General features: G+C 59.6%; 45 protein-coding genes (2 of these 45 running past the window's edge). 12 read left to right on the top strand and 33 right to left on the bottom strand.

The features are described 5' to 3' along the window. The 4 genes from ABI171_RS05800 to ABI171_RS05785 all read left to right on the top strand — a co-directional run. Window positions 1-464, top strand: the 3' portion of a protein-coding gene (locus tag ABI171_RS05800) for a sulfite exporter TauE/SafE family protein (RefSeq protein WP_348091663.1). The gene continues 307 nt to the left of window position 1, outside the view; the window shows 464 of its 771 coding nt (coding positions 308-771); its start codon lies beyond the left edge, outside the window; the stop codon is at window positions 462-464. 436 nt (window positions 465-900) lie between these two features. After that, on the top strand, window positions 901-1,083 hold the full coding sequence (locus tag ABI171_RS05795; protein WP_348091662.1) for a type II toxin-antitoxin system HicA family toxin: 183 nt from the start codon (window positions 901-903) through the stop codon (window positions 1,081-1,083). Between the two features lie 8 nt (window positions 1,084-1,091). Beyond that, window positions 1,092-1,475 (top strand): type II toxin-antitoxin system HicB family antitoxin, encoded by a 384-nt coding sequence (locus ABI171_RS05790; RefSeq protein WP_348091661.1) that lies wholly within the window; start codon window positions 1,092-1,094, stop codon window positions 1,473-1,475. A 160-nt stretch (window positions 1,476-1,635) separates the two neighbouring features. Beyond that, a complete protein-coding gene (locus ABI171_RS05785; RefSeq protein WP_348091660.1) occupies window positions 1,636-1,899 on the top strand; it encodes a hypothetical protein in 264 nt (87 codons plus the stop codon). A gap of 106 nt (window positions 1,900-2,005) precedes the next feature. Here the strand turns inward: ABI171_RS05785 and ABI171_RS05780 are convergent, their stop codons facing one another. Beyond that, window positions 2,006-3,214: a PQQ-dependent sugar dehydrogenase gene (locus ABI171_RS05780; protein WP_348091659.1), complete on the bottom strand. Its 1,209-nt coding sequence runs from the start codon at window positions 3,212-3,214 to the stop codon at window positions 2,006-2,008. A gap of 521 nt (window positions 3,215-3,735) precedes the next feature. On the opposite strand from ABI171_RS05780, the gene ABI171_RS05775 reads away from it, so the two are divergent. Next, window positions 3,736-5,268 carry a chitin-binding protein gene (locus tag ABI171_RS05775; RefSeq protein WP_348091658.1) on the top strand — a complete coding sequence of 511 codons (1,533 nt, stop codon included), beginning with the start codon at window positions 3,736-3,738 and terminating at the stop codon, window positions 5,266-5,268. Window positions 5,269-5,319: 51 nt separating this feature from the next. Here the strand turns inward: ABI171_RS05775 and ABI171_RS05770 are convergent, their stop codons facing one another. From ABI171_RS05770 to ABI171_RS05725, 10 genes are all read right to left on the bottom strand, one after another. Continuing rightward, window positions 5,320-6,873, bottom strand: a complete 1,554-nt coding sequence (locus tag ABI171_RS05770; protein WP_348091657.1) for a M20/M25/M40 family metallo-hydrolase — start codon at window positions 6,871-6,873, stop codon at window positions 5,320-5,322. A gap of 90 nt (window positions 6,874-6,963) precedes the next feature. Beyond that, on the bottom strand, window positions 6,964-7,761 hold the full coding sequence (locus ABI171_RS05765; RefSeq protein WP_348091656.1) for a GntR family transcriptional regulator: 798 nt from the start codon (window positions 7,759-7,761) through the stop codon (window positions 6,964-6,966). 15 nt (window positions 7,762-7,776) lie between these two features. Further along, entirely contained in the window at window positions 7,777-9,387 is a 1,611-nt protein-coding gene (locus tag ABI171_RS05760) for a gamma-glutamyltransferase family protein (protein WP_348091655.1), read from the bottom strand. A 10-nt stretch (window positions 9,388-9,397) separates the two neighbouring features. After that, window positions 9,398-10,354, bottom strand: coding sequence for an oligopeptide/dipeptide ABC transporter ATP-binding protein (locus tag ABI171_RS05755; protein WP_348091654.1), 957 nt, complete (start codon window positions 10,352-10,354; stop codon window positions 9,398-9,400). Between the two features lie 18 nt (window positions 10,355-10,372). After that, a complete protein-coding gene (locus ABI171_RS05750; RefSeq protein ID WP_348091653.1) occupies window positions 10,373-11,332 on the bottom strand; it encodes an ABC transporter ATP-binding protein in 960 nt (319 codons plus the stop codon). A 29-nt stretch (window positions 11,333-11,361) separates the two neighbouring features. Then, window positions 11,362-12,267 (bottom strand): ABC transporter permease, encoded by a 906-nt coding sequence (locus ABI171_RS05745; RefSeq protein ID WP_348091652.1) that lies wholly within the window; start codon window positions 12,265-12,267, stop codon window positions 11,362-11,364. After that, the gene (locus tag ABI171_RS05740; RefSeq protein WP_348091651.1) at window positions 12,264-13,211 is read right to left on the bottom strand and encodes an ABC transporter permease; all 948 of its coding nucleotides are present in this window, start codon (window positions 13,209-13,211) and stop codon (window positions 12,264-12,266) included. Before ABI171_RS05740 ends, ABI171_RS05745 begins: the two co-directional genes overlap by 4 nt. Window positions 13,212-13,236: 25 nt before the next feature. Further along, the gene (locus ABI171_RS05735; RefSeq protein ID WP_348091650.1) at window positions 13,237-14,724 is read right to left on the bottom strand and encodes an ABC transporter substrate-binding protein; all 1,488 of its coding nucleotides are present in this window, start codon (window positions 14,722-14,724) and stop codon (window positions 13,237-13,239) included. Between the two features lie 318 nt (window positions 14,725-15,042). Further along, window positions 15,043-16,371 (bottom strand): carbohydrate-binding protein, encoded by a 1,329-nt coding sequence (locus ABI171_RS05730; protein WP_348091649.1) that lies wholly within the window; start codon window positions 16,369-16,371, stop codon window positions 15,043-15,045. Between the two features lie 549 nt (window positions 16,372-16,920). Beyond that, window positions 16,921-17,958, bottom strand: coding sequence for a cupin-like domain-containing protein (locus tag ABI171_RS05725; RefSeq protein ID WP_348091648.1), 1,038 nt, complete (start codon window positions 17,956-17,958; stop codon window positions 16,921-16,923). A 264-nt stretch (window positions 17,959-18,222) separates the two neighbouring features. Between ABI171_RS05725 and ABI171_RS05720 the strand changes: the two genes are divergently transcribed. Continuing rightward, a complete protein-coding gene (locus ABI171_RS05720; protein WP_348091647.1) occupies window positions 18,223-18,903 on the top strand; it encodes an HAD family hydrolase in 681 nt (226 codons plus the stop codon). 95 nt (window positions 18,904-18,998) lie between these two features. Here ABI171_RS05720 and ABI171_RS05715 read toward each other — a convergent pair whose 3' ends face one another. Continuing rightward, the gene (locus ABI171_RS05715; protein ID WP_348091646.1) at window positions 18,999-19,181 is read right to left on the bottom strand and encodes a CsbD family protein; all 183 of its coding nucleotides are present in this window, start codon (window positions 19,179-19,181) and stop codon (window positions 18,999-19,001) included. A gap of 790 nt (window positions 19,182-19,971) precedes the next feature. Between ABI171_RS05715 and tkt the strand changes: the two genes are divergently transcribed. Beyond that, entirely contained in the window at window positions 19,972-22,047 is a 2,076-nt protein-coding gene (tkt, locus tag ABI171_RS05710) for a transketolase (RefSeq protein WP_348091645.1), read from the top strand. Here the strand turns inward: tkt and ABI171_RS05705 are convergent. The 4 genes from ABI171_RS05705 to ABI171_RS05690 form a co-directional block, all read right to left on the bottom strand. Further along, window positions 22,044-23,357, bottom strand: a complete 1,314-nt coding sequence (locus ABI171_RS05705) for a glucoamylase family protein (RefSeq protein WP_348091644.1) — start codon at window positions 23,355-23,357, stop codon at window positions 22,044-22,046. The two genes, tkt and ABI171_RS05705, sit on opposite strands and share 4 nt — an antisense overlap. Further along, window positions 23,354-25,027, bottom strand: coding sequence for a phosphoglucomutase (alpha-D-glucose-1,6-bisphosphate-dependent) (pgm, locus tag ABI171_RS05700; RefSeq protein WP_348091643.1), 1,674 nt, complete (start codon window positions 25,025-25,027; stop codon window positions 23,354-23,356). The genes ABI171_RS05705 and pgm overlap by 4 nt, the downstream gene beginning before the upstream one ends. 239 nt (window positions 25,028-25,266) lie before the next feature. Then, complete coding sequence (gnd, locus tag ABI171_RS05695) at window positions 25,267-26,289, bottom strand: phosphogluconate dehydrogenase (NAD(+)-dependent, decarboxylating) (protein WP_348091642.1); 1,023 nt, start codon at window positions 26,287-26,289, stop codon at window positions 25,267-25,269. Window positions 26,290-26,415: 126 nt separating this feature from the next. Next, entirely contained in the window at window positions 26,416-26,664 is a 249-nt protein-coding gene (locus tag ABI171_RS05690; RefSeq protein WP_348091641.1) for a hypothetical protein, read from the bottom strand. A gap of 518 nt (window positions 26,665-27,182) precedes the next feature. Between ABI171_RS05690 and ABI171_RS05685 the strand changes: the two genes are divergently transcribed. Beyond that, the gene (locus tag ABI171_RS05685) at window positions 27,183-27,335 is read left to right on the top strand and encodes a DUF3309 family protein (protein WP_348091640.1); all 153 of its coding nucleotides are present in this window, start codon (window positions 27,183-27,185) and stop codon (window positions 27,333-27,335) included. An 81-nt stretch (window positions 27,336-27,416) separates the two neighbouring features. Here the strand turns inward: ABI171_RS05685 and ABI171_RS05680 are convergent, their stop codons facing one another. Continuing rightward, on the bottom strand, window positions 27,417-27,719 hold the full coding sequence (locus ABI171_RS05680) for a DUF883 domain-containing protein (protein ID WP_348091639.1): 303 nt from the start codon (window positions 27,717-27,719) through the stop codon (window positions 27,417-27,419). 443 nt (window positions 27,720-28,162) lie between these two features. Between ABI171_RS05680 and ABI171_RS05675 the strand changes: the two genes are divergently transcribed. Continuing rightward, on the top strand, window positions 28,163-29,431 hold the full coding sequence (locus tag ABI171_RS05675) for a divalent metal cation transporter (protein WP_348091638.1): 1,269 nt from the start codon (window positions 28,163-28,165) through the stop codon (window positions 29,429-29,431). Window positions 29,432-29,592: 161 nt separating this feature from the next. Here the strand turns inward: ABI171_RS05675 and ABI171_RS05670 are convergent, their stop codons facing one another. Next, window positions 29,593-30,042 (bottom strand): RcnB family protein, encoded by a 450-nt coding sequence (locus ABI171_RS05670; RefSeq protein WP_348091637.1) that lies wholly within the window; start codon window positions 30,040-30,042, stop codon window positions 29,593-29,595. Window positions 30,043-30,396: 354 nt separating this feature from the next. Here ABI171_RS05670 and ABI171_RS05665 point away from each other — a divergent pair, with 354 nt between their 5' ends. Both ABI171_RS05665 and ABI171_RS05660 read left to right on the top strand, forming a co-directional pair. Then, entirely contained in the window at window positions 30,397-30,729 is a 333-nt protein-coding gene (locus ABI171_RS05665; RefSeq protein ID WP_348091636.1) for a collagen-like protein, read from the top strand. A 434-nt stretch (window positions 30,730-31,163) separates the two neighbouring features. Further along, window positions 31,164-39,836 carry a glucoamylase family protein gene (locus ABI171_RS05660; protein WP_348091680.1) on the top strand — a complete coding sequence of 2,891 codons (8,673 nt, stop codon included), beginning with the start codon at window positions 31,164-31,166 and terminating at the stop codon, window positions 39,834-39,836. A 65-nt stretch (window positions 39,837-39,901) separates the two neighbouring features. On the opposite strand, the gene ABI171_RS05655 is transcribed toward ABI171_RS05660, so the two are convergent. Next, window positions 39,902-40,360, bottom strand: a complete 459-nt coding sequence (locus tag ABI171_RS05655; protein WP_348091635.1) for a transposase — start codon at window positions 40,358-40,360, stop codon at window positions 39,902-39,904. Between the two features lie 28 nt (window positions 40,361-40,388). Continuing rightward, on the bottom strand, window positions 40,389-42,842 hold the full coding sequence (locus ABI171_RS05650) for a TonB-dependent receptor (RefSeq protein WP_348091634.1): 2,454 nt from the start codon (window positions 42,840-42,842) through the stop codon (window positions 40,389-40,391). 490 nt (window positions 42,843-43,332) lie between these two features. On the opposite strand from ABI171_RS05650, the gene ABI171_RS05645 reads away from it, so the two are divergent. Then, window positions 43,333-45,420, top strand: coding sequence for a M13 family metallopeptidase (locus tag ABI171_RS05645; RefSeq protein ID WP_348091633.1), 2,088 nt, complete (start codon window positions 43,333-43,335; stop codon window positions 45,418-45,420). Window positions 45,421-45,516: 96 nt separating this feature from the next. Here ABI171_RS05645 and ABI171_RS05640 read toward each other — a convergent pair whose 3' ends face one another. The 13 genes from ABI171_RS05640 to dctP form a co-directional block, all read right to left on the bottom strand. Further along, window positions 45,517-46,047: an EF-hand domain-containing protein gene (locus ABI171_RS05640; protein ID WP_348091632.1), complete on the bottom strand. Its 531-nt coding sequence runs from the start codon at window positions 46,045-46,047 to the stop codon at window positions 45,517-45,519. Window positions 46,048-46,053: 6 nt separating this feature from the next. After that, window positions 46,054-47,619, bottom strand: a complete 1,566-nt coding sequence (locus ABI171_RS05635) for a peptidase S10 (protein WP_348091631.1) — start codon at window positions 47,617-47,619, stop codon at window positions 46,054-46,056. 422 nt (window positions 47,620-48,041) lie between these two features. Beyond that, on the bottom strand, window positions 48,042-48,968 hold the full coding sequence (locus ABI171_RS05630) for an acyltransferase domain-containing protein (RefSeq protein WP_348091630.1): 927 nt from the start codon (window positions 48,966-48,968) through the stop codon (window positions 48,042-48,044). A 39-nt stretch (window positions 48,969-49,007) separates the two neighbouring features. Then, window positions 49,008-50,162, bottom strand: a complete 1,155-nt coding sequence (locus tag ABI171_RS05625) for an ABC transporter substrate-binding protein (RefSeq protein ID WP_348091629.1) — start codon at window positions 50,160-50,162, stop codon at window positions 49,008-49,010. Window positions 50,163-50,240: 78 nt separating this feature from the next. Then, the gene (mdcB, locus tag ABI171_RS05620; protein WP_348091628.1) at window positions 50,241-51,179 is read right to left on the bottom strand and encodes a triphosphoribosyl-dephospho-CoA synthase MdcB; all 939 of its coding nucleotides are present in this window, start codon (window positions 51,177-51,179) and stop codon (window positions 50,241-50,243) included. Beyond that, window positions 51,176-51,841 carry a malonate decarboxylase holo-[acyl-carrier-protein] synthase gene (gene mdcG, locus ABI171_RS05615; RefSeq protein ID WP_348091627.1) on the bottom strand — a complete coding sequence of 222 codons (666 nt, stop codon included), beginning with the start codon at window positions 51,839-51,841 and terminating at the stop codon, window positions 51,176-51,178. Before mdcG ends, mdcB begins: the two co-directional genes overlap by 4 nt. Then, a complete protein-coding gene (mdcE, locus tag ABI171_RS05610; RefSeq protein ID WP_348091626.1) occupies window positions 51,825-52,535 on the bottom strand; it encodes a biotin-independent malonate decarboxylase subunit gamma in 711 nt (236 codons plus the stop codon). Before mdcE ends, mdcG begins: the two co-directional genes overlap by 17 nt. Window position 52,536: 1 nt before the next feature. After that, window positions 52,537-53,436: a biotin-independent malonate decarboxylase subunit beta gene (locus ABI171_RS05605; RefSeq protein WP_348091625.1), complete on the bottom strand. Its 900-nt coding sequence runs from the start codon at window positions 53,434-53,436 to the stop codon at window positions 52,537-52,539. After that, window positions 53,433-53,747, bottom strand: coding sequence for a malonate decarboxylase acyl carrier protein (gene mdcC, locus ABI171_RS05600; RefSeq protein WP_348091624.1), 315 nt, complete (start codon window positions 53,745-53,747; stop codon window positions 53,433-53,435). Before mdcC ends, ABI171_RS05605 begins: the two co-directional genes overlap by 4 nt. A 209-nt stretch (window positions 53,748-53,956) precedes the next feature. Next, entirely contained in the window at window positions 53,957-55,618 is a 1,662-nt protein-coding gene (gene mdcA / locus ABI171_RS05595) for a malonate decarboxylase subunit alpha (protein ID WP_348091623.1), read from the bottom strand. 1 nt (window position 55,619) lies between these two features. Further along, window positions 55,620-56,969, bottom strand: coding sequence for a TRAP transporter large permease (locus ABI171_RS05590; RefSeq protein ID WP_348091622.1), 1,350 nt, complete (start codon window positions 56,967-56,969; stop codon window positions 55,620-55,622). Further along, on the bottom strand, window positions 56,969-57,556 hold the full coding sequence (locus tag ABI171_RS05585; RefSeq protein WP_348091621.1) for a TRAP transporter small permease: 588 nt from the start codon (window positions 57,554-57,556) through the stop codon (window positions 56,969-56,971). Before ABI171_RS05585 ends, ABI171_RS05590 begins: the two co-directional genes overlap by 1 nt. Beyond that, window positions 57,553-57,671: the 3' end of a TRAP transporter substrate-binding protein DctP gene (gene dctP / locus ABI171_RS05580; protein WP_348091620.1), read on the bottom strand. 901 nt of this gene lie beyond the right edge of the window; the window shows 119 of its 1,020 coding nt (coding positions 902-1,020); its start codon lies off the right edge, out of view — the gene reads right to left on this strand; the stop codon is at window positions 57,553-57,555. Before dctP ends, ABI171_RS05585 begins: the two co-directional genes overlap by 4 nt.

The following is a 57,671-nucleotide window of genomic DNA, read 5'->3' as shown; positions in this document are numbered from 1 at the left end:
TCCCCTGGCTGCTTCTGCTAGCCAGCCTGGCCCTGGCTTTCGGCCGTCGGCTCGGCGAAATGCTACGCCGCCGTTGGCGCATAAGACCGTCGGCGGTCCTGGCGATCCAGTTCGGACTCGGCATCTACGGCGGCTATTTCGGCGGTGCAGTCGGCATCATGATGCTCGCCGTCTGGGGCCTGTTGGACAAGCGTGACCTGAAAAGCCTGAATGCCCCGCGCGCGCTGCTCGTCAGCGCCGCCAACGCGATCGCGGTGCTGACCTTCATGCTGGCGCATGCCGTGCGCTGGCCTGAAACCATCGTCATGCTGGTTGCGGCAATTGTCGGCGGCTATGGCGGCGCGCAAATCGGCCGCCGCGCTCCTGCCAAAGTGATACGCGCGGGAACGCTGCTGCTGACAGCTTGCATCACCGTGGTGTTTTTCATCCGGGCTTACCTGCCGCAACTGTTGTGGCATTCGTAAGCCTCTACACAAAAGGAAGCAATCATGCTTTCAGCTTTTCTGGAAACCGTAGGCACGCTTGGCATACTCGCAAGTATCGTTACAAAAATAACAGCCATCCGCCTGACGCGGGAAAATAGTATCAAGCCTCGGGATCAGGCTGGCTATTGACGTCGTAACAATTCTGCCAGCAGTCGGGTCATGCTTTTTGGATCGTGGGAGCGGGATCTGTGTGTGTATTTCTATCAACTCGCATAACAATGTCAGTTGCCCCATTTTCAACGTTTATTTGCCGAGGGATTACCGTTTGTAAAATACGAAAGTCTGGGGACATATACACAGCAGGACGATGACCGCTTGGTTCGCGCTATCGCTAGACATTTCGATCAAGAAATTAAATACACACAAATACACAAATATATTTCACCACTATAGATTTGTGTGTATCATTACACACATGAGCAGCGCAGACCTAATTAAACAACTCAAAGCGGCCGGGTGGCAACATGTCTCTACACGGGGCAGTCATCATAAATACCGTAACCCGCTCACCGGAAAATCTGTGATTGTTCCGCATCCGAAAAAAGACTTACCGGAAGGCACAGCAAAAGCAATCATCAAACAAGCTGAATTGAAATGAGGTACACCATGTTATATCCGCTCTATGTATGGAAAGACGACAACAGCGCCTACGGCGCGAGCTTTCCAGATCTGCCAGGCGTTTTCACTGCCGCCGACAATCTCGACGATATTCCGGCGATGGCGCAAGAGGCCGTTGAAGCCATGTTTGAAGGCGAGGCGCATATTCCTGACGCATCGTCGATCGAACAATGGAAAGGTTCTGCCGAGTATGCCAATGGCTTCTGGATGTTGGTCGGCATTGATCGCGCCAAGATCAACACCAAGCCGGTGCGCCTGAATATCTCGTTGCCTGAAAGTCTGTTGCATGACATTGATGCCTTCGCCAAATCCCGTCAACTGACGCGATCTGGTTTCTTGGCACAGGCTGCAATAAAAGCGATGGCGCAATAAAATTGCCCCGTAAAAATTACGGGGCAATTTCTTATCCATCAAATTAAAATCTATCTACCTGCGCGCTGCTTCGCCGCGCTTTCCGGCCTGCTCGACCGGCCTGCGACCGGCCGACACTCTCAAAATAAAGGCTAGTGATCACGCCCACGGATTTCCAATTGTGGATCAAGGTAAGACAAAGAAATTACGCACATCCATCACAGGAGAGCTGACAACGGTGCTAGGTCGCATTGTCGTACGCAAAGCACAACACAAGATTGAAAACGATCAATTATTGATGAACGGCGACGACAAAGTATTCAGGCTTCCCGCCTTGCGCGGTCACTTCGACCGCGCAAAAGCCGCAGACGACACATCTGATGACCGCGGCGACCATGCAGCAAGCGACCAGCCAGATTACTTTAATTTCGCAACAGCCTCTTAGAATATAACCCTCGCGGGTGTAGTTCAATGGTAGAACGAAAGCTTCGTACCCTCCCTCTTCCAACTCGATGAAGTCCTCTCCGTAACAGACCGTTTGAATCCGAATCTCAATCAGGAGCCAAGCGCAGCAAAGTACCATTCCTGTCCTCGGTAATCACCACACTCCCGTCGTCCAACGTCGCCAACCCCACCGGCGCCCCCATCGGATAACCGCCATGCCGATAGTTCCACCCCGCCACCAGATCGCGCGGTTCGCCCACTGGCTGATAGGCGGCATTCAACGCCAGGCTGACCAGCCTGTGACCAGTTGCCCGATAACCGTGATAGCCGATGATCAGATGGCCGCTTAGCGCCGGCATGCTTTTTCCGTTATAGATCAGCATGCCGAGCGGCGCCGCATGCGCCGGCAGCAGGCGGCTTGGAGCGATTTTGCTGCGGCAATCGAATCCGGGATATTCGGGACTTGCCCTGAGCTGATCGAAGCAATAGGGCCAGCCGTAATCGGCGCCGGCTGCCAGCCAACTGAGGGTGTCGTGCGGCAGTTCTTCGTCGGATAGCTTGGGGTCGGCGGCGTTGATGGCGTCACGCGAATTGGTGGCGGCGATCAGCGTGCCGGCGGGGGTGAGCGCCAGCGCCATGCTGTTGCGCAAGCCGCGCGCATGGACGGGCAAGGCGCGGGCGTCGAGCGGAAAATGCGCTGCAGTCAGATTTGCGCGCAGCACGCTGGCGCGCGGCGGCGTTTCTTTGATTTCGGGACACGGCGAATCCGCCTTGCCGGGTCCGCTTTCGCAATTGTCGGTGGCGGAACCGACGTTGATGTATAGCGCACCATCGGCGCCCAGCACCATCGCAGTCAGCGGGTGGCGGCCGGTGGTCGGCAAATTGATGACGATGTCTTGCGCGCTGCCGAGCAGGTCTTTGGCGGCCGGATCGATGCGGACGATGCGGCCGTGCATGCTGACCAGCAGCTTCTTGTCCGGGGTGGCGATGATCGCATTCGGCATATCGAGCTTGCTCAGCAAGACTTCCGGAGCGCCCTTCTTGCTGATATCAACGCGCAGCAAGCGGCCGCGCTTGTTGGCCCAGCCGCCCATGTCGAGCACGTAGACGTACTGCCCAATCGCTGCCACGCCGCGCGCGAAGCCGATGTGGTCGGCCACCAAGCCCATGCACATGCCCTTGGCCACTTTCACGTCGAGACGCGGAAAGCCGGCGCAGGTGCCTGACGTGCGATAACTGCTTTCTGCCGACGCCGCGCCGCAGGCAAGCAGGAAGAACGTGCAAAGCACATTACGCAGGAAGAATGCTGGTCGCATAGATAAGCCTTCAATAACGATGCCGATGGGTGTTGGAAAACATGCCTGCAAGTAAATATTTGGCATATTGCCACATTCTATGACTGCCGGACTGTTTCCAGAATCGACGTCGATTGTATGGCGTTCATATCTCTTGGATCAGCCTCGGTTTTCCAGAACCGACGCCAATACCACTTACAGAAAACGCAAAAAGTGGTATTACACCTGTCCGCTACGACAAATTCTCTCGCATTCTCTGCTAGCGCCGAATTTCGGTTATTGCTTGTCAAAGGAATCCGCATCGGCCACGCCAGCATTGCCTCAAAGAAATTATTTTGCAATTCCAACTCTACTACCTTCCGTCAAATTCGCCGTCCTTATAAATAAATGCCCGCGATAAGTTGCGACTGGTATGGCTCCGCCTGCATATCTTGCAAACCACTTGACGCTCATTTTCCCTGGCCGCATCCTCAGTCCAATTTAGTTGACGCATGGAAACTTATTTATTTCCTGCACATCATTGTTTGACTGAGGAGAGAGACATGCGAACAAAAGCAGGCATAAAAGTAAGCGGAACCTTGATGCTGGGGCTGGTCGGCAGCCTGCTGGCAGGTTGCGGCGACGGCGGCGGATCGGCGGATGCCTCCGGCGCCAGCCAGAAACAGCTTGCGGCCACCGCGAAAGCCAGCGTGACGGCATGCGCTGCCGCCTGGAACGCCAGCACCATCTATGTCGGCGGCAACAGCGCCAGCGCCAACAGCACCAATTACACGGCAAACTGGTGGACCCAAGGCAATGACCCGGTCACCGATAGCGGCGGCAGCGGTAGCGGCAAACCGTGGACTTCTACCGGCGTCTGCGGCAGCGGCACGCCTACTCCGCCACCGGTCACACCGCCACCGGTCAATCCGCCGCCGTCCACGCCGGGCAGCACCACCGGCACCATCAACTATCACCTGCTGCTGGGCGCCGGCAGCGCCCAGGACCAGATGGTGCTGGACGGCGGCAACTACAACGACCTGATCATGTCGAACATCATCGCCGGCGTCATGTATGGCCATCTGGTGCAGCAAAACTATCCGGGCATGCAGTTCCAGAAAGACTATCTGTATGGCTCGATCATGGGCCAGCTGCTGCAGGAAAATATCGAGACCAGCCTGTACGCCAGCAGCGGCGACCTGATCGATCCTTCGCCCGACCAGCAGGCGGTGATGGGCACAGGCCAGGGCGGCCCGTACCAGATCAACAATTACGCGGCCGACATGGTGTCCGGCTCCTACGCGCCGGCCGGCCATTCGCTGATCAACTACGTCGCGATCCAGAAAAACATCGGCTACACGATGGCTACCGCGGCCCAGCAATACACCAAAGTGACGCCGCCCTCGTTCAACAACAAATACTACGGCCCGATGCTGACCGCGTATTTCCACTACAACGATTTTGTGGCGCTGATCCTCACCGGCAAAGGCACCGGCGGCTGGTTGACACCGTGGGAGCCCTACTACGACAATGCGCTGACCAACTTTACCAAACTGCCCAACAACTTCCTCGATGTGTTGCTGAACGTGGCTTACAACCAGGGCTACTACGGCACCCTGATGACCAGCTACAGCAAGCTGGGGGCAACGGCGACCGCGGCGACGGTTAGCAGCGTCAATGCCTACAGTTCAGTATGGGGCGTGACCGACACCTACCAGCAGTATCCATATCAGGTGCGTTACTACCTGGACCAGCTGTACGGCAACCCGATCCCGACCACCAGCGCCACGACTTTCACGACGCCAGGCAACCATGTCGCCTTCAACATTCCAGCGCTGGAAGCCGTGTTCTCCAATGTATTCCAGACGCTGGCGTATGTGAACAGCTCGGGAACATCGGCCTACATTTCGGCAGCCCAGGCGCAGACCGCGTTTAACAGCGCACTGGCAAGCACCGGCGTCGCCGGCAGCGCCACGCTGGACTTGAGCAACGGCGCTAACCGGGCACAAATCTTCAGCATCCTGGAGACCGCGGTCGGCAATCTGGAAACCAACCTGAACACCAAGTTCAGCGCCACCACCAACTCGCAGCTGTAAGGCGCAATGGCGCAGTTCCAGGGTTCTCTCCTGGAACTGCGCCATCGTGATTCAAGGCGTCGCGTTAAACGGCTCCGACAAAATGCCCACCAGGCCGTGCACGCCATTGATGTAGTTCCCGAGCCGCATGTTCTCGTTGGCGCTATGCTGATTGTTGTCGGCATTGACCAGCGGCACGATCACAAACGGCACCTTCAGCGCAGCAACCAGAGCGCCGGTCGGCACGGTGCCGCCCATCATCCTGATCTGCACCGGCTCCTTGCCGTAGGTCTTGGTCATCGCCCGACGCAGCCATTTGCCGATCGGCGCGTTCAGATCGGTACGAACGGCGCTGCTGGATGCCGACGCCGATTCGAACGCAAGCGAGGCGAGCTTGGGATAGCGCGCACGGTCGGCATCGCTGGGTTCGCCATTGACCAGGTGATACCCTTGCCGCTCTATGAACCCCTTGAGCAGCGCCTCCAAGGCTGCCGGATCGGTTTCCGGCACGGTACGCAGATCCAGTTCGGCGATGGCCAGCGCAGGAACGATGGTGCGCGCCTTGTCGCCGACATCGCCCGCTTTCATGCCACGCACATTAAGCGACGGGTATTGCATCGCTTCCTGATAGTTTTGTCCGACCTTGTCTGCGGTCGCAATGCCGAGACGCTTGCGCAAAGCCGTTTCATCGTCAGGCACCGCGCGCATGACGCGCAGGGAATCGGGGTCCAGCTTGACGCCATCGTAATAACCGGGAACCGTGACGCGGCCCTGATCGTCTTTCATCGACGCCAGCAGGCGCGCCAGCAATTGCGCCGGATTAGCCGCATAGTTGCCGTAGTGCCCGCTATGGCTGTCCTGTTTCGGACCAAAGACCTTCAAGGTGCCGATCACGATGCCGCGATTGCCGAATACCAGTGTCGGCTGGTTACTCGGGTGCATCGGACCATCCAGCACCAGCAGCATGTCCGACTTCAGCAAGCCGCGATTGCGGTCGACCACTTCGCCCAGCGACGGCGAACCTTTTTCTTCTTCCGCATCAAGAATCACCTTGATATTGATCGCCGGCGTCTTGCCGCCGGCCTTCAGCGCATCCATCGCCGCCAGCAGCATCATGATTGGCGCCTTGTCGTCGGCAGAGGCGCGGCCGAACAAGCGCCATTCGGGATCGACTTCCTTGGCGAACAATTTATCCAGCGGCATGGTTTCCCATTGGCCTGCCGCATTGCGTTGCTTCAAGGTCGGCGTCCACGGACTTTCCTGCTGCCATTCAGAGGGCGTCACCGGCTGGCCGTCCATATGTCCATAAAACAGCACAGTGGGCAAGGCCGGATCGCTTTGCGGGAACTCCGCAAACAGCAGCGGCTTGCCATTATTTTCCAGCTGCCGGGTATGAAAACCGCGCCGCTGGAAAGCCTGCTCGAACCAGGCGGCGTTGCGCTGGATGTCGGCGGCGACCACCGAGTCGTTGGGAATCGCCAGCACCTCGGCCCATTCCTTGAAGCTGGCTTGCGCGGCGCCTTGCTCTTGCGGCGTGAGCGGCTGCCCGGCCGCATGCAGAGACGAAGTCGAGAGCAAGGTGATGGCGCAAGCGGCCACGCGGCAATTCTGGAAAAATGTTTTCATACGCCTCCTGTTTTATACATTTGATGGAAAGTAAAGTATCGGCGGCATGCAATGGCGCCGATTGTCAAATTTCTCCTGCACCGCCTCGGCTCAGGCCTGGCGCATCACCTTGACCTGCACGTAAGGCAGGCGTTGAGCGCCGTTCGACAACCGCGCGCTGTGCAGCCGGTGCAAGGTTATCTGGGTGACGTCGACATGGCCGTCTTCGATGTGGGTAGTCATCAGCCGCACTGCGGCATCCGCGTCATGCGCGCCAATTTCCCGCAGAATCGCCGCATGCTCCTCATAGGTGGATTGCACGCAATCGCCATACATGAAATCCAACCGGCGCACGATACGGATGCGATCCGTCAGGCGTTCGAAGGCGCTGGCGATTTCCTGGTTGCCACTGGCGCGCACCAGCGCCAGGTGGAATTGCTCATCCATGGTCGCCACCAGACGGCCATCGCTTAACCGAAGCGCGGGCTTCACACACCAGATCGCTTTTTGCTGCTCGATCAGCGCGGCGTCGACGCCCCCCGCTCCGGCCAAGCCGGCGCACAATTTGTTGACGGCGAAATTTTCGATCAGGCGGCGCATTTCATACAGTTCTTCAAAGCGCTTGAAATCGACAGGCACCACTTCCCAGCCGCCGCGTACATAACCCTGCATCAGGCCATCGCTCTGCAAGCGCTGCAAAGCCTCGCGCACAGGCGTGCGCGAGACGTTGAAACAGGCTGCGACTTCGGTCTCGGTGATCTGGTCGCCGGGCAGCAGGCGCATGTCGAAGATGTCTTCGCGCAAGCGGCCATACACATATTCGGGCAAAGACACGCCTTTCGACGGCAACCCGCCGTCGGCCATGGTTGGCGGTTGTGCCATCGGCGCTGCGCTTGAGACTGTTTTCATGATATCGATAATTGGTTACCAGGCCGCCACGCAACCGTCGGTGCGCGGTTCGGTGCCGCCGCAGAGTACCCCGTGCTGGTCGCGCCAGATGATCTGGCCGCGGCCGAAACCGAGCTGATTGGCCGACCATGACGCGTCGTGCCCGAGGCCGCGCAAGCCGCGGAACAGATGCTCGGCGGTGCCGTGTTCGACGCTGACATTGTTGGCGCTCTCCCATTCCCAGCGCGGGGCATCCAGCGACGATTGCGGATTGAGGCCGAAGTCTACCGTGTTCATGACCATCTGCACATGTCCTTGCGGCTGCATGAAGCCGCCCATCACGCCAAACGGACCGATCGCCTGGCCATTTTTAGTCAGGAAGCCGGGAATGATGGTGTGGTAAGGCCGCTTGCCCGGCGCCAGGCAGTTCGGATGAGCGCCATCGAGCGTGAAATTATTGCCGCGGTTATGCAGCGCAATGCCGGTGCCCGGCACCACCAGGCCCGAACCGAAGCCCATGTAATTACTCTGGATGAAGGACACCATATTGCCCTCGTCGTCGGCGGTGCTCAGGTAGATGGTGCCGCCACGCGATGGCTGCCCCGGCAGCGGCAACGAAGCCCGCACATCGATCAGCTTGCGGCGTTCGTCGGCATACGCCTCGGACAGCAGATCCTCGACCGAAACCCGCATGTGGCCGCTATCGGCGATATGCGCCAGGCCATCGGCATAAGCCAGCTTGATCGCCTCAATCTGGCAATGATAAGTCTGCAAGCTGTCGCGCTCGCTGAACTCGAAGCCTTTCAGTATATTCAAAGCCAGCAAAGCTACCAGGCCGTGGCCGTTAGGCGGAATTTCCCAGACGTCATAGCCGCGATAGTTGCAACTGATGGGATCGACCCACTGCGGCTGGTAAGCGGCCAGATCGGCGACGTCGAGATAACCGCCGGCCGCCTGCACGAAAGCCGCGGTCTTTTCCGCCAGCGCACCGCGATAAAAGCTGGCGGCATTGTCGGCGGCGATGGCGCGCAAGGTGTCTGCGTGTCCCTGCGAGCGCCAGATTTCACCGGCACACGGTGCACGGCCGTCAACGCTGAAGGTATCGAACCAGGACTGGAAGTACGGGGCCTTGAACTCGTTCTTGAACAAGGCGTGCGCCTGCTGCCAGGCAAAGGCGATCATCTGCGACACCGGATAGCCTTCCTGCGCCAGCGCGACGGCGCCGGCCATGGAACGCTGCAAGGGCAAGCTGCCGAAGCGTTCGGCCATGCTGGCCCATGCCCCCGGCGTGCCGGGAACGGTGACCGGCAGCGGGCCGTACTTCGGCATGCTTTGATGGCCGGCGGCGTTCAGCTTGTCGATGGAAATTGCCAGCGGCGCAGCGCCGCTGGCGTTCAAGCCGTGCAGCTTCCCTTCACTCCAGATCAGCGCAAAGGCGTCGCCGCCGATGCCGTTGGCGGTCGGCTCGACGACGGTCAGCGCCGCGGCGGTGGCGATTGCCGCATCGATGGCATTGCCGCCGGCTTGCAGCACTTCCAGCCCCGCCTGCGCGGCCAGCGGCTGCGACGTCGCCACCATGCCGCGCTTGGCGTAGTGCGCGCTGCGGCGGGAAGCGTAGGGATAATGGTTGGGATCGAAATTAAACATGGTTTCTCTCTTAGCGATAAAGATGACAGGTAACGTATTCGCCGACAGCGACCGCGATGGTCGGCGGCGCCTGGGTTTTACAGATGTCCATGCAGGACGGGCAACGTGGATGAAAGTGGCAGCCGGTTGGCGGCGCCGCCGGATTCGGAATGCTCCCTTGCAGCACGATGCGCTCGCGCATCTGGTCCGGATGTTCACGCGGGATTGCCGACAGCAAGGCCTGCGTGTACGGATGCTTCGGCGCGCTGTAGACGCTTTCACAACTGCCCGATTCCACCATGCGCCCCAGGTACATGACGCCGATGCGGTCGCTGACGTGGCGGATCACCGCCAGATCGTGCGAGACGAACAGATAAGTCAGGTTCAGTTCCCGTTGCAAGTTTTGCAGCAGGTTGAGTATTTGCGCCTGGATCGAGACATCCAGCGCCGACACGGCTTCATCCGCCACCACAAGTTTCGGCCGCGTGATGATGGCGCGGGCGATACCTACCCGTTGTCGCTGGCCGCCCGAAAATTCATGCGGATGGCGGCCGGCATAGCTCGGGCTGAGGCCGACCACGTCGAGGATCTCGGCGACCTTGCGCTTGCGGCTGGCGCGGTCGAACAGCTTGTGAATGATCAGCGGCTCTTCCAGCACCTCGCCGATGGTCATGCGCGGATTGAGAGAGGCGAAAGGATCCTGGAACACCATTTGCATATTGCGCCGCATCGCCCTCAATGGCGCGGACGCCAAAGCAGTCAGGTCCTCTCCCATGAATTCGATCTTGCCGGCAGTCGGCTCGATCAGCCGCAACACGCTGCGGCCGGTGGTCGACTTGCCGCAACCGGATTCGCCGACCAGGCCCATGGTCTGGCCCTCTTCGATATCGAAAGAGACATCGTCCACCGCCTTGACCGGCGCAGCGCCACGCCGTCCCGAGGAAAATTGTTTCTTTAATCCGCTTACGCTCAGCAATGGAGTATTCATGGCATCAATCGTCGACATTCAGTTCGGATACCAGCAACGGGCCAGATGTCCAGGTGTGACCGCAACCAATTCAGGCATCTTGCTGCGGCAAAGATCATCAGCTTTGGTGCAGCGTGCGGCAAAGCGGCAGCCGGCGCCGGCAGTGCCGGGAGGCGGTACCGAACCAGGGATCGCGGTCAAAGGCTGCCCCGGCTTGGCGTCGAGCGCGGGCCGCGCGCGCATCAAGGCCTGCGTGTAGGGATGGGCCGGGGCATCGAACAGGTCGCGCACGCTGCTCTGCTCTACCACCTGCCCGGCATACATCACCACCACCCGTTCGCACATTTCGGCGACCACCCCGAGATCATGGGTGATCATCAGGATGGCGGTGCCTTGCTCCTGCTTGAGTTGCCGCATCAGGTCGAGGATCTGGGCCTGGATCGTGACATCCAGCGCGGTGGTCGGCTCATCGCAAATCAGAACCCCGGGATCGCACAGCAAGGCCATCGCAATCATCACCCGCTGGCGCATGCCGCCCGAGAGGCTGTGCGGATAGTCGTTGACCAGCTGCCCGGCCCGCGACAAGCCGACCCGCTGCAGCATGGCGATCACCTTGTAGTCGATCTCGCGCCGCGCCAGCGTGGTGTGCATGCGCAGCATCTCGCCCAATTGCGCACCGATCTTGTGCAGCGGGTTGAGCGAAGTCATCGGTTCCTGGAAAATCATCGCGATCTGCTTGCCGCGGATCGCCCGCATGCCGGCGTCGTCCAGCGCCAGCAGATCGCGGCCGTCGTAACGCACCTCACCGCTCAAGCGCGCTTTGCTGGCCAGCGGGAACAGCCGCAAGATTGACAAGGCAGTGACGCTCTTGCCGCAGCCGGATTCGCCCAGCAGCCCGACGGTTTCATTGGCGCCCACCGAAAACGACACGCCCTCCACCGGCGCAATGCTCTTGCCGTGGCTGAGGAATTCGACTTTTAGATTATTCACTTCCAGCATGACGCATCTTCCTCGCTTGTCCGTGCCAATCAACGTTTCAGTTTGGGATCGAAGACTTCACGGATGCCGTCGCCGAGAAAGTTAAAACCCAGCACCACCGCGAAAATCGCCACCCCCGGCCACAAGGCCAGGATCGGATTGGAGCTCAGGTAACCCTGGGCTATGTGGAGCATCGAGCCCCAGCTGGGGTCTTCCGGCTTTGCGCCCAACCCCAGATACGACAGGCCGGCTTCGGCGATGATGGCGGAGCCCATCGCCAGGGTGGCCTGGATCACCAGCGGCGCCATTGCATTCGGCAGCACATAGCGCCACATGATGCGTAAATGGCCGGCGCCGACCGAGCGCGCCGCCATCACATAATCCAGGTTGCGGATAGTCATGGCCTGCCCGCGCGCCAGCCGGATGAAGGCCGGCGTGAAGCCGATGCCGACCGCCACCATGGCGTTGTAGAAGCCGCCGCCGAGCGCCGCCGACAAGGCCAGCGCCAGGATCAGCGATGGAAACGCTTGCAAGGCGTCGACGATGCGCATCACGATCCATTCATCCCAGATACCACGGAAATAGCCGCTGGCGATGCCGATCGGCACGCCGACGCAAAACGCCAGGCCGACCGCGATCAGCGCCGCCTGCAATGAAATCCGGGCGCCGAACACTATCCGCGAAAAAATGTCGCGCCCGAGGTCGTCGGTACCCATCCAATGCAAGCCGCTCGGTCCCGCCAGGATGTTGCCATAGTCCTGGTCGAACACCGGATCGTAGCGCGCCAGCAGCGGCGCAAAGATGGCCACCAGGATCAACAGCGCGATGATCAGCGCGCCCACCACCGCAAAGCGATTGCCGGCAAAACGCCGCAGGCCGAGCAAACGCTGGCGCTGTGGCAGCGCTTCCGCGATGGCTGGCGCAATCGGTGCAGCAGCAGATGACGGCGGATTCATGCCTGCTCCCTGGCGATGCGCGGATCGATCACGCCATACAGCAGATCCACCGCAAGATTGACGATCACCACCATCAGCGCCGCCGCCAGCACGCCGGCTTGCACCATCACGTAATCGCGCTGGAAAATCGCATCGACGATCATCTTGCCCATGCCGGGAATGCTGAAGATGGTCTCGGTAATCACCAGCCCGCCCAGCATGCCGGACACCATCAGCCCGCTGGCCGTCACCACCGGGATCATGGCATTGCGCAAGGCGTGGCCGATCACCACCCGCCAGTCGCTCAGCCCCTTGGAGAAAGCAGTGCGGATATAGTCTTCGTTCAGCACTTCCAGCAGGCTGCTGCGCACCATGCGCATCAGGATCGCCGATTCGCGCAAGCCGGTGGCCAGCATCGGCAACAGCATCGCCAGCAAGTTGCCGCGCCAGTCGTCGGTGAACGGCACATAGCCGGAAGCCGGCAGCCATTCCAGCTTGACTGCAAACAAGACGATGAACATCATGCCCAGCCAGAACGGCGGTACCGACATGCCGCACAAGGCCAGCAGCGAGCAGAAATAATTGGCGATGCCACGCGGACGCACCGCCGCCAGGATTCCGGCCGGCACCGCGATCAGCACTGCGATAATGAAACTGCCGAGCGCCAGTTCGATGGTCACCGGCAGCCGCTGCAGCAAGGCATCGACCACCGGTGTGCGGTCGACGAATGAGCGCCCCAGATCGCCATGCAGCGCCGCCCACAGCCAGTGGCCGTATTGCACGTAGAGCGGATCGTCGAGGCCGAGCTGGGCGCGCAGAGCCAGCGCGGCTTCGGGCGTCGCTTCCTGGCCGAGAATGGCGCTGACCGGATCGCCCGGCAAGATCGCCAGCAGGGAAAAGATGACGATGCTGACCAGCAGCAAGGTCGGTAGCACCAGCAGGATGCGCTTCAGCAGTTTAGGCATGATCTGTTCGCGACAAGAAATGCGTTTACTTCGCCAGCGTAGCAGTACGAATCACACCGTCGGGCACGTAGCGGAAACCGGTCACCGCCTTCGAAATGCCGAACAGTACATTGTCATGATTGAGATAGACGTAGGGCACGTCTTGCACCAGGATCTGCATGGCCTGGTCATAGAAGGCCTTGCGCTTGGCGACATCGCTTTCGACTCGCGCTTGCATCAGCAGATCATCCACCTCTTTGCTGCCGTACTTTGAGTAATTCAGCGAACCGTTGGTGACGGCAAAATCGTAAATATTCTGGTCAGGATCAGGGCGGCCGCTCCAGCCCACCATCAGGGCGTCATAGCTGCCAGCCTTGCCCGCTTCGATCTGCGCCGCCAGCTCCGCCTTGTCCAGGCTGACGCTGATGCCGGCCGGGCGCAGCATGCCCTGCACCATCTGCCCGACCTGCAATTCTTCCGGCGTGGTCGGCAAGGTCAGGCGAAAGCTGAAACCGCCCTCTTTGCCAGCCGCCTTCAGCAAGGCCTTGGCGCGCGCCAAGTCGACCTTGGGCGGCGTATCTGCGGCGCCATAGGCGAACTGCGCTTTGCTGAACGGCGAATGGCCGGCCGCAACCGCACCGTTGTAGACCACCCTGGCGATAGCGTCGCGGTTGATCAGGATATCGATCGCTTCGCGCACTTCCTTCTTGTCGAAAGGCGCTTTGGCGGTGTTGAAATAGAAGCCGCGGAAACCCATCGACGGCTTGTTGATCACGCTGTACTTGCCGCCGGCGGAAAGATTGCTCAACTCCTTGTAGGGAAAGCGGTTGGTGATATCGACCTGGCCGCTGCGCAGGTTGTTGAAGGCGACATTGACGTCGTTCATGATCTTGTAGACCACCTGGTCGGCCTTGGGCAAACCGGCCTGCCAGTAACCGGGGTTCTTGTCCAAGGTCAGACTGGCGCCTTTCAAGCGCCCCTTGTAGATGAAGGGACCGGTGCCGACCGGGTTATTGACGTAATCGTCGCCGAATTTCTTGACTGCGGCCGGCGACGAGATCATGCCGGCGCGGTCGGTCAGGATCGACAGGAAAGGTGCAAACGGCGTCGACAGCTCTATCTTCAGCGTGGCGTCGTCGAGCACCGTGATGTGCTTGATGTACTTGAGATCATTCTTGCGCAGCGAGTTCTTTTCCTGCCCGCGCAACAGATTGAATTCCACCGCCTTGGCGTTGAACGGCGTGCCGTCCTGGAACTTGACGCCCTTGCGCAGGAACAGCGTGTAGGTCTTCTGGTCGTCCGAAACTGTCCATCGTTCGGCCAGCATGGGAACAATCTTGCCGCTTTCGTCGAGATCCAGCAGCTTGTCGAATATGCTCTGATACACCATGCGCTCGGCGATCATGGACGACTGCATCGGATCGAGCTTGCCGGGATCGTTGTCCAGCGAAATGTTGATGGTCATGGCCATGGCAGAACAACTGGCTCCCGCCATGAGTGCGGCAAAGATCTGTAACGGCAAACGTTGATTCATGCTTCATCCTCGGTCAGGGGTGACGATGCGACGCGACCGGCCTATGATCGCGCAAGTCCACATCGATGTATACAAGAAAGTAGACAAGCATTAAGCGTGCCAATAGCATAGCCATGCTGGCGCAGACTCAAACGCCCGCTCAGGATGCGCGGCGCCCCTTCTTAGGGAAATCCCGGGAAATACGGGCTATGCAAGTGCGCGGGGAAATGATTTTCACGGACGGCAAAGGAGCTGGCGAATCACAACCTTGTCCATCAATCCTCGAAAAAAAAGCCGGCTCGCAAGAGCCGGCTTTGTCATCAGGCAATCAACGACAGATCAAAGGCCGAGAGCCGAGATGAAGCGGTTGGTGTATGTCAAGCCGGTATCGCGGTCGAACGACCAGTGATGCACGCCGGCGATGCCGTTGGCTTTGACCCAGGCCGAAAAGGCGTCGGTGTCGGCCAGGGTAAAGGTTTCGCCTGCGGTATCGTTGGCGCCGATCATCGGCGTCAGCTCGATCTGGCCATACGGGACTTTGTAGAAGCCACGGAAGTCCATCGCCGCCTGGATGGCTGACTGCCCCATCTCGCAAGCACCGCCACTGACTACGCAGTTGACGGCTGTGGCTGCGCCGTAGTCCATCGTCATCAGGTTGACGTAGTAGTTCTTGAGGCCGGCGGATTGAATCGCCTGCATCACCGTGATCCCCATCGAACCCAGTGGATTAGGCGAAGCCGATCCCATGTCTACCGCAACCGACGAACCGCTCTGGCTGGTGGCCAGGGTTGCAATGGTGAAGCTGAAGCGCAGGTTCGGGTACTTGACCTGGGCCGCCTGGACCCGGGCGATCAGATTATTGATGTCGGATTGGCTTTGGCCGTCTTCGATATCGAAGTCGATGCCGACCAGGTTGGCCGAGCTATAGCGGTTGATGAAAGCGTCGAAGCTGGCGTCCGAAGTACAAGTGAACGAGCCCGCCGCGCCGCCGGTTGAAACGATGTATTTCTTGCCCGCATTGACAAACCACTGAACGTTGGTAGCGATCATTGCCGGCGTGATGCCAGCCCAGGTCTCGTTGCTGCAATCGCCGGTGGCAAAAGCCCAGGTCAGCACGCTGTTATGCGCAGGCATGGAGGTGGTGACTGGCAATGAAGTGCCGCTTGCCGTGCTTTGCATGGCGCCGGTATTCCAGTTGGCGTCGGCCGTTACATCCTTGTATGGGCTGAACACAAAACCAGGAGTTGGCGTTGGCGTTGGAGTCGGCGTTGGAGTCGGCGTGGGTGTTGGGGTCGGTGTTGGGGTCGGTGTTGGTGTTGGTGTTGGTGTCGGCGTCGGGGTAGGTGTCGGCGTACCTGTGGTGCAGGCGCCGCCGGAAGTCCACGGTTGTCCGCTGCCGCTGCCGCCATTATTGGTGGATGGGTTATTCCCTTGCGTCCACCAGTTAGCGGTGTAGTTCACACTGCTGTAGCTGGCGATATTGCCGCCGGTATAGACCGCCGAGGCGCTCCAGGCCGCGGCGCAAACCGGTACGCTTGATTTCGCCGAGGCGGATACCTGCTTCAGGCTGGACGCTACGGCTCCGGAAGAACCGCCGCCATCACTACAGCCGGCCAGCAAGCCACCGATCATTCCCAGCAACAAGGCACTACTTAATTTTGTTCTCATGCGCCATTTCTCCTCTATCAGTTGATGATGTGCGAAAAGCAAGTCAAGCCGACCTGTGCCTGCGCACCCCTAAGCTGAGTCCGTTATGTTCAAACTCGTAGCTGAACTGAGAATGGAACCGTGAAAAATCAACGTCAAGTGGTTTAAAAAACATAGTGGGATTGCAATACCAGTTACATCCTGCGCGAATTTTCGGATTGAAAAATTCTATGTTTTTTGAAATCGAAAAGAAAATTTCATTCGGATTTTAATTCCATATGGCAATACGAATTCTTTAAAAACCCACCCTTTCCCACGCCGTCGGCGAACCTCGTTCAGCACGGACCGTGAATCCGCCGGAAAAAGTGTGACAGCAGGTCCGATACCACTTTTGCAGATGTATGCATGTGGTCTTAGATATGCAAAAAACATCTTAGCTAATTCGCTGCGCAAACTTGCGAAAAATGCGCCGGGAAGGATGCCAACCGGGCGCAATAGAACGCCGGCAAGATGCCGGACGGCTGTTTTTCAACTATCAGGGACGACTGCGGCAACCAGATCGGCGCATGTCTACAGTTCGTCGTAGGTGGAATAGAAAGCGCCGAAATTGTTATCCGGCTGGAAGTTGATCAGCGACACAGTGACGCTCGCCTCCAGCCCTTCCACATAATGCCAGCAGCCGACCGGGAGAAACAGCAGTTCGCCTGCAGCCAGTTCGCATTCCAGCAATTGCACGTTACGCATCAGCGGAAAGCGCTCGTAGTCGATGGCGCCGCCGTCGACCGCCGTATAGCAATGATGATGATTGTAGACATGCGCCAGCTCGCAGGCCGGGATCAGCTTGATGCGCTTGCGGCCGATCACTTGCGCCATGAAATTGTTGGTCAGGTCGTGGTGGAACGGCGTTCGCGTGCCTTTCGGCCCGAGCCAGAGAAAGCCATCGTCCGCCGACTCCGGGTTCAGGTATTCCGGCAAGCGCCCGATGTCTTGCCACAACTCCGCCAGGGCCTGGCGATTGGCCGAGGAGTTGTTGGCCGTCATATAGAAATCGTTGCTCTCCTGCGCGTCTCGGATCATGTCCAGATAGTCCGCCAACGGCATCTTGCGCTTATGCCGGGTGGAATTGATTTCATAGTTGGCGTCTTGCGCACGTCCGATCTGCACTTCGACTTCACGCTTGCCGAAATGCGTGCGAAAAAAATCGAAATTCCATTTCGTCAGCGCCGGCCAGTCATCCAGCATGCCGGTAATGATCACCGGCTTGTTCAACAAATAATACTGGCGATAGAATTCATCGCGCGACAAGCGATGGCGGCGTTCTATCACGTTGCTGCCTTCAGTCTGCCGGCTCAGAGTACGGTAGATGTCGAGCACCCAGTCATGTTTCTTCAGGCGGTTCTTGATGCGCTGGCCGGCCTGGCGCGCACCCACCAGGTAGGGGCTGGCCAGCGCCGCTTGTACTTCGCGCTCCGCCTCTTGTGCAGGCACGCCTTGCGCGACCAGGATGTTGAACAAATCTTGCGGGCTGGCGTCGAGCACCAGGTTCTCGCCTATCCAACGGCGCCAATCGTCGTTGATGATGCTTGCATTGCGCTTTAGCTGCGCCATGAATTGTCTCCGGGTTGCCTTGGACTGTAGAGAGCGACATTGGGATAAAGCGCATCAAATTGCAAGTGGTTTTGATTTTGAGCGCCTCGCGCCGCAGTGGCGCTGGCGCAACCCTTCAGTGGTATTGATCATGCCTGTACCAGGAGTCTGTCGGACTTAGGATAATCGGCTGCAAAAATAGCTGGCCGATCATCCTAAGTCCGACAGACTCCTAGCCAGCGCCAGGCAATGCGGCGATAATCGCAAAAACAGCGGAATCCCACAATGCCGGTATCAAGCAAGCAAGTTCAAGTCCCGTCAAAAACTGATCGTATAGTTGCCGCCTTTGATTTCGACGGCACTATCAGCACCTCCGACAGCCTGCGCGATTTCGTGCGCCATGCGGTCGGCCCGGGCCGCTTTGCACTCGGGCTGGTACGCGCCTCGCCGTGGCTCTTGGGGATGTTTCTGGGCACCAGTGACCGCGCCGCCGCCAAAGCCCGATTTCTCGCGGCAACGCTGGGCGGCGTCACGCAGCCGAAGCTGGATGAGATGGCAAGAGAATATGCGGAAACCAGACTGCCGTTGCTGATCCGCCCCGACATGCTGGCCAGGATCCGCGAACACCAGCAACGCGGCCACCGGCTGGTCATGGTCAGTGCGTCGCCCGCGCTCTATCTGAAATATTGGGCCTCGACCGCGGGCTTCGATACGGTGCTTGCAACCGAGCTCGAATTCCGCGATGGCCGCTTCAGCGGGCGCCTGGCCTCGCCGAATTGCTGGGGGCCGCAGAAAGTGCAGCGGTTGCAGCAATGGTTCGGCAATGATCGGCCACCTTCCCTATACGCCTATGGCGACAGCCGGGGAGACCGTGAAATGCTGGCCCTTGCCGATCATGCGTGGCTGCGCGGATCCGCCGCAATGCCGGAGATCGACGCCTGGGCCAAATCCTCGGCCAAACGCTGACAACCGCAATAAAAAAAGCTGCATCCGGCAAACCGGATGCAGCTTTTTTCATGCCTGGCCACCTCCCGCAATTAGGCGAGGGGCAGCTTCAGACCTTATTTTTTGGCGATATCCTTGACAAGTTCCTTTGCGTCGCCAACTGATTTTTCAATCTTGCCCTCGACCTGCTTTTGCAGACCCTTGGCTTGCTGTTCTTTGCTGCCAACCAGCTTGCCGGCTTCTTCCTGGATTTTGCCAGCGATGTCTTTGCTTACGCCCTTGACTTGATCTTTGTTCATGTTAATTCTCCGATTGGTTGAAAGACTTGCTTCATCTGCCGGATTTGCCGGCGAGATGTACTACTACGAAAATAATGATACGGTGAAGCGCGCCTCAGTCGCCAAGTTGACGGGCCGGTCAGTGCACAAACAGATAGATCACGACCAGCACTACTGCTGGCACCCCAAGAAGCCATGCTAATAAGTACTTGCCCATGACAACTCTCCTTATCAAATTTTTTGGTGAACACGTGCGGCAAGAGAGGCTCTTTCTTCTCAATCCGCACAATGGCGAGAAGCAGGGATGCTTCGCCCTTGCCATGAACACATAATAATCAACCCGATTCTGGTCTGATATCAGCGAAATACCGATTTCCTTGTAGGAAATCAGGAAGTCGTTTCAGCCCGACTCGACTCTTGAATCAGCTCATAGCCGGAGGCTGAAGTTGGTTTTTCCTCTATGTGGCTCAGCGAACAGATAAAGCCGTTGCAGGCGATTACAGTAACTACATCTTCCCTGCCGGGTTCCGAAAACCAGGCAGTTTGAGCTTAGCGATAAGTACGCTGCGCGCTTTGAAGATGGCAACGTTTTACGCGCGGTTTTGGCGCAAGACGTGAGTGTAAATATCGGACTACCGGGGCTGGCGGTCGGGAAACATACCAGCACCACCCTGCCGCATTCTTCACCACCCCGTCAGTTAACTACGCTACGCAAAGCAAGCTCCCGTAAAGGGTATTATCTTGTTTTGACCACCCCGCCGCGCTGGCTTCTGGCGACAGAGCCGAACCAGCGATTTCAAGGAGCTGCAGAATGAGTTCAACGTCTTCCGTTTCTACGCTCGATAACGTCTGCGTCAATACCTTGCGCTTCCTCTCGGTCGACGCGGTTCAGCAAGCCAACAGCGGCCATCCCGGCCTTCCGCTGGGCGCGGCGCCGATGGCCTATGTGCTGTGGAGCCGTTTTCTCAAACATCACCCCGCCAATCCGCACTGGTTCGACCGCGACCGTTTCATCCTGTCGGCAGGCCACGGTTCGGCGTTGCTATACAGCCTGCTGCACGTGACCGGTTATGACTTGCCGCTGGCGCAGTTGCAGAAATTCCGGCAATGGGGCAGCAGCACGCCCGGCCATCCCGAGCGCGACCTGACGCCGGGGGTTGAAGTGACTACCGGACCGCTTGGCCAGGGTTTTGCCAACGGTGTCGGCATGGCGATGGCGGAGGCCAACCTGGCGGCCCGCTACAACCGCGACGGCCTGGATGTCATCAATCACTTTACCTATGGCCTGGTGAGCGATGGCGACCTGATGGAGGGCATCGCCTCGGAAGCGGCGTCGCTGGCCGGCCATCTGCAGCTGGGCAAGCTGATCTATCTGTATGACGACAACCAGGTAACCCTGTCCGCCGGCACCGACATCACCTTTACCGAAGACCGGCAGCGACGCTTCGACGCCTATGGCTGGCATACGCAACTGGTTGAGGATGGCAACGACCTGGCCGCGATAGACAAAGCGCTGGAGGCGGCGCGCAACGACACCAGGCGTCCCTCGCTGATTCTGGTGCGCACTCATCTCGGCTATGGTTCGCCAAACAAACAAGACAGTTTCGAAGCCCACGGTTCGCCGCTCGGAGCCGACGAGGTGCGCCTGACCAAGCAACATCTGGGCTGGCCGGAACAGCCGGCTTTTTATATCCCGGAAGAGGCGCGTGTGCATTTTCTGGAAAACGGGGAAGCCGGCGCCAAGGCAGAAGCCGCGTGGCAAGAAAAATTCGCGGCCTATCAAAAACAGTTTCCTGAACTTGGACGGGAGCTGCAACAACTGATGGGCGGCGGTGCAACGGCGCTGCCGGATGACTGGGATGCCGACATCCCCAGTTTCCCGGCGGACGCCAAAGGCATCTCGACCCGGGTCGCCGGCGGCAAGGTGATGAACGCCATCGCTGCCCGTTTGCCGGCGTTGATCGGCGGTTCGGCCGATCTTGATCCGTCGACGTTTACCGCATTGAAAGGGATGGGCGATTTCGAGCCGTCCGCCATCGTCGGCGGCGACCGCCAGGGTGCCGACGCCGGCGGCTGGAGCAGTAGCGGCCGCAACCTGCATTTCGGCGTGCGCGAACACGCCATGGGCGCAATTGTCAACGGCATGGCCGCCCACGGCGGCACGCTGCCATATGGCGCGACCTTCCTGGTGTTCTCCGACTACATGCGGCCGTCGATCCGGCTGGCGGCATTGATGGGATTACACGTCATCTATGTCTTTACCCACGACAGCATCGCACTTGGCGAAGACGGCGGCACCCACCAGCCGGTGGAACAGCTTGCCAGCTTGCGCGCCCTGCCTAACCTGGTGGTGCTGCGCCCGGCCGACGCCAATGAAACCGCGGTCGCCTGGCGCGTCGCGGTACAAGCATCCAAACGGCCGCAGGCGCTGGTATTAAGCAGGCAAAACCTGCCGACCCTGGATCGCGCGCAATTTGCTGCAGCCGACGGTGTGCGGCGCGGCGCCTACATTCTGGCGGATGCCCCGAGCGGCAAACCTGACCTGATCCTGATCGCCAGCGGCTCGGAAGTGACGCTGATCGTGGCCGCGCGCCAGCAACTGTTGGCGCGCAATATTTCGGTGCGGATCGTCTCGATGCCGAGCTGGGAATTGTTCGAGGAGCAGGATCAAGCTTATCGCAACCAGGTATTGCCGCCGGAAATCGGCGCCAGGCTGACCGTGGAAGCTGGCGTATCGCAAGGCTGGCAGCGTTATGCTGGCGATCGCGGCGCGGTGCTGGCGCTGGACCATTTCGGCGCCTCGGCGCCGGGTGATGTGGTGATGCGCGAATTCGGCTTTACCGTCGATAACGTCTGCCAGCGCGCGCTGGCTCTGCTCGGCGCTTAGTTTGTTGCAGGCTCCAGCCAGCCGCCGGTGAAGCCGGCGCGCTGCAAGCCCTTGACGACATAAGGGCAGTTGCGCATCAAGTTCCACAGCATTCCGCTGCGGTAGTTCTCGATCATCAGGATGATCGGCCCCTGATCGATGCCGAAATGCCAGGGCGACACCCAGCCGTAGGGATTATCGCAATTGCATGGGAAGCTCGGATTGAAGGTGGACTTGAAACCATAGGGATTACCGGCCTTCAAGCCGACCTGGTGGATAAAAAAATCAATGGTAGGCAGCACGATCTCCGGTGCAAACGGCAATGAAGACACTACCACCCACGGCGCGACGGTGCCGTCGTCCGGACCGAGCGGCACGCCGCGCGCCACATAATCGTAGAATTCGCGCTTGGTGCCTTTGACGTCGAGCACGGCCGGCCCCGGTCCGTCGCTGGCGGTGATGCCCCAGCAACGCTCGCTATAGCCGGCAAAGCCATAAGGATTGTCTATCGCATACCGTTGCTGCACCAGGGTCGCACGACGGCTGTTCTCGAAATAATCGATACCTATGGTGCGCATGGCTTGGTCCTGGATACCACGAAAATCGACCCAGATATGCGATAACTGGTGGGTGAAAAGCGAACCGGCGTAGACGTAATCTATGCCGTAGCTGCATTGCCACTGGTAGGCCGATGCCCAGTCGCAATAGCTGTCAGCCGACAACGGATGCGAAGGCGAGCCCAATCCCAGCACGTACAGCAACAGCGCTTCATCGTAGCCGTCCCAGCGGTTGGTCAAGAAACCTGATTCGGGCTTCCAGCCCATCGATACCGCGCCGCCACCATTTTGCGCCCACGGCCAATCAACCCGTTGATACAAGGCGTCCGTCAGCGTGCGACATTCTTCTTCCCCGGCGCCAGCGCCATCGAAATAGCTGGCGGCGGCCAACGCGCCGGCAACAAAAAATGTGGTGTCGATGGTCGACAATTCACATTTCCAGGCGCGACGGCCGGTTTGCATGTCCAGGAAATGATAATAAAAACCATGGTAGCCAGTGGCGTCCGGCTCCGGCCCTTGCGGGCTGTTCCAGAAAAAACGCAAGGTGACAAGCACCCGCTCGAGCGCCGCCGCGCGCGTGATAAATCCGCGTTCGATCGCCACCGGATAAGCCGCCAGCGCCAGCCCGACCGCGGCGATGCTGGCCGGCCAGTCTGGTGCGGTCTTATCGATCACCAGGCCGTTTTGCGGATTGGTCTCGTGCATGAAGTAGCTGAAGGACTCATGCTGCAGCAGGTTCAACTCAAGGGTCTCGCTTAGCACTCTCTGATTCATTTTGCGGCTGCCGCTGGCGATTGCGAAGTACCGGCCAGCGCGGCGTCGACGATCGCCTGCGCCTCTTTCACGATGCGCTGCAAATGATCGTCGCCATGGAAACTTTCAGCGTAGATCTTGTAGATATCTTCCGTGCCGGAAGGCCGCGCCGCAAACCAGCCGCCGGCGGTCGTCACCCGCACGCCGCCGATAGGCGCACCGTTGCCAGGCGCTTTGCTGATGATGCTTTCGATCTTTTCGCCGGCCAGCTCGGTGTTTTGGATTTGCTGCGGCGACAAGGCGGCCAGCATTTTCTTTTGCGCCGGCGTCGCGCTTGCCTCTACCCTGGTCGCCACCGGATCGCCGAGTTCGCTGGCCAGCTGGCGATACACTTCGCCCGGATCACGGCCGCCGCGGGCGGTGATCTCCGCCGCCAGCAATGCCGGCACTAGGCCATCCTTGTCAGTGGTCCAGACCGAACCGTCCAGCCGCAGGAAAGTGGCGCCGGCGCTCTCCTCGCCGCCGAAGCCGAGTGAACCGTCGCTCAGGCCGCCGGCAAACCATTTGAAGCCGGCCGGGACCTCCATCAGCTTGCGTTTAAGGCGGGCGCTGATGCGATCGATGATCTGGCTGCTGACCACGGTCTTGCCGACGCCGGCGGCGGGCGACCAATGGCTGCGATGCTGGAACAGATAATCGATGGCCACCGCCAGATAATGATTGGCCGGCATCAAGCCGGCGCTTCTGGTGACGATGCCGTGGCGGTCGTGATCGGTATCGCAGGCGAATGCGATATCGTAACGATCCTTCATTCCCAGCAGGCGTTGCATGGCGTAGGAAGATGAGGGATCCATGCGGATGCGGCCATCCCAATCCACCGTCATGAAACGGAAGGTCGGATCGACTTCTTCGCTGACCACGCTCAGGTTCAATTTGTAACGCTCGCCGATGCGTTGCCAGTAATGGACGCCGGCGCCGCCGAGCGGGTCCACGCCCAGATGGATGCCGGCGTCGCGAATCGCCGCCATGTCGATCACCTGGTCGAGCTCGTTGACATAGGTATTCAGGTAATCGTAGCGGTGTGTGGTGTCTAGCCGCAACGCCTTTTGCAGCGGCATTCTCTTGATATCCTTCAGACCGCCTTTGAAGAAGCCGTTGGCAGTGGCTTCGATCCAGCCGGTGACGTCGGTATCGGCAGCGCCGCCGTTGGGCGGGTTGTATTTGAAGCCGCCGTCTTCCGGCGGGTTGTGCGAAGGCGTAATGACGATGCCATCCGCCAGGCCGCTGCTGCGTCCGCGGTTATAGTTGACGATGGCGTGCGAGACGGCTGGCGTCGGCGTGTATTCGTCGCCTTCCGCCAGCATGATGTCGACGCCATTGGCCGCCAGCACTTCAACCGCGCTAGCGCATGCGGAGACTGACAGTGCGTGGGTATCGATGCCGATAAACAGCGGCCCGCTGATGCCTTGCTTGCTGCGGTAGGCGCAAATCGCCTGGCTGATGGCCAGCACATGGGCTTCGTTGAAACTGCAATCGAAAGAAGAACCGCGATGGCCGGAAGTACCGAACGCCACGCGCTGTTCGGCCACCTCGGGATCGGGAATATTGGTGTAGTAGGCGGAGACCAGTTTCGGCACATCCACCAGTAACGCCAAGGGAGCCGGCTTGCCGGCCAGGGGACTGATTATCATGATGTGATTCCTGGTGTTTCGGGTTAATGCGACAGATAAATGCGACGGATCAACGCAGCCAGCTAACACGGAAAAAAAACCGTCAAACAGGTCACGCCAGGCGCGCCGGCTATCGCCTCCGGAGTACACCTTCCAGCGCATGGCTGGCTGGATGCCGGCCCCGGCCTTGGCCGGGGCAAACGGCAGCTGGACATGCGTTTATCGGAATGCGCTGCGCTATTCCGGCTCACATGCTGTCATTACTCAGGCTTGACGGGCTTCTCGACATGGCCGCCGAAGCCTTGCCGCATGGCTGACAATACCTTGTTGGAAAACTCGTCTTCACCGCGCGAACTGAACCTGGAAAACAGGGCGGCGCTCAGAATCGGCACCGGCACGGCTTCGTCGACCGCGGCGTTGATGGTCCACCGGCCCTCACCCGAATCGGAGACATGGCCGGCGTAGTTCTCCAGCGTCGGATCTTTCAGCAGCGCGCTTGCGGTCAGGTCCAGCAGCCAGGAACCGATCACGCTGCCGCGCCGCCAAAGCTCGGTAATCTCTGGCAGATCGAGATCGTACTGATAGTGTTCCGGATGGCGCAGCGGCGTGGTTTCGGCGTCGGCCTCGCTCTTTTGCTTGCCGACGTTGGCGTGCCGCAGAATGTTCAGACCTTCGGCATAGGCGCCCATGATGCCGTACTCGATGCCGTTGTGAACCATCTTGACGAAATGCCCTGCGCCTTGCGGTCCGCAGTGCAGATAGCCCTGCTCGGCGCTGCTGCCACCCTTGTTGCGACCAGGCGTAGGCGTGGCGGCAGTTGCCCCAGGCGCCAGCGTTGCAAAAATCGGCGCCAGATGCTGCACCGTTTCCGTCTCGCCGCCGATCATCAGGCAATAGCCGCGGTCAAAACCTGCCACGCCACCGCTAGTGCCGACGTCAACGTAATGGATCTGCTTGGCTTTCAGTTCGGCGCCACGGCGGATGTCGTCATGGTAGTAAGAATTACCGCCATCGATCACGATGTCGCCTGCTTCCAGCAATGGCACCAGCAGCGCCAGGTTTTCATCGACCACGGCCGCCGGCAGCATCAGCCATAGCACACGCGGCGCTTTCAGCTGGCTGACCAGATCCTGTAATGATGACGCGCCAACCGCGCCGGGGTGCACCGATGCCTTGACGGCATCCGGATGCAAATCGTAAACCACGCACTGGTGATCGCCCTTGGTCAGACGCCTGACCATGTTGGCGCCCATGCGCCCTAAACCAATCATGCCAAGTTGCATCCTGCTCTCCTCGCTGAATAAATATGACGACGGTAATCATGTTACCCGTTGCTGTTTGCAATGTCTTTTATTCTGTCGAATTCTGTCGATTGTTACCTTTCCTTACCGCGCTTTTTCATCAGGTTTTCAATGCACTTCTTTCTTGCGGCCTTTTTCTATCAGCGCTATGGCGTGGGTGCGCGCCTCGGCTTCTGCCTCTTTTTCGCTGGCGAAGACGACGTCGACCGCCACCCGTTGCGACGGGAAGATATCGTTTCTATGCATGGGATTGCAGGAAGGCGCGTAGATCGCCAGGTTGGCGACCCAGCCTTCGCTGTCAGGCAATTGAAGCCCGGAACATTCGATTTCGTATTCACCAATTGTTTCTGATTGCATGGCAGTCTCCAGACGATAACGGGGATGATCGATACAAATAATCGGGACAAATCACCGGCACAATAACCAACTCGATATCCGCCGGATATTTCATCCAGCGAATGAGCACGGGGCACTCCCGATCAGAGCACGTTATTCCATTCTTCACCCCTGTAAACAGTTGCAGTAGAAGCGCGTGTCCGACAACATCGCATTTGAATGCAGGAGAACCGAACCTGGCAATAAATCTTCCATAAAATCCCTCTGCGCGATAACCATAGTATATGAACTCTGCAACGGCGTGTCGCACCAGACTATTTGCCGATTTTCGTTACCGTGCGCTTCAGGTTTGCATGGCAATTGGCCGGAAAATATATTTCCAGGACGCCGCCGCACCGGTTTTGTACGCCAGCGTACAGACCCGGCCGTCCGTTGCCCTTAAGGTAGAGACAGATTGAGACCAATGATCCGGGCCGTGAGTTCCGGCGCATGCATCTTTGCGATACATGCCGTTTTTAAACCTGTTAAAGGAGCACCGCATGGGCACCATCTTACTAATCATCCTGATCCTCATCCTCATTGGCGCTTTGCCGACCTGGCCGCACAGCCGCAGTTGGGGTTATGGCCCGAGCGGCATCTCCGGCCTGATCGTCATCATCCTGATAGTGTTGCTGGTTACCGGCCGACTATGACGCCGGTTTGACGCCGGCAACAAGAAGAAACGTGGCGCGCATGCTAGATGGCGCCACGTTTTTTTTTACGCTTGAACCCGATTATTTCTTGGTCAGGATCACGCCAACCAAAAAGCCCACGCCGGCCGCTGTCGCCAGTGCGCGCCAAGGATTTTCCTTCACATATTCTTCTGCCGAATCCGCCATTTCCTTGCTGGCGTCGACTGCATTGGCTTGCGCTTCCTGCGCCGCGACCAAAGCGCTGTCCAGCAGGCGCATGGCGCGCGTGCGCAGTTCGTCGGCCTTGTCGCCGCTCAACGCCGCTGCTGCCTGGAACAAGGCTTGTGAGTCCTGGACCAGCAACTTCACATCGCGGTTGACTGCTCTGAGATTTTTTTCTAACAAGATGAACTCCTTAAAATGAGATGGATGGTTGGCAGGATTGCCGGCGCGCCATTCAGCAATGCAAGCACTGCCTGGCAATCGCCGCGATATCGATTCCGCCGGCATGCTTCTGTTCCGTTTGTTGCATGATTTTCTCTCCGTCAAATGGGCTGTGGGAAGCGGCGACATTGCTCCATTGCCGCCATGCTGTCGATTAACCGGGCTGGGCCGCGTACTGCAAGAGCCCGGCTTGGCGAACTGATCTGGAGTTTTCATCTCGATAGACGATTTATATATCTTAATGGCCGCGTGATCGGTACGCTGGCGCACATAGTTGCGGCTTTACGCCAAAACGCCTTCACGGTTTTGTTGTCCGCATCGAGTGTGTGCTGGCGCACAGACCTGCGAGCGTGCAGGTCCTAGCCTTGCTGCAACCAAGCTGGCATAACCTAGGTATCCTGCGTATGGCAAATTCCGTTTCCAAAAAATCATGGTTAAAAAAGCTCGGCCCCGGATTGATCACCGGCGCCGCCGATGACGATCCGAGCGGCATCGCCACCTATTCTCAATCAGGCGCGCAGTTCGGCTTCAATTTGTTGTGGACGCTGTTCCTGACCTATCCGCTGATGGTGGGAATACAGATCATCAGCGCCAAGATCGGCCGGGTCAGCGGTCACGGCCTCGCCACCAACATGCGGCGACACTATCCAGCCTGGCTGCTGTATAGCATCGTCAGCCTGCTGCTGGTCGCCAATACCATCAATATTGCGGCAGACGTCGCTGCCATGGGCGAGGCCATGAAACTGCTGGCTGGCGGCCCGGCGCATCTTTATGCCCTGGGCTTCGGGATGCTGTCGCTTTTGCTACAGATTTTCATTCCCTACAATCGCTATGTCAGGCTGCTGAAATGGCTCACGCTGGCGTTGCTGGCTTATGTCGGCACGGCGTTCGTGGTACACACGCCGTGGACCGAAGTGTTCGCCAAAACCGCGTGGCCTCAGCTATCCTGGAAACCGGCGTATATCACCACCGTAGTAGCGGTGTTCGGCACCACTATCAGCCCCTATTTGTTTTTCTGGCAAGCATCGCAGGAAGTTGAGGATCTGCATGCCCAGCCGGGCGCGCAAGCGCTGAGAGATGCGCCGGACCAGGCCAGCGCCAATTTCAACCGGATCAAGGTGGATACCGTCGTCGGCATGGGCTTTTCCAATATCGTCGCCTACTTCATCATGCTGACCACCGCTGTGACACTGGGCATGCATGGCATCACCGACATCCAGACCTCGGCCCAGGCGGCTACCGCGTTGCGGCCGATCGCCGGCGAGTTTGCGTTTTTCCTGTTCAGCGCCGGCATCATCGGCACCGGGCTGCTGGCGGTGCCGGTGCTGGCCGGTTCCGCCGCCTACGCCATGGCCGGCGCATTCCATTGGAAGAACAGCCTGGAGCTCAAACCCGCCCTGGCCAAGAAGTTCTACGGCATCATCGCCGTCTCCACCATCATCGGCGTGGTGCTGTGCTTTACCCCTGTCGATCCGATCAAAGCCCTGTATTGGAGCGCCGTCATCAACGGCGTGATTTCGGCCCCTATCATGGGTGTCATGATGCTGATGGCGGCGAATCCCAAGATCATGGGAAGTTTCGTGATCGGCCTCAAACTGAAAGTGCTGGGCTGGATCTGCACCGGTGCCATGACGCTGGCGGTGCTGACGATGCTCCTGACGCTTGGCCGGTAGCCCAAACTCCGGTCTCCACAATATATTGCGCCGCAAGGATCAAAAAGGAGCTTCACGGCTCAGCGTGTTGCATCAACATCTTGGCCCATGAAAAACACGGAAGGCACGGAAATTTTCGGTTTTTTACCATGCTTTCCGTGTTTTCCGTGGATAAAGGTCTGTCAGTTGCCCAGCAAAAGCTGCAAGATGATGCCGGTCGATATTGCCACCAGCACGTAATCACCGCCGGTTTGTACCCAGTGGTAGCCGCGCGGCGGCGCATTCAGGTGATGACCGCGCCAGTCGTCGACCACATATTGCCGGTCGCGATATTGCGGCGGCAGACGCTGGCCCCGGTAGAAGGCGTGATCAGGGCCTGCGCCGCGGTCGTCGCGATGACGGTCGTTGTATCCGCGATCGTCACGATGCTGGTCGTTGTATCCGCGGTCCGGCTGGCGGCGCTGATCGTTGCGGCGGTCACGCCCGTCGTTGCGTTGCTGGTCGTTATGCTGCTGATCATTACGTTGCTGGTCGTTATGCCAGACGGGGGTGTCGAGTCCCTGGCCGAACGCCATTCCTCCTGCCGCCAAAGACAGCGCCATGATGGCGGAGACAATTGTTTTTGCTTTCATGCTGGGCTCCAGTTGATTGGGACGGCTTGATACCAAGTCCACGATAGTCTTGCCGATGCACGAATTCTGTGCGGCAGCGCACACAAGCCCCGGTTTTGTGGCAAAACACGGCACGGCCTCGCTATGTACCCCAGCGCACCGAGCCAACCCCGCAATTACCGTAGCCTGATGGCATTCATAGCGCACCGGGAAACCGAACCGGGGCTATGCGCGCAAGCCGGCAGAACAGGCCGCCTTGCAGTAGCGCTGGCTTGATCCGCCGACGTGATCATGAGCGCCAGAGACCGATCAAATCTGGATCACTGCACACAATACCGTGGGTAGTTTAAGTAAGGCTACACAAAGGGAATCATCATGAAATACTCAGCATATCTTCTTGCCGCATTGACGGCATTCGCGTTGGCCGGTTGCTTTACGATGCCAACAGGCCCTGCCGGCCCTCCGGGCGCCATTGGCGCAACCGGCGCAACCGGCTATACCGGCGATACAGGAGCAACCGGCTATACCGGCGCTACCGGACGCTCTGGCGCCACCGGCGGCATGGGCGCGACCGGAGACACTGGCGCCACCGGCGGCACCGGAGCAACCGGAGACACTGGCGCCACCGGCAGCACCGGAGCCAGAGGTAACACCGGCGCCAAAGGCAGCACAAATGCCGGCACAGTGGTTGTGGTGCCTGCACGCTAGACCTGCTTGCGCACTTCCTGCGGGCGAATCTCTAGCTGCGATTGGAGGTTCGTCCCGGAATCTGCTAACCTGTGTAGCGTAGGACGGTCCGCAGGCCATCAGTCCATGCTGCTTTCGCCGGTACTTTTTCCTGCTGTCCTGCGGTCACATTTCTACCGTCCCCTGTCGAACGTCTTCTCCTGACGCGGCGCCCTTCCGCTTGCCAGAAGCGATATCCAACAGGGCCAGAACCAGATCTGCCATCTACCGTTCTGCACTTTGCGATCTGCTTCTTCTTCGTTGAATAAATAGAAACGTCAGAATTGAAACCAGACCATAAATCCGTATTCGATCATTTGCTCATCATGCGCGCCGCGTTGCGCCCCGACAATGGCGGCGGCCGGCCGAACGAAGACGAGTTGCCGCTGCGCGCCGAACTGTTCAGCGCCTTGCAAATGGAGCAGCACGGACGGATCCTGGCGAATGCCCACAAACTCAGTCCTGAACGCGGCCGCGACCAGTTGCTGGCGCGCCTGGCCGACAATGAAAACGTGATCATCGACGCCTGCGGCGAGCTGACCGACGCCATCAAGACCGGCCGCCAGGTGACGCCTGCGGCAGAATGGCTGCTGGATAACTTCTACCTGATCGAAGAGCAGATCCGCACCGCCAAACGGCATCTGCCGAAAAACTACAGCCGTGAACTGCCGCGCCTGCTGCGCGGAAATTCCGCCGGCCGCCCGCGCGTCTACGACATCGCGCTGGAAACCATCTCGCACGGCGATGGCCGGGTCGATCCGGAAAGCCTGAGCCGTTTCGTCGCCGCCTACCAGCAGGTGATGCCGCTGACGTTGGGCGAGTTGTGGGCGATCCCTATCATGCTACGGCTGGCCTTGATCGAAAACCTGCGGCGGGTGGCGGCCCATCTGGCCCTGACCCGCCTCAACCGCAACCTGGCCGATTCCTGGGCCGACGCCATGGCGGAAAGCGCCGAAAACGATCCCAGCAACCTGATTTTGCTGGTGGCCGACATGGCCCGCTCCAACCCGCCGCTGGACAGTTCATTCGTGGCGGAGCTGGTGCGGCGTTTGCAGGGACAAAGCCCGGCGCTGACCTTGCCGATGACCTGGCTGGCGCAGCGCCTGACGGAATCCGGCCAGACCATTGAGCAACTGGTCCAATCCGAAACCCAGCAACAAGCCGCCGACCAGGTTTCGATCAGCAACAGCATCGGCAGCCTGCGCTTCCTGAGCGCGATGGACTGGCGCGAATTTGTCGAAACCATGAGCGTGGTCGACCATACCTTGCGCAAAGATCCGAGCGACATTTATACCCGCATGGATTTCGCTACGCGCGACTGCTACCGGCATGTGATCGAAAAACTCGCCAAGCACAGCCCGATGTCGGAGATTGAAGTCGCCGAACAGGCAATCGCGCTGGCCGGCGCCAACCTGGCGGCCGGCATGCTCGAACCGCGCAACGTCCATGTCGGTTATTACCTGGTGGGCAAGGGCTTGCCGCAGATGGAGCAGGCAGTCCGCTTCGGGCCGCCGCTGCGGGAACGGTTGCGCAGCGCCGGCCGCGACTCGCCGCTGGCGGTGTATCTGATCAGCATCCTGATGCTGAGCCTGCTGGTTGCCGGCCTGGTGGTATTCAAGGCCTATGCCGACGGCGTCAACCATTGGCTGCTGCTGGCGCTCGGCCTGCTCTCGCTGTTCGCCGCCAGCCAGCTGGCGCTGGCGATGGTCAACTGGTTCACCACGCTGATCACCATTCCACGGCCGCTGCCGCGCATGGATTTTTCCGAAGGCATTCCGCGTGAATCGCGCACCCTGGTGGTGGTCCCCACCATGTTGTTCACGACCCAAAATATCGACGGCCTGACCGAAGCGCTGGAAGTGCGCTATCTCGCCAACCGCGACGACAACCTGCGCTTCTGCCTGCTGACCGATTTCCCCGATGCCGCCACGGAAAACCTGCCGGACGACGACGGCTTGCTGCAACATATCAAGCACAACATCACTGAGCTGAACCAGAAATACCGCCAGGAATACAGTCCGGAGCAAAGCAAGGAATATGGTAAAAACCGTGACGACCACTTCTTGTTGCTGCATCGTCCGCGCCGCTGGAACCCGCAGGAAAAAGCCTGGATGGGCTATGAACGCAAGCGTGGCAAACTGGCCAACCTGAATGCTTTCCTGCGCGGCGGAGAGCCTGATACCTACTCGCTGATCGTGGGCGATACCGATGGCCTCAGCAATGTCCGCTATGTGATCACGCTGGATACCGATACCGAGCTGCCGCGCGACGCCGCCAGACAGTTCATCGCCACCATGGCCCATCCCCTGAACCGGCCCCTGTACGATCCCGGCCGCCAGCGCGTGGTGGACGGCTACGGCATCCTGCAGCCGCGGGTGGCGGTCAGCCTGCCCAGCGCCGAAGCATCGCGCTACGAACTGTTATGCGGCGGCGAAACCGGGATCGATCCTTACACCAGTACCGTGTCCGACGTCTATCAGGATGTCTTCGGCGAAGGTTCGTTCGTCGGCAAAGGGATTTACGATATCGATGCCTTCGAGCAGGCGCTGAGTAACCGCATGCCGGAAAACCGCGTGCTCAGCCACGACTTGCTGGAAGGCTGCTATGCGCGCGCCGGCCTGCTCAGCGACGTCCAGCTGTATGAACAATATCCGGCGCGCTACAGCGCCGACGTCCGCCGCCGCCATCGCTGGATCCGCGGCGACTGGCAAATCGCCTCCTGGCTATTGCCGCGCGTTCCCGGCGTGCGCGATGCGGTGAGCGGCAAGATCGCCCATCAGCGCAATCCCCTGTCGGCCTTGTCGCGCTGGAAGCTGTTCGACAATCTGCGCCGCAGCATCGTGCCGTTTGCCCTGACCGCATTGCTGCTGACGGGCTGGACTGCCCTGCCCTCAGCCTGGTTCTGGAGCGGCGTGGTGCTGGCGATCATCCTGGTTCCCTCGATCTGCGCCAGCATCATCAGTCTGTTGCGCAAGCCGTCCGACGTCTTGCTGCGCCAGCATTTTTTTGCGACGCTCAAAACCGCAGGCCAGCACTTCACCCACGCGGCGCTGACGCTGACATTCCTGCCGTATGAAGCCGCGGTCAATCTGGACGCCGTGTTCCGGACCCAATGGCGAATCCTGGTCTCACACAAAAAACTTCTGGAATGGCAACCTTCCAGCGAAGCCAGCCGCCAGTCAGGCAACGGCCTGCTGTCCTATTACCGCAGCATGTGGCTCGCGCCCACGATTGCGGCGGCTGCCGCTGTCTATCTGAGTGTCGCCCGGCCGCACGCGCTGCAAGCCGCCGCCGTGATCCTGCTGCTGTGGCTGGCGTCGCCGCTGGTCGCCTATTGGATCAGCCAGCCTATCGCGCGCCGCCAGGCGCAACTGAGCAACGAGCAAACACAATTCTTGCGCGCGCTGTCTCGCAAGATATGGCTGTTTTTTGAAACCTATGTCGGCCCCGAAGACAACTGGCTGCCGCTCGACAATGTGCAGGAACATCCGGTCGCGGTGGTGGCGCGGCGCACCTCGCCGACCAACATCGGCCTGTCGCTGCTGGCGAATCTGGCGGCCTACGATTTTGGCTACATCCCGGCCGGGCAGCTGGTGGTGCGCACCCAAAACACCTTCCAGACCATGGCCGCACTGGAACGTTACCAGGGCCATTTCTACAACTGGTATGACACACAGTACCTGAGGCCGCTGCACCCGATCTATGTCTCCACCGTAGATAGCGGCAACCTGGCCGGCCATTTGCTGACCCTGCGCCCCGGCCTCGAAGGCCTGCTGGATAGCGCAATCATCGGCGGCCGCGTATTTCCCGGCTTGCGCGACACCTATGAAATCCTGCGCGACACCGCCGGCGGCGGTCCGCTGGCGAAGCTGGCGCAATTTGAAAAGGACCTGGAATCGGCCTGTCAGTCAGCACCGTCCACCTTGACCGTGGCTCATGATTTCCTGCAACGGCTCAGCCATTGCGCCGCCAGTTTCGTCGCCGGTCTCGACACCGTGCCCGATACCCAGCTCAATGTCTGGGCCCGGGCACTGGCCAGCCAGTGCCGCGATGCGCTGGAAGAAATCAATCATCTGACGCCGTGGAACCAGATGCTGACGCCGGCAGACTGGCTGGATGATTTTCCTGAACTCGACCAGATCCCGACCTTGCGCAATCTGGCGCGCCTGCATACCGACCTGGCGGAGAAATTCGACAAGAAACTGGCCGAACACAGCGATGCCAGGCATCTGCAGCGCCTCTCCAGCCTGCGCCAGTTGCTGGCCGAAAGCAGCCAGCGGGCCGGCGAGAATATCCTGCTGATCGAACAGCTGGCGACGCAGGCGGAAGAATTCGCGCGGATGGAATATGGCTTCTTGTACGACCCGGCCACCCACCTGCTCGCGATCGGCTACAACATCAGCGAACGCCGGCGCGACGCCAGTTTCTACGATCTGCTAGCTTCGGAAGCCCGCATGACCACCTTCGTCGCCATTGCCCAGGGACAGTTGCCGCAAGAAAGCTGGTTCGCTCTCGGCCGCCAGCTGACCATCGCCGGCGGCGAACCGATCCTGTTGTCGTGGAGCGGCTCGATGTTCGAGTACCTGATGCCGCTGCTGGTGATGCCAACCTTCGCCAACACCCTGCTCGACCAGACCTATGCTTCCGCCATCAAGCGCCAGATCGAATACGGCAGCCAGCGCAACGTGCCATGGGGCATTTCAGAGTCGGGCTATCACACCTTCGACGCCAGCCTCAACTATCAATACCGCGCCTTCGGCGTGCCGGGGCTGGGCTTCAAGCGCGGCCTCGGCGACGATCTGGTGATTGCACCGTACGCCTCGATGATGGCGCTGATGGTGGCGCCGGAGCAAGCCTGCAGCAACCTGCAACAGCTGGCGGCGGAAGGCTTCGAGGGCGAATACGGCTTCTTTGAAGCCATCGACTACACCGCGTCGCGTTTGCCGCGCGGACAAAACAATGCGGTGATCCGTTCCTTCATGGCCCACCATCAAGGCATGGGATTCCTGTCGCTGGCGTATCTGCTGCTCGACGCTCCGATGCAAAAGCGTTTCGAATCCGACCCTCTATTCCAGGCTACCATGTCCCTGCTCCATGAACGCGTACCCAAAGCCAGCGCTACCTATTCCAACACCTCCGACCTGGCCGACATCCGCACCGCCGCCAGCGACCAGGGCATGCAGATGCGGGTCTTGCAGCGCCCCGATCCGCGCACGCCGGAAGTCCAACTGCTATCGAACGGCCGTTACCATGTGATGATCACCAGCGCCGGCGGCAGCCGCAGCCGCTGGAACGACCTCTCGGTAACGCGCTGGCGCGAAGACAGCACGCGCGACAACTGGGGCGCCTTCTGCTACGTGCGCGACGTCGCCGAAAGCAACAACGAAGACGGCGCCTACTTCTGGTCTACCGCCTACCAGCCGACACTGGTGCCGCCCAAGAATTACGAAGTGATCTTCTCGGAAGGCCGGGCCGAATTCCGCCGCCGCGACAACAACCTCGACATGCACACCGAGATCGTGGTGTCGCAAGAAGACGATATCGAATTGCGCAGGACCCGCATCGTCAACCGCTCCCGCAACCGCCGCACCATCGACATCACCAGCTATGCCGAAGTGGTACTGGCGCCGGCGCCGGCGGACGCCACGCACCCGGCTTTCAGCAACCTGTTCGTGCAGACTGAAATCCTCGATCCGCAACGCGCCATCCTGTGCACCCGCAGGCCACGTTCCATGAACGAAAAAATGCCGTGGATGTTCCATCTGATGGCAATCCACGGCGCCGAGCTGGACGCCGTCTCCTACGAAACCGACCGCATGGAATTCATCGGCCGCGGCAACACCGTGACGGCGCCGCAAGCCATGCGCACGCCAGGACCTTTAGGCGGCAACGCCGGACCGGTGCTCGATCCGATCGTGGCGATCCGTTGTCAGATCACGCTGGAACCGGAACAGGTGGTCACCATCGACATGGTGACTGGCATCGGCGATTCACGCGACATCTGTCTCAGCCTGATCGAGAAATACCAGGACCGTCATCTGGCCGACCGCGTGGTCGAACTGTCCTGGCCGCATAGCCAGGTGGTGCTGCGCCAGCTCAACGCCAGCGAAGCCGACGCCCAGCTGTATGGCCGCCTGGCCAATTCGGTGATCTTTGTCAATCCGCTGCTGCGGGCCGACGCCAGCGTGCTGATCCGCAATCATCGCGGCCAATCCGGCTTGTGGGGCTACGCCATTTCCGGAGACCTGCCGATCGTGCTGGTGCAGATCAAGAGCCAGGAGAATATCGAGCTGGTGCGGCAACTGGTGCAGGCGCACGCCTACTGGCGCTCCAAAGGGCTGGCGGTCGACCTGGTGATCTGGAACGAAGACCATGCCGGCTACCGCCAGTTGCTGCAGGACCAGATCATGGGCCTGATTTCATCCGTCACCGGCGCCAATGCGATCGACCGCCCGGGCGGCATCTTCGTGCGGCTGGTGGACCAGATATCCGACGAAGACCGGATCCTGTTCCAGGCGGTGGCGCGGGTCATCCTGACCGATAGCCGCGGCACCCTGGCCGAGCAGATCAACCGGCGCGACCTGATGGAAATCCGCGTGCCGCGCCTGATCCCCGTGCTCAAGCAGCAAGCGCTCGGGATACCCGCCGAGCTGGCCCTGCCGCAGCGCGAACTGCTGATGGAAAACGGCCTGGGCGGCTTCAGCGCCGACGGCCGCGAATATGTCATCACCACTTCCGCCACCCAGGCCACGCCTGCGCCCTGGAGCAATGTGATCGCCAATCCGCAATTCGGCACCGTGATTTCGGAAAGCGGGCAAGCTTATACCTGGGGTGAAAACGCCCATGAATTCCGCCTGACGCCCTGGGCCAACGATCCGGTCAGCGACACCGGCGGCGAAGCCTTCTACCTGCGCGACGAAGAGAGCGGGCACTATTGGTCTCCCACTCTGCTGCCACGGCGCGGCGCCGGTGATTACATCACGCGCCACGGTTTCGGCTACAGCGTGTTCGAACACATAGAAGAAGGCATCGTCTCGGAAATGACGGTGTATGTCGCTATCGACGCGCCGGTCAAATATACGGTGCTGCGGGTGCGCAACGAGTCGGATGCGATGCGCAAGCTGTCCGCCACCGGCTACGTCGAGTGGGTACTGGGCGAACTGCGGCCGAAATCGGTGATGCACATCGTCACCGAAACCGATCCGGCCACCGGCGCCTTGTTTGCACGCAATCCCTACAATACAGAATTTACCGACCGCACCGCCTTCTTCGACGTCGACGCCGCCGCCAGCAGCGTCAGCGGCGACCGCTACGAATTCATCGGCCGCAACGGCTCTCTGCAAAGCCCGGCGGCGATGGAACGGATGCGCTTGTCGGGCAAGGTCGGCGCCGGACTCGACCCTTGTGCGGCGATCCAGAAGCAGTTCGAACTCAATCCCGGCCAGCAGCGCGAGATTGTCTTCATACTCGGCGTCGCCGATACCCGCCACACCAATCTTGGCGAGCTGCTGCAACAGCAGCGCGGCGCAACCGCCGCACAAGAGGCGCTGAAGGCGGTCCATGCGTTCTGGGACCGCACCCTGGGCGCGGTGCAGATAGACACGCCCGATCCGGCCTTGAACGTGCTGGCCAACGGCTGGCTGATGTATCAAACCATCGCCTGCCGCATGTGGGCGCGCAGCGGCTATTACCAGTCGGGTGGCGCTTTCGGTTTCCGCGACCAGTTGCAGGACGCCATGGCTCTGGTGCACAGCCAGCCGCAGCTGCTGCGCGACCATCTGCTGCTGTGCGCCGCCCATCAGTTCACCGAAGGCGACGCCCAGCACTGGTGGCATCCGCCGACCGACCGCGGCGTGCGCACCCACTGCTCCGACGATTTCCTGTGGCTGCCGCTGGCGGTGCATCGCTATGTCAGCAGCACCGGCGACAGCGGCGTGCTGGACGAAACCGCGCACTTTCTCGAAGGCCGTGCAGTGAACCCGGATGAAGATTCCTACTACGACCTGCCGGGACGTTCCAACGAAGTAGCAACGCTGTATGTCCATTGCGTACGCGCCATCGAGCACGGTTTGCGCTTCGGCGTACATGGCTTGTCGCTGATGGGATCCTGCGACTGGAATGACGGCATGGACAAGGTCGGCGAGAAAGGCAAAGGCGAAAGTGTCTGGCTCAGCTTTTTCCTGTATGACGTGCTGACCGGTTTCGCTGAGATCGCCGTCATTCATCAAGACCAGGTTTTCGCCGATCGCTGCCTCGCCGAAGCAGCCAAGCTGCAGAAAAATATCGCCGACAACAGTTGGGACGGCGCCTGGTACCGGCGCGCTTATTTCGACGATGGCACGCCGCTGGGATCCGCCAAAAATGTCGAATGCCAGATCGATTCGATTTCACAAAGCTGGTCGGTATTGTCCGGCGGCGGCGATCCGCAGCGCAGCCTGATGGCGATGCAGGCGGTGGACCAACGGCTGGTGCGGCGCAAGGATGCCATCATCCAGTTGCTGGATCCGCCGTTCGACAAATCGGATCAGAATCCCGGCTACATCCGCGGCTACGTTCCCGGTGTCCGCGAAAATGGCGGCCAGTACACCCATGCGGCGATCTGGACTGTGATGGCTTTCGCCAAACTGGGCGACCAGAAGCGCGCCTGGGAACTGATGCGCCTGATCAATCCGCTCAACCATGCCAAAACCGCCAGCAAGATCGCCAGGTACAAGGTCGAACCGTATGTAGTCGCCGCCGACGTCTATGCCGGCGCGCCGCATGTCGGCCGCGGCGGCTGGACCTGGTACACCGGATCGGCCGGCTGGATGTACCGCCTGGTTGTGGAATCGCTGCTGGGCCTCCATCTGGCGGGCGACAAATTGCGTGTGGCGCCTTGCCTGCCGGATAACTGGGCATCCTACCGGATCGCTTACCGCTATCGCGACACCACCTACAACATCGTATTGCATCAGGGAGTGGCTGATGGCATCGCTTATGTCAAGGTCGACGGCGTTAAGCAGGCCGAGGATGCGATCACGCTGATCGACGACAAGCGCGAGCACGCGGTGGAGATTTTGCTACCCCTTCGGCCGGCCTCATCTGCATGACGTCAATCCGGGCATGTATCGTCCATGCCCGGATTGACGTCATGCAGCGCTGTTCCTCTTTTGCTTCAAGCGGCGCCCACCAGCCGCAGCCAATGCAAGGCCATGTCACCGGCCTTCGCCGCCCGGCCTGTGTGCTTGCCGGCCTTCACCTCAGGAGCGCCACAGGATTCGCGCCGCTCATTTTCCATCTTCCTTTGCTCGACCTTGATTCTTTGCTGCTCGCAGAACGCGGCAATTTTCTCGATGAGCGCACGCAGTTCCGGATCGCCATATAGCTCTACGGCCAGATTGCGCCAGACGCCGCTCTCATCCCAGCGCCTGACCCGCGTATAAACCGTGTTCCACTTGCCGAATCGCAGCGGCAGATCGCGCCATGCACTGCCATCCAGGGTGTGCCACACGACCGCCTCGATGAATAACCGGTTATCACGCCCCCAGCATCCGCGGTCTCCCCGCTTGCCCGGCAATAGCGGCGCCAGTTTGTCCCATTGATCGTCCCGCAAGGGAATGATTGCTGCCGACATGGATTGTTTCCTCATAAATTGGTGATTATCAGAAGTTGTATCTGCCCGTCAGCAGGACTGTGCGGCCAGGCTCGACTCCGGCGTTGCCGTAGACCGCAAAATCGCTATACAGACGGCGGTCGGACAGGTTCTTGACGCCAAGGGTGGCCGACCAGTTTTTCGAACGGTAATACACACTGGCGTCGGTGCACAGCTGGCCGCCCATGGTGAAGCCGATATTCGTGGTGTACGCGCTGCGCGCTCGCAAGCCCAGCCCGAAACCCCAGCCTTGCCATGCCGGACTTTGCAAGTCATAGCTGCTCCAGATGCTGGCCTGGCGCTCCGGATAAGGCGAAAAAGTAGTGAGTCCCTCTGGCGCCTGCGCCGTGCTGAACCTGGTATCGCTATAGGAGGCGATAATGTTCCAGCCACGCGTCACACGGCCGGTGACGTCGAATTCAATGCCGTGGCTACGGGTGTTCGGCAGCAGCACAATGGCATCGACACCGGCATCGTTGTTGCCCAAATCCTGGAACACATTGGTGAGGCTGGCCTTGAACACCGTGGCGGTCAGGAACAAGCGGTCGTCGAGCAGAGTGAATTTCAATCCGGCTTCCATCGATTGCCCCTCCGAGACCGGCGTCACAAAGGTTCCCGTCGGGCCGCCATCGAGACTGGCGTTGCTCACCAGCTGGCCGGCTTCAAAACTCTTGAAGCGGTTGACATAGGCAGTGATGCCAGCTGTCAGGCGGTAGCTCACGCCGAAATTGTAGGTTGGCTTGCCGTACCGTGGTGGCACCGCCATGTCGGCGCTACTCGACCAGGCGCTGGCATAACCTGCGTTCGCCAGCACATGCCAGCGCCCCCAGGAAAGCTGGTCCTGCAGGAAGAGATTGCTGAAATGCTGGGTTGCACGGCCATAGGCCGGCGTCAGGCCGGATGTATCGATCGGCGGCAGATTGCCCGGCAAGGGAAACGGATTGAATTGATAACCGCTAAGGTTGTCCATGATTGTGGATTGCCAACTAGCGTTGTAGGCCATGCCGGCCACCAGCGCATGCTTGACTGCGCCGGTATGGAATACGCCATGCAGCGAATTCTCGGTCGCCCAGCCATAATTGGCCCACTCTGCGGCGAATTTCAGACATGCGGTTGCCGACGATCCGTCGTCGGGATTACTGCTCTCGATACAGTTGTAGACATGACGGGATAATTGCTGGCGCGTGTAATTGCCCTTGCTTTGCAAGCTCCAGCCGTCCCACAGGCGCTGTTTGATGTCGTAGGAAAATCCCAGGCTGCGGACCAGTTCGCCATCATCCGCACGCCCCTTGATTCCAACGAAAGGGCCTTGCGGACCTTGCTCCTCCAGATCGACATAAGGCGAGCCGCCGGCGCTGAGCCAGGTGCGCTGGTAGCTCACGGCCACCACGGCGCTGGTCCCGCCAGCTTGATAGCCAAGCGACGGCGCCAGATACAGGTCGCGCCGGCCATCGTAGCCGTCGACGGTGCGATGGTCGCCGATGATGGACAGGATGAGCCGCTGGGTCCAGGCCTGGTCATCCGACAAGGCGCCGGCCAGGTCCAGCGCGGCGCGCTTGTGGCCGAGGCTGCCGCCCTCCAGCGTCAACTCGCGCACCGTTTCCGCCTGCGGCTGCTTCAGCATGATGTCGACCAGGCCGCCGGGTTCCATGCCGCCGTTGGCGACGATCGAATCCGCGCCGCGTAAAACCTCCACTCGTTCAATCGCTGCAATCGGCGTAATGAACGGCGAGATGCGGTTACCGCTGAATACCAGGCCGTTGACGCGCATCGGCGCTATAAAGCTTCTGATGCTGATACTGCTGCCGTTGATTTCATCGCGGTTGATGGTGACGCCGCTGACATTGCGCAAGACATCCTCCAACGACTGCGCCTGCTGGCTTTGCATGACCTCGCGGGTGACCACCTGAATCGATTGCGGAATCTCCGATATGGCCGCATCGTTACGCGTCGCGCTGCTGCTGCGGTCCGCCAAAAAACCATCGCTTGCCTGCGTGTTCTCTGTGCCCCTGACCACCATGGGCGGCAGGACCGGGCCGTCATCGACGCCTGTCGCAGCCCTGGCCTGCTGAACTGAAACAGGCATCGAAACCGGAGCTGACGCCGGCTTCGGCGGCTTGGCGGCGACCAGCACATAGTCGTTGGCCGTTCTCAGCTCGTTCACCAGGCCGGTGCCGGCCAGCAATTGCGATAATCCATCATGAATTGCAAACGTCCCTGTCAATCCCTGGCTGCGCTGCCCTTGCAGGCGCTCCTGGTCGTACACCAGCGAAATCCGGGCCCGGGCGGCGAAGCGTATCAGGACAGATTCAAGCGAACCAGGCGGGATATCGAACGCCAGCATTTTTGCCGGCGCGGACGGTGCGGACGGTGCGGACAGCTTGCCGGCCGGCTCGGCGACAACCGGCAGCGCAGTCAGCAACAGCAGCGCGCTCACCAGGCATGCATGGCAAGATCTAGACATCGCCGTCTTGACCAGCCTCGAAGCCTGCAGATATGGAATCTATATCGGATGTTTCGCGGAAAGGGGTCAGCATTTTCAAATTATCTACACTATCTTCAACTCTTGGCAGCATCGAAAAGTTTTACATCGCATCAAGCAGCAGCCTCTGCAGCAGCTTGCCATTCAGGCAATTGCCATTTTTTTGGCGATACGCGATTTCATGCAAAAACCGCAACCAACGTGTAGCAATTGCCAACTTCTGGTTCCTGGTTTTCCGGCCTCACTTACATTGCCCCTCGAGATCATAAAAAGTGCCACATTTTCAGTAAAAAAAATGACGCCACATTGGTCTCTCCGCCGGCGCTGCCGGCGGCATGGACGCCAACTCCGCGAAACGCCTTATGTCAACTCATCCCGATGGCGGCATATCGGATAAAATCACCGCGCTGCATGCCGCATCCGGCACGTAAGGTTTAAGCCGCAAAAAACTTCTTATAAAGGTTATTTCCGCGTGAAACGTTCTCTCATCTATGCAGCAGTATTGACGCTGGCTGCAAGCGCCACTTGTTCCACCGCCAGTTTTGCTCAAACACCCCAACCCCAGCCGGTTGCAGCCGTCGCGTCCATGGCGTCCGCCCGGCAAGCCAGCGGCATCGACATGAAGAACGCCGACCTGAGCGTACGTCCCCAGGACGATTTCTACAGTTACGTGAATGGCGCCTGGCTCAAGAAGACTGAGATCCCGGCCGATAAATCGTCGTGGGACGCGTTCTATGAAGTGGTTGAACATACCCTTGACCAGCTGCACACCATCATCGATGGCCTCAGCGCCGACAAGAATCTCACGCCAGGCTCGAACCAGCAAAAGATCGCCGACCTGTACGCCAGCTATATGGATGAGCCGGCGCTGGAAACCCTCGGCATCAAACCGTTGCAGGCGGAATTCGCCAAAGTCGACGCCTTGACCGCCAAACCGCAGATTCCCGGCCTGATCGCCCATCTGAACAACATCGGCGTCAACGCGCCTTATGCGCTGGCGATTCACCAGGATGCCAAGGATTCGAGCAAAGTCATCGCCGATCTTGGCCAGAGCGGCCTTGGCTTGCCGGACCGCGATTATTATCTGAAAGCCGGCGACGCCAAGCTGAAAGCTACGCTGGTCAGGTATCAGGCCCACGTGGCAACCATGCTGGCGCTGACCGGCGACAAGGCGGCGAAGCAGAACGCCGCCGCCATTGTCGCCCTGGAAACCAGGCTGGCCAAGGTACAGTGGACCGAAGTCCAGAACCGCGATCCGGTCAAGACCTACAACCCGATCCCGCTGGCGCAGTTGCCTGTGCTGGCGCCGCATGTCAACTGGGATGGTTACCTGGACGACGCCGGCCTGAAAGACAAGGTCGCCTATCTGGTGGTCAGCCAGCCCAGCTACATCAAGGGGCTGGACAAGGTCCTGCAAGATACGCCGTTGCCAGTCTGGAAAGCGTATTTCAAATGGCATGTGCTGAGCGGCTTCGCGTCTGACTTGTCGAAAAAATATGTCGACCAGAATTTCTCGTTCAAGGGCACTGTGTTGCGTGGTGTGCCGCAAAACGAGCCGCGCTGGAAACGCGGCATCAATGTCATCGAAGGCAGCATAGGCGAAGGCCTGGGCCAGCTCTATGTCGAACAATTTTTTCCGCCCGAGAACAAGGCGCGCATGGAAAAACTGGTGGCCAACCTGATCGCCGCCTATCATCAAAGCATCGACCATCTGGACTGGATGAGCGCAGACAGCAAGAAAGAGGCGCAGAAAAAACTGTCGACGCTGACGCTGAAGATCGGCTATCCGGACAAATGGCGCGACTATTCCAGCCTGGTCATCAAGCGCGACGACCTGGTCGGCAACCTGATCCGCGCCAATCAATTCGAGTACCGGCGCAATATCAACAAACTCGGCAAGCCGGTGGACCGCAGCGAATGGGGCGACACACCGCAAACCGTGAACGCCTACTACAACCCGGAGTTCAACGAAATCGTCTTTCCGGCAGCGATTCTGCAAGCACCGTTCTTCAATGCCGCTGCGGATGACGCGGTCAATTATGGCGGCATCGGCGCCGTGATCGGCCATGAAATCAGCCACGGTTTCGACGACCAGGGCAGCCAGTACGATGAAATCGGCAACCTGCGCGACTGGATGGGCAAGCAAGACCATCTGAATTTCGCGGTCAAGACCAAAGCCCTGGTAAAGCAATATGGCGCGTATAGCGCGATACCCGGCTACAAGGTTAACGGTGAGCTGACCCTGGGCGAAAACATCGCCGACAACTCCGGCCTGGCGATTGCCTACAAGGCCTATCACCTGTCGCTGGATGGCAAGACGCCGCCGGTCATCGACGGCTTCACCGGCGACCAGCGGCTGTATCTGGGCTGGGCGCAAGTGTGGCGCGGCAAGGTGCGTGATGCGCAAGCGATCGTGTACGTGAAAACCGATCCGCACTCGCCGCCACGCTTCCGCGGCAACGGCGCCGTCGTCAACCAGCCGGGCTTCTATAGCGCGTTCGGCGTGAAGCCGGGCGACAAGATGTACCTGCCGCCGGAACAGCGCATCATTATGTGGTAGGCGGGAAAGCCGAAAAAACCGCATCGCCCCACGTCTGGCGCGATGCGGTTTGTCTGCAGGCAGCATCCAGATTGCCTGCGCCAAGCCTGAAGCTGTTTACAGAGCCGCGCCGTTCGAGCGCATGAAGCTCTTCACATTGTCAAACGTCACCCTGCCTGCATGGCTGATATCGATTTGCTCGAAATTATTCGCAACAAAGCCGAATCCCGCCTTCTGCGCCTGGGCCTTGGTCACCGAACCGGCGTTGTCGGTATCTGCTTCACTGAACTTCGTTTGCAGTTTTTTCAAGGCCCGGTCTTGCACGGAAACGCCGGTGACGGCTGCAGTAGATGGTGCGACAGCGGCGGCCCGCGCCGCAGCCTTGACGCGCGGCGGCACATAGGGATCGCCCAGTTGCGCCATCCCCTGGCGCGATGGGGTTGCAGATTGGGTCACAGATTGATTATCGGCGGCTGACGTCTGCGCCAGGACAGGTAAGGCGGCAGCCAGAAGCGGCGTCGCCAATGCAGAGAGAATCAAAAAACGTTTCATATCAACTCCAATGTTTGAAATAGATTGAGAGGCGACGAAAACCGGCGCGGCCTGCGGTCGAGCCGATGGATTTCCAGTCGCATTTGCAAAAATCATCTTTCATCATGAGCGGCTGTCGTAATACCGGACCAGATCGCCTTTCATCAGCAGGCGCGAGGGGTCGAACAGATAAATCATATGACCGCCGCGATAGTGCGTGATCTTCAGGTTCGAGACGGTCCCGAGACGCCCCAGGTCGAGCTCGGTGTTGTAGAACGGCGTGGCGAGATCGTGGTAGCCATTTTCCGACAGCACCTTGAGCTTGGGATTTTGATAAATCGCCGCCGCCAGGTCGGGAATCGTATCCGGCAGTTGCAGGCCGTCGTGGCTCCAGTCCCAGTTCTGGATGGTGTCGCCGTTTTCTATATTGTAGGAAGAGACCGCGGTATATTTCAAGCCATGCGGCAGGTAATCATTCATCCGGTCGGTGAACGGCTGGGTGATCAGGGTACTGGAAGGATCGCCATCGGCCGCCAGCGGGCTGCCGTTGACCGCCACCACCCGGCCGTCGTAGCGCCCCAGCAAGGAACCGGGAATCAGGTTCGATCTGAAGGTGGTTTCATCCAGGTTGAAATCGGCTTTCCATTGCGCCACCGGATAACCGGTATTCATGAAAAGCCGGCTCAGCAAGTTGGCTGATGGCGGCGTGTTCGACGCCAGGAACGCATCCACCGCGGGCTCGTAACTATTCACCACGAATTCGCGCATCTGCTTGGAGAATGCGGTGAGATTGGCTGGCGGCGGCGTCACCAGGTTGAAGTACGCGCCAACCGCGGCATAACCAGGGAAGAACGGCCCGTACGAGCCGCCGTTCATGTCGGCATTGGAGTTGTAGTTCAGGATCGCGGATTGCAGCACGACGCCGGTGAGTTTGGTGCCGCCGATTTCCAGCAGGTTGGCCAGCACATCGGTACGCGGCGTGCCATACGATTCACCGTATAGATATTTCGGCGACCCTTGCCGTTGATTGACGCTGATATAACGGTTGATAAAATCCCTGAACACTGCGCCATCGGCATCCACGCCCCAGAAAGTCTGGTTGGTGTTGGGGCTGATCGCTTCGGAAAAACCGGTGCCGACGGCGTCGATAAACACCATGTCTGTGGTGTCGATCAGGCTTTGCTTGTTGTCGACAAACGGAAACGGCAGCGGTTCAGTGGTCGCCGGATCACCGGTGACAATACGCTTGGGACTGAATGATCCGAGATGCAGCCAGACCGAGGACGAACCCGGTCCGCCGTTATAGAAAAAGGTGACCGGACGCTTGCCGGCGTTTTGCTTGTCGGCGGTGTAGGCGACGTAAAACACGCTGGCTTCCGGCTTGCCGGTCTTGGGATCGGTTGCCGTCAGATGGCCGGTGGTCGCGGTGTAATCGATGGTCTTGCCATTGATCGTAATCCGGTTATGCGTGATCGCCGCATTTTCTGTCACCTGCGCAGCCGCAAGCCCGTCGCCAGCGCCAAAACCATACAGTGTCTTGTCGTTATAAGGCTGGTCCGCCGGCTGCCGTACGGCAGCCGGTTCGCTTTGCTGCGCGTCCTGGGCCAGTGCGTAATTTGCACCGAATGCCAGCGCCAGCAGTTGTACTGAACCTGCAATACCAGATAATAGTTTTCGTTTAATCGACATGTAGTCCTCGCGAGTTATGTGCATCGATAACAGCAGCAACGAACAACTGAATCTCTCCCGGATAGCTGAGACTATCGAAGAAGATTCGACGCCGGCGCAAAGCAAGCAACAGCGCTTGGCTAGGCTCGGCCAACCATGTGCAAGATGTATTTATGACGGATTGAAAAACGGCAGGGAAACAGTCAATAAATTATTGACGTACATCAATATATGCAATGAACACAGGGGAATCAAGGTAGAGATGATGAAAATCTCGATATGCATTTGAAGATGCTATAAGATATGTACAGACCTGTATGTTCAGATATGATTGATGGTTAAAAAACCTTGTCCACAAAAGGCACGGAAATACCTTGGTTTCATTTCGTACCTTTCGTATTTTCGCGGACAAAAAAAATCCCGGTCGGATTCTTCGCTACCTGTCACAGGCGTTGCAGCCAAGTGGCTATGCCCTGCAAGGAGCGGAATTCGCTCACCGAACGGCAGGCAATGTGCGGATGGCGCGCCGCCAGCATGCGCGACAGCGCCGCGCCAGGCCCCAGTTCCAGCGCTGCGGTGATGCCGCGTTCAGCGCAAGCATCCAGGCACGCTTGCCAGCGTATGGTATGCGCCAATTGTTGCGACAGCACCGTTACCGCCTGCTCCTTTTTGGTCAGGACCTGAGCGTCCAGGCCGGACAACAGCGGCAGTAAAGGATCGCGCGTAAACTGCTGGCGCAGCTGCCCGGCAAACGGTGTCTCGGCAGTCGCCATCAACGGCGTATGCGAAGCGACCGCCACCGGCAGAATGGTGATTTTTCCTCCCCGCCGCTTGATCTGGTCCGCCACCAGCAGCATGTCCTGCTGCAGGCCACCGACAATGCAGCTGTCGGCATCGGTTTCAATCGCCACATACAGCCGATGCGACGCCAGCAAGACGGCGAGCGGGCGCAATGCGATGCCGTTGACGGCAAACAGGACTTGCGGCGATTGCGGCTGCACACAGGCGTCCATCAACTGCGCCCGCGATGCCGCCAGCCCGATCGCCTGCGACGCGGAAATCGCTCCGGCGACATGCCAGGCTGCAAGCTCGCCGATGCTATAGCCGGCCACCAGTTCCGGCGTTGGCAACAATGGTCGCAAGGCCGACCAGGCGGCAACGGTCGCGGCAACGATCAGCGGTTGCGCCAGGCGGTTTGAAAAAAGCAGATTGTCGTCAGACAGGATTTCTTGCAGCGGCCTGTCCGGCGCCGCTGCGGCAAGCCATGGCTCCAGCGCTTGCGCCGTCAGCGGATCAGAGCGCGCCAGATCGAACATCGCTGCATGCTGGCCGCCCTGCCCCGGGCACAGAATCGCCAGGCGCGGGGTCATGGCAGATCCGCTCCGGCCTGTTCTTGCGACATGTGCGGTTTAGCGCAGTACGTAGCCATCCTTGCCTATCACTGTCAGTTCAATGAAATTCAGGCCGTCACGGCTGTTCGGGCCATATTTCAACGTCATGCCGCCTATATCATAACCGCCCATGCCTTCCAGGCCGCTGACCAGGCTTTCGCGGGTCGGCTTGTTGCCTGCACGGCGCAAGCCTTCCACCAATATCTTGGCCGAAATATAACCCTCCAGCGTCGGGTAAGAATCGGACAACTCGCTACGGGTCTTCAGCGCGGTCATGAATTCCTTGGAGATCGGCGTGCTGGAGCTTCTCGGATTCGGGAACACCTGCGTCATGCCAAGGCCGCGCGCGTCTTTGCCCAAACCTTGCAGGAACACCTGCGAGCTGACATTCGACAAGGTGATCAATTGCTGCTGGCCGCCGGCTTCGCGATATTGCTTGATGAAAGCGGCGCATGGCTTGGCGGTGCAAATCATCAGTACCGCCTGCGGCTTGGCATCGAATATTTTCTTGACCGCGCCTTCCACCGCGACGGTATTCCGTTCATAGTTAGCAATCACCGGCTCCGGCAACTTATACTTCTTGATCGCCTGCTTCAAGCCTTCCAGCGCGTCATTGCCGAACGAATCGTTGGAGACCAGCACCGCGTAGCGCTGCAAACCCATGCCAGACAACTGCTCGATCGCAGTGCCGATTTCATCGCGGTACTTGGACCGCACGTTAAACAGATAGTGCTGCATGGGTTCGTGCAGCGAGGCAGCGCCGCTGACCGGCGCAATCAAGGGCACTTTGGCGTCGTTGATGGCGCCCAGGATCGATTCGGTGGTAGGCGTACCGCGATACAGGAACAGCGCGAAGGCATTTTTTTCATTCAGCAGCTTGCGGGTGTTCTCGACGGTGCGCTTGGGTTCAAAGCCGTCATCCAGCGATTCCAGCATGATCTTGCGGCCGAACACGCCGCCCTGCTTGTTGACGATATCGAAATACAGCTGTGCGCCGGCAGTGGCTTGCTTCACTTCTTCCGCAGCGGTGCCGGTAAAACCTGCGGACTGGCCGATGATGATGGTGTTGCTGGTAATGCCAGGTTCTGCGTTAGCGCTACCAACTTGAGTTAAACCAAACAGCCCGAACAAGCTGATGCTGACAGCCAAAGACAACTTCTGATGCACTTTCATTTATTCTCCAGATATATTCGTCGACGCGGTGTGTACATGGAGACGCTAGCAGTGAAGCCGATCAGCGGTGCTTGCCAATCATCGCAAGTAGCTCAATCCATGGAGTAAATAGGTGGCTGCCAGCAAATCGGCAGCACCACCGGGCGACAGCTTATCCTGAATAAATACTTTATGGCAACTAATTGCTTGTTGACGCCAGTTATTTGTTGCACTGCCCCCCATTTCCAGGAACTGGCGGGCGCAGGTTTTTACCTTGTCGGCTGCCGCCGGGCCGCCCCGGTGGTAGAGATTGGTGTCGCTGATGCTGGCCATCAGCGCAAACAGGGTATCTGTTGCGGCGGCGTCGTAACCACGGCCGGCGTTCAGCGTCAGTAAGAAACGAGGCAGAGCGATCTCGAACAATGACGGGAATCCCAGCGCCGCTTCTTCGCTGGCGCCGCTTACCGCATATTTTTCCGCAACCTGGCGGCCATGCGACATGTCGACAGGCGGTACACTCCCGGCCCGCTCCTGCATGTGCCGAGTCAAGGCATCGCCCCACTGTATCAACAGCGTGGCGCGAATCACCGCTGCCGACAAGGGCATGTTGCGGCCATGGCAATAACCGGCCGCCGCGCATAGCATGCCGAGGCAGAAAATCGCGCCGCGATGGGTGTTCACGCCGGCGGTGGCTTGCAGCATGGTTTGTTCGGCGGCGATGCCGAGTTGGCGCAACGCGGCGAAGTCTTTGCCGGCCATGCCCGCTTGTGTAATACGAATGAAGTAATGGCGTAGCGAAAACAGACTGCGCATGAAGGTGCCGGCGTCCATATCGGCATGGCTGCCGTTGTCTACCGGCGACACCAGACCGGGCTTGGGATACAGCTGCAATTCGCGATACAGGCTGCGTAGAGCCAGCCGCGCCACCTTTTGGCCAAACGCCCGCTGCTGGCGCGCGCTGTGCCGAGGAGGACCTTGACGGCGCAGCTGTGGCGACGTCAGCAGTTGCAGATCAGGACAAAGCGGAGCCGCTATCATGGTGTCTCCAGGCTGGACACCAGACTTTCGACGGAAGCCAACTGCACGCTGGCTTGGGTCTTGACCAGCACCCGTGGCTGGCTGGAGGCATGCAGAGCTTGCCAGCACTCCTTCCAGGCTACCGCCTGGCCATCCGGAAAAATCACTTCGCCATCCAGCGGCAAACGCGCCGCATGCTGTGCCAGCAATGCCATGCCGCGCGAAAATTCCGGTGCGCTTCCGGGCGTAAACAAGAGGTCGATATCCGAGCTTGCAGTGACATAATTCTGTTGCGTCAGGATTTGCCAGGCCCAGGAACCGTAGATCCGCAGCGTGATGCCGCTGTGCAGGCAATCGCCGGCAAATGCATGCAGGGGGCCGCTCCAGCCGGAGGGCATGTGCGCCAACGCTTTCTGTAGCGTCAGCGGCTCTTCGATCCGTTGGATCTCGGCCCGCTGCGCGCGCAACGGGATCCTGGTCTTGTCGCCGTTGCCGTCCGGCGGCAGCGCCAGACCCAGGCATAATTCATGGTCGGGCGTATCCGTTTCACGGCGCCGCAACACCAGCGGCCAGTCCGCTTGCTGCCAGCGAGCGAGCGTGATGCGGTGGTCGGCTGCGACTGTCTGCGCCGCCTGCTGCCAGCCGCTTGCGCTGAGCCAGACCAGGCTATGCCGGGCTGGCATTTGCGAGCACCGCCTGCGCTACGGGCAAGGCCTGGCTGCGGCCGCCACGCTGCTGGCCCGCAGCACTGCGCCGGTCGGCCGGATTGGCGTCCTGCAGCGCTTGCGCCAGCAGCAAAGCCAGATCGCCATCCCAGATCGCTTCAATACCACCCATCTGCAGATAATTGACCGGCCCCGGCGCAAACACCGGATTGTTTTTGGCCAGCTCGGTCAGGCGCTCCAAAGGCACTTTGGTAATCCGCGCCATCGCCGGCAAGCCCATCACGCGGATGGTTGCTTCGGGCAAGGCGTAGCAGGCATCGGCCATCAGGCCGCTGGTGATGAAGCCTCCCGATAGCGCCTGGTCGTAAACCAGGCCGATGATCTTGTGCCGCCGGCTGCGCGCCAGGGCGATGCATTTTCCCAGATGAGCCATGTAGCTGTTAATCCCCAGCATTTCATCGCGGTGGCGCAAGCGCTGGCCTTGGGTATCCACCAGGATGACGATGGGCCGCTGCGGGAAATTGCGCACCGTCGCCAATATAGCCTGTGCCTGCAGCAAGGCGATTTCGACGCCGATCGGCGCATGGCCGCTGCTGCCGATAACGCTCACTGTGACGCCGTCGACTTGCGCGGTGCCGGTCAGGAAATCATCTTGTTCTACAATGGTGTGACCGCCGGGGAACAGCTGTGTGGCTAACGAAATCCAATCCATATCACGGCCTCCGTCGCAATTCTGCGGTAGCGGCGACAAAGGCGTCGGCTTCCAGCATGGGCAGGTTGGCGGCGTCGGCGATGCCGATTTTCTGCCAGATATCGAGCGGATCGACGGCGCCGCCAAAGGCGTCGACGCGATCCTGCAAAAACTGTTGTTCGGTTTCCAGCGCTTCCAGGGTCAACGCAATCTGGCCGGCATTGGCATGACATTCCTGCGCCAGATCAAAGGCGGCCTGGCGAAAGGCCGCGCTGTCGTCGGCCACCAGCAATCGGCAATCGCCCAGCAGGTAGCGGTGCTTGCCGCCGGTGGTGCGCCACACCAGCGCGCGGTCGCGTGAATCGAATTCTTCGACGCCGTTGGCAGTCTCGATCACTTCCGGCCCGGACATCGCCAGCCGCCCCTCTTCCGACATGACGATGGCGTTGGCGCAGCAGGCGACAATTCCCATGCCGCCGAAACAGCCGTTGGAACCGCCGACCAGCACGATCACCGGAATTCCGGCTGCGCGCACTTCAAGCAAGGCGCGCATCACCTCAGATACCGCAATCAGACCTGCATTCGCTTCATGCAGGCGCACGCCGCCGCTCTCCAGCAACAACACCACCGCATACGGACGATCCCGCAGCGCGCGCTGCAACAGCCCGGTCAGCTTGGCGCCATGTACCTCGCCCACCGCGCCACCCATGAAACCGCCCTCTTGCGCCGCCACCAATATCGATAGTCCAAATAGCTGTCCTGCGCCAATCGCAACGCCATCGTCAAACGAAACCGGCGCATCCAGCTGCCCCAGGTGCGGGCTGACGATACGCAGTCCGGGCGGCAGGAATTCGACAAAACTGCCGGCGTCGAGCACCGCATGCAAACGTTCGCGCGCATTCGCTTCCAGATAACTGTTCATGGCTGGGTCCCCAAGACCGCTTGCACCGCCTGGTCGAGACGCAGGCTGACCACAGCCGGCGTCGCCCCCATGTCGTTGATCGCGATGCGGGCATCGGCCAGTTGCCAGCGCTGCTGGAAATCGCCCAGCACCGCCTCCCAGATCTTGCCGAAGCCGCGCGCAGCGGTTCTGATTTCAATCGTGCACGCACCATTCAGTGCCGCCGATTCGATCAGCACTTCCAGATTGCCGGAGCTGACTACGCCCGACAATTGCGCCGTTGCCGGCAACCGCTGCCGGCCATGTTCAAAACGAAAATTCAAGGTTTCCATCAGACTACCCTATCATTTTGATTCATCCGATTTTTCTGCGAGCTAAAAGTCACTCTCATGAATTAGCCATTTCATCAGCGTCATTCCCACGAACGTGGGAATCCATGTTGAATCCTATGCTATCTAACATGGATCCCCACGTTCGCGGGGACGACGATGCTATCGCCTGTTTCTGTGAATGAATCCTGCAAAAATAGCTACATCCTGGTTCACCAGTTCCTGAAGCGTTTCGGCGGCTGGTACAAGCCGCCCGAAGCACGCACCAGGTCCTTCATGCTTTTAGCCGCCAGCAAGTCGCGCGTGGCCAGCCGTTTGTCGATTCCCAGGTCCTCGGGCCGCTGGATAATGCCGCGGTCGCGCAGGTTTTCGACCATCCGTTTATCCCGCCCCAGCCCGATCGCCGTATAGCCGGCCACCCCGCGCACCGCCTGTTCGCGCTCTTCATCGGTGCGGCACAGCAACAGGTTGGCCAGTCCTTCTTCGGTCAGGATGTGGCTGACGTCTTCGCCGTAGATCATCACCGGCGGGATCGCCATATCCGCATGTTCGGCCAATTCCCAGGCATCGAGCCGTTCGACGAAGGCCGGCTGCATGTGTTCACGGAAGGTCTCGACCATCTGCACCACCAGCTTTTGTCCGCGCGGAATCAGGTTCTTGCCGTCGCGCGCCTGCTTGCCGGCTTTCAGCCAGGCCGGGCTGGCATGACGCCGGCCGCGGGCGTCGGCACCCATGTTCGGCGCACCGCCGAAACCGGCAATACGGTCGGCGGTGGCGGTCGACGAGTTGCCCTGCAAATCGATTTGCAGAGTGGAGCCGATGAACATGTCGCAAGCGTAATGCCCCGCCATCTGGCTGAAGGCGCGGTTGCTGCGCATCGAGCCGTCGGGTCCGACGAAGAACACATCCGAGCGCGCCCGTATGTAATCTTCCATGCCGAGTTCGGAACCGAAGGAATGGATCGATTCGACAAAGCCGGCCTCGATCGCCGGGATAAGCGCCGGATGCGGATTGAGCGCCCAGTGCCGGCATATTTTGCCCTTGAGACCGAGCGATGCGGCATAGGTCGGCAGCAGCAGCTCGATCGCCGCGGTGTCGAAGCCGATGCCATGATTCAGTCGTTGTATTTCATATTCCGCGTAGATGCCTTTGATCGCCATCATCGCCATCAAGACCTGGATGTCGGATATCTGCGCCGGGTCGCGCGTAAACAGCGGCTCGATATAGTGCGGCGTCGGCGCCTTCACCACGAAACCTACCCAGTCGGCGGGGATATCGACGCGCGGCAGGACATCGACTATTTCATTGGCCTGCGCAATCACGATGCCGCCGCTGAAAGCAGTGGCTTCAACGATTGCCGGCGTGTCTTCGGTATTCGGCCCGGTGTACAGATTGCCGTGGCGGTCCGCCGCCTGCGCCGCCACCAACGCGACGCGCGGAATCAGGTCGATAAAGTAGCGACCGAATAATTCAAGATAAGTATGGATCGCGCCGATGTTCAGTTTGCCGGCCGCGACCAGCCCCGCCAACCGCACCGCTTGCGGTCCGGAAAAAGAAAAATCCAGGCGCGAGGCGATGCCGGTTTCAAAGATGTCCAGATGTTCCGGCAAGGCCAGCACCGACAGCAGCATGTGCAAGCCGTTGACGCGGGCCGGATCAAGCCTGGCCAGTTCCTTGGCGAGGAAATCGGCTTGCTTCTGGTTATTCCCTTCGAGACAGACCTTGTCGCCGGATTCCAGCACGCTGTGCAGCAGATCCTGGATCCGCTCGGTCTCCACCAGCTTGCCCTGGCAAGCGTTGCCGAGCATTTCGGCGGCGCGCCGCAAGCGTTGTTCGCGATTGGCATTGCGCAAATCCCAGCGGCGGCCATCCATGTCAGCGAGCTCCCATCAATATGTCCGGCAATCCGGTGGCGATGCCAGGAAACAGGCACAGCAAGATAATCGCCAGGAACATCAGCAGCAGGAACGGCAATGTGCCCTTGATGACTTCGCTTAACGGAATGTCGGGGGCGATGTTCTTGATGACGAACAGGTTCAACCCGACCGGCGGATGAATCAAGCCCATCTCCATCACCACCGTCATCACCACGCCGAACCAGATCAGGTCGAAACCGGCTTCGCGCAGCGGCGGCAGGATGATCGGCGCGGTCATCAGAATGATCGACACCGGCGGCAGGAAGAAGCCGAGCACGATCACCATCAGCAGAATCACCGCCAGCAGCAGCCATTTAGACAGATGTAGCGCAACCACCCATTGCGCCGCCGACTGGCTGATATGCAGGTAGCTCATCACGTAGGAATACAGCAAGGACATGCCGATAATCAGCAGCAACATGGAGGATTCCTTGATGGTCGAATTCAGGAACGGCATCAGGTCACGTGGCCGCCACAAGCGGTACACCACGGCGATCAGCACGATCGCCATCAAGGCGCCGAGGCCGGCGGTTTCCGACGGCGTGGCAAAGCCGCCGTACAAGGCAATCATGACGCCGATCAGCAGGATAAGGAAAGGCAGCACGCGGGGCAGCATCTCTACTTTTTGCGCCAGGGTGAAGTGTTCGTCATCCAGATAGGCCGACTTGACCCCGCCCTGGCTGTAGATCGCATGCGCCATGCGGTATTCCTTGCGGGCGCGGTACACGGCATAACCGGCGAACATGAGCACCAGCAACATGCCGGGGCCGATACCGGCCAGGAACAGGCGGCCCAGTGATTGCTCCGAGGCCACCGCGTACAAGATCATGGTGATCGAAGGCGGCAGCAGAATTCCCAAGGTGCCGCCGGCAGCGATGATGCCCGCCGCGAACCCAGGTGAATAGCCACGACGACGCATCTCCGGAATACCCGCCGAACCGATCGCCGAACAGGTCGCCGGTGAAGAGCCGGCCATCGCCGCAAACAAGGCGCAGGCAAAAACGTTGGCGATCCCGAGGCCGCCCGGCACCCGGTTCAGCCAGGCATGGATCGCCGAATACAGGTCGCGCCCCGCCGGCGATTTGCCGATGGCTGCTCCCTTCAAGATAAACAGCGGAATCGACAGCAACGTGACGGAAGCGATTTCTTCGTAGACATTTTGGGTAACGGTATCGAGCGAAGAAGCCGGCATGAAGAAATACATGAAACCGGTCGCGACCACGCCGAGCGCAAAAGCGATCGGCATGCCGGAACACATGACGACGATCGTGACGATGCCGTATAAAGCACCTAGGGCAAGCGGACTCATTACACTCCCGTGACAGTTTGTTTGGCGGCGGTTTTCTGGCGGTCGGTCAGGCGCGTCAGCACCTGCACCAGGATTTGCAAGGTCAGCACGGTCATGCCGAGCGCCATTAACGAATAAGGAATCCACAGCGGCGGTGCGAAAGTGGATGAGGTAGTCTGGCCTTCAGACCAGGCTTCATGGAACAAAGCCCAGGATTTCCACGAAAAGAAAGCGCAGAATAAAAAGGAAACCACATCGACCAGCAGCAGGCGCACTGCGTTCACCGCAGCAGGCAGTATTGAGGACAAGGCTTCGATGCCGATATGACCGCGGAAAGACTGGGCATAACCGGCGCACAGGAAAATCACGCCGACCAGCATGAAGACGGTGGCGTCGTCCTGCCAGTCGGTCGGCGTATGGAAAAAATAGCGCGCCACCACCGAATAGGTCATGATCAGCGCGGTCAGCATGAGCGCTACCATCGACAGGTACAAGGCAAATTTATTGAAGCGGTCAAGCGCGCCGGCCAACACCGCCACCACCGGATTATCCGGCGTGGCAGGCAATACAGGCACGGCGTTCGGCTTCGCGTCGAAGCCGTGGCTCATAGGAGTTTCTCAGCCAGTTTCAGCAGCTTGGCGCAATTGTCGTTTCTTGCCGCATAGTCCTTCCATGCGGTATTGCGCGCAATGTCTTGCCATTTCTTGACAGTGGCGGCGTTCA

Origin of the sequence: Collimonas sp., from assembly GCF_039923675.1 — a bacterium.
Classification (GTDB): Bacteria; Pseudomonadota; Gammaproteobacteria; order Burkholderiales; family Burkholderiaceae_D; genus Collimonas.
This window is presented reverse-complemented; position numbering and strand designations above follow the sequence as displayed.

Coding starts and splice junctions, on each gene's coding strand:
- ABI171_RS05795 (WP_348091662.1), top strand. CDS start 901: ATGAGCAGCGCAGACCTAATTAAACAACTCAAAGCGGCCGGGTGGCAA.
- ABI171_RS05790 (WP_348091661.1), top strand. CDS start 1,092: ATGTTATATCCGCTCTATGTATGGAAAGACGACAACAGCGCCTACGGC.
- ABI171_RS05780 (WP_348091659.1), bottom strand. CDS start 3,214: ATGCGACCAGCATTCTTCCTGCGTAATGTGCTTTGCACGTTCTTCCTG.
- ABI171_RS05775 (WP_348091658.1), top strand. CDS start 3,736: ATGCGAACAAAAGCAGGCATAAAAGTAAGCGGAACCTTGATGCTGGGG.
- ABI171_RS05770 (WP_348091657.1), bottom strand. CDS start 6,873: ATGAAAACATTTTTCCAGAATTGCCGCGTGGCCGCTTGCGCCATCACC.
- ABI171_RS05765 (WP_348091656.1), bottom strand. CDS start 7,761: ATGAAAACAGTCTCAAGCGCAGCGCCGATGGCACAACCGCCAACCATG.
- ABI171_RS05760 (WP_348091655.1), bottom strand. CDS start 9,387: ATGTTTAATTTCGATCCCAACCATTATCCCTACGCTTCCCGCCGCAGC.
- ABI171_RS05755 (WP_348091654.1), bottom strand. CDS start 10,354: ATGAATACTCCATTGCTGAGCGTAAGCGGATTAAAGAAACAATTTTCC.
- ABI171_RS05750 (WP_348091653.1), bottom strand. CDS start 11,332: ATGCTGGAAGTGAATAATCTAAAAGTCGAATTCCTCAGCCACGGCAAG.
- ABI171_RS05745 (WP_348091652.1), bottom strand. CDS start 12,267: ATGAATCCGCCGTCATCTGCTGCTGCACCGATTGCGCCAGCCATCGCG.
- ABI171_RS05740 (WP_348091651.1), bottom strand. CDS start 13,211: ATGCCTAAACTGCTGAAGCGCATCCTGCTGGTGCTACCGACCTTGCTG.
- ABI171_RS05735 (WP_348091650.1), bottom strand. CDS start 14,724: ATGAATCAACGTTTGCCGTTACAGATCTTTGCCGCACTCATGGCGGGA.
- ABI171_RS05730 (WP_348091649.1), bottom strand. CDS start 16,371: ATGAGAACAAAATTAAGTAGTGCCTTGTTGCTGGGAATGATCGGTGGC.
- ABI171_RS05725 (WP_348091648.1), bottom strand. CDS start 17,958: ATGGCGCAGCTAAAGCGCAATGCAAGCATCATCAACGACGATTGGCGC.
- ABI171_RS05720 (WP_348091647.1), top strand. CDS start 18,223: ATGCCGGTATCAAGCAAGCAAGTTCAAGTCCCGTCAAAAACTGATCGT.
- ABI171_RS05715 (WP_348091646.1), bottom strand. CDS start 19,181: ATGAACAAAGATCAAGTCAAGGGCGTAAGCAAAGACATCGCTGGCAAA.
- tkt (WP_348091645.1), top strand. CDS start 19,972: ATGAGTTCAACGTCTTCCGTTTCTACGCTCGATAACGTCTGCGTCAAT.
- ABI171_RS05705 (WP_348091644.1), bottom strand. CDS start 23,357: ATGAATCAGAGAGTGCTAAGCGAGACCCTTGAGTTGAACCTGCTGCAG.
- pgm (WP_348091643.1), bottom strand. CDS start 25,027: ATGATAATCAGTCCCCTGGCCGGCAAGCCGGCTCCCTTGGCGTTACTG.
- gnd (WP_348091642.1), bottom strand. CDS start 26,289: ATGCAACTTGGCATGATTGGTTTAGGGCGCATGGGCGCCAACATGGTC.
- ABI171_RS05690 (WP_348091641.1), bottom strand. CDS start 26,664: ATGCAATCAGAAACAATTGGTGAATACGAAATCGAATGTTCCGGGCTT.
- ABI171_RS05685 (WP_348091640.1), top strand. CDS start 27,183: ATGGGCACCATCTTACTAATCATCCTGATCCTCATCCTCATTGGCGCT.
- ABI171_RS05675 (WP_348091638.1), top strand. CDS start 28,163: ATGGCAAATTCCGTTTCCAAAAAATCATGGTTAAAAAAGCTCGGCCCC.
- ABI171_RS05670 (WP_348091637.1), bottom strand. CDS start 30,042: ATGAAAGCAAAAACAATTGTCTCCGCCATCATGGCGCTGTCTTTGGCG.
- ABI171_RS05665 (WP_348091636.1), top strand. CDS start 30,397: ATGAAATACTCAGCATATCTTCTTGCCGCATTGACGGCATTCGCGTTG.
- ABI171_RS05660 (WP_348091680.1), top strand. CDS start 31,164: ATGGAGCAGCACGGACGGATCCTGGCGAATGCCCACAAACTCAGTCCT.
- ABI171_RS05655 (WP_348091635.1), bottom strand. CDS start 40,360: ATGTCGGCAGCAATCATTCCCTTGCGGGACGATCAATGGGACAAACTG.
- ABI171_RS05650 (WP_348091634.1), bottom strand. CDS start 42,842: ATGTCTAGATCTTGCCATGCATGCCTGGTGAGCGCGCTGCTGTTGCTG.
- ABI171_RS05640 (WP_348091632.1), bottom strand. CDS start 46,047: ATGATTTTTGCAAATGCGACTGGAAATCCATCGGCTCGACCGCAGGCC.
- ABI171_RS05635 (WP_348091631.1), bottom strand. CDS start 47,619: ATGTCGATTAAACGAAAACTATTATCTGGTATTGCAGGTTCAGTACAA.
- ABI171_RS05630 (WP_348091630.1), bottom strand. CDS start 48,968: ATGACCCCGCGCCTGGCGATTCTGTGCCCGGGGCAGGGCGGCCAGCAT.
- ABI171_RS05625 (WP_348091629.1), bottom strand. CDS start 50,162: ATGAAAGTGCATCAGAAGTTGTCTTTGGCTGTCAGCATCAGCTTGTTC.
- mdcB (WP_348091628.1), bottom strand. CDS start 51,179: ATGATAGCGGCTCCGCTTTGTCCTGATCTGCAACTGCTGACGTCGCCA.
- mdcG (WP_348091627.1), bottom strand. CDS start 51,841: ATGCCAGCCCGGCATAGCCTGGTCTGGCTCAGCGCAAGCGGCTGGCAG.
- mdcE (WP_348091626.1), bottom strand. CDS start 52,535: ATGGATTGGATTTCGTTAGCCACACAGCTGTTCCCCGGCGGTCACACC.
- ABI171_RS05605 (WP_348091625.1), bottom strand. CDS start 53,436: ATGAACAGTTATCTGGAAGCGAATGCGCGCGAACGTTTGCATGCGGTG.
- mdcC (WP_348091624.1), bottom strand. CDS start 53,747: ATGGAAACCTTGAATTTTCGTTTTGAACATGGCCGGCAGCGGTTGCCG.
- mdcA (WP_348091623.1), bottom strand. CDS start 55,618: ATGGATGGCCGCCGCTGGGATTTGCGCAATGCCAATCGCGAACAACGC.
- ABI171_RS05590 (WP_348091622.1), bottom strand. CDS start 56,969: ATGAGTCCGCTTGCCCTAGGTGCTTTATACGGCATCGTCACGATCGTC.
- ABI171_RS05585 (WP_348091621.1), bottom strand. CDS start 57,556: ATGAGCCACGGCTTCGACGCGAAGCCGAACGCCGTGCCTGTATTGCCT.